This is a genomic window from Actinomadura sp. KC216 (genome assembly GCF_004348535.1).
Taxonomy (GTDB): Bacteria; Actinomycetota; Actinomycetes; order Streptosporangiales; family Streptosporangiaceae; genus Spirillospora.
Window position 1 is genome coordinate 1 of record NZ_SMJX01000010.1, and the last position, 57,671, is coordinate 57,671.

The following is a 57,671-nucleotide window of genomic DNA, read 5'->3' on the forward strand; positions in this document are numbered from 1 at the left end:
GCGCAGTATCTCCTCGATGGCCCGGGGCATCAGGTCGGCGTTTGAACGGAGTACTTCGAGTTGGTCAGGGTGGGTGAGCAGGGTATGCAGGCCGTTGCCGAGCAGCTTGGCGGTGGTCTCCAGCCCTGCCCCAAGGAGCAGGATCGCTGTGGCTACCATCTCGGCGTCGGTCAGGGCTTCGTCCTCCCGGGCCATGGCAAGCCGTGTGAGCAGGTCGTCCTCGCGTTGGCGGCGTTTGTGGGCGAGCAGGCGAGTGAAGTAGTCGGCCAGTTCGGCTTCCGCCTCGGCGGCCCTGCCAAGAATGGCGGGATCGGTGAAGGGTTCGAAGACCTTCATGGCTTGGGGCACCAAGGTGGCGAGCCGTGGCCGGTCGGCGGAGGGTACGCCGAGCAGCTCGCCGATCACTTGGGTGGGGAGCGGGAAGGCGACAGTGCTGATGAAGTCTGCGCCGGGCTGTTGGGCCAGTCGGTCTAGGAGCTGCTCGCTGTGCCTGCCGATCGATGCTGTCAGGGCCCCGACGTGGCGATGCGTGAAGGCTGAGCTGACCAGCCGGCGCAGCCGGGTGTGGTGGGGCGGGTTGGCGAACACCATGGTGTGCCGCCAGCGACTCATCAACGCTTGGGCCTTGTCCTGCGGTAGATGCTTGAGGTGGGAAACGCTCTCGTCGCCTCGCCCAAGGGCCTGGTGGCGTAGGGCGGCTTCGACATCTGTGTAGCGGGATAGAACGATCCAGCCTGAGCCGGTACGAAGGATGGGCGCCTGATCTCGCAGTTGCCGGTAAAGGTCGAACGGATCCACATCAGGATCACCGGCCAGGATCTGGCGCAGCAGGTGCGTAGGCTCACCGGACGTTGCGGGCGAGATATTGGTCTCTTCCACGGTGATTCCCGATTCGCGTCGGTAGGTGAAGGGACTGCGCGATAACGCGACTGGCGTGCTTATGGGTCAGGAAGAGGAGCGATCACTGGGAGACGACGCACATAGCGGTTCTGCTCCGAGGTGATGTCGACCATGGCTTCGGCCATGTCCTGACTGATCAGATCGTCGCGAACGAAGATAGTGTGCACCGCGTCCTGGAGATCGAGCACGGCCGGTTGCAAGGGTGCGGGCATCTGCTCTGGTGGAAGCCGGTGCATCCTGATCTCGGGCTTCGGTTCGGTCGGCGTGGTGAGCGAGATGGTGGTCTGCGTATAGCGGTTGGCCAGTGCCTCGAACTCGCGGGCGAGTTCCTCAGAGATCTTGTCTGCGCGGCAGTAGTAGATCCAGCCAGCAGGAGTCCGATGAACTAAGACAGGGCCGAGCTGGTCATCCATTTCCGCCGGGTCCACCCTGATGAATCGCGATGGGATGGCCACGTCATCCCCCTACGGCTTAGTCAGCTCCAGGTTTCATTGATCATGATCACTCGATAGCTGCAGCACTCCCTCAGGCGCACAAGTTTCGACCGTAACTTCCTTAGCCCGGGTGCCTCCCGGTGTCCGCGTCTTCCGGGGACTCGTTCAGCCGCCGATTCTGGCGGCGGACGAACTCCTCGGCCATTCGGCGGAGCATCCGCTTGTCCTCGTCAGGCAGGTCTCGCGCCAGGCGGAACAAGATCCATTCATCGGAGCCGAGCCTGACCTCGCTGATCTCATACTCCAGCCACTGGCGCGCGGCCAGGGTCTTCACCAGTTCTTCGGGGACTTCCATGGCGGCGGCCAGGGCACGCATCTGCCACGGCTCAGGCGCCTTGGCCACCTGCCCGGCCGCGAGCTTGCTGATCCACTGGAAGCCGAGCTTCTGCCCGCTCTCCGGGTCGATCGCACGTACAGCCATGCGTCGATAGCTCAGGCCAGAGGCGTTGTGATCGCGGACGAACTCGCTGAGCGCCAGTTGCCGCGGTTCGGGTGTCGTCGCCACGCGCTTTCTCCTCACCCGCCAGTCCCTCTTTACAACCCTACCCGACAGTGTCTTACTATCTCGACAGATCGTCCCAGTTTCGCGACAGAGGACGGAGATCATGAAGCGACGCTACGGCCGAAGTCCCGGAGAGCGGAGCTCGGACGTCTCACCTGCTCACGCTCCTTCCCTTCGTCACGCATTCCTGTTCGCCGTCCTTCTGATCAGCGCGTGCGGCGGCAACGATGACCCGGTGTCACTCCCCTCCAGCCAGGTACCTAGTCCACCAGCGGCCTCGACCGTCCAGGACGTGGTCAAGCACAGCTACAGCCAGTACTGGGTGGCCCTCCCCCAGGCTGAACAGGCCGCCAGCCCGCAGGCTCGCCGCCAACTCCTGGAGCAATACGCGGCTCAGCCGCTCCTCGACGACGTGCTCAGCAATATCGAAAAGCTCCACGCCCAGAACCTGACCTCCATCGGGCACATCGTCGTCCACATCGAAAAGGTGCAGGTCAAGGGGAGCCAGGCGACGGTGTGGGATTGCCAGGACAGCACGAATGCGCAGCTGAAGAACTCCCGCACAGGAAAGATCACCAGTCGCGGGACACCGAACGATCATCTACGAGCAACCCTTGCACGAGGATCTGATCGGCAATGGCGTATCACTCGCATCTCTCCACTAGGACGCTGCTAGGAAGTCCGCTTTCGATAACGGCCACCGGCCTGGTCGTTGCGATGACCTGCGCCATTGCGCCTGCGGAGGCTGCTTTGGCCCGACAGGACCCGATTCCGCCTGAGCCTTACCCGTGGGGCTACGGCTACGGCGCCGAGAAGCCCGGCCAGGGCGGCAGCTCCCGCGGTGGCGACGGCGGGAACAGAGCGCCAGCCCCGCCTGGAGGCGGAGACCGGAGCGCCGCCGGGCCTGAGGCCATCTGCGGTGCTTGGCGATTCGGAACCGATGTATGTGGTCCCTTTACGTTCCCCGGAGGAACTCCGGCGGGCAACCCCCCTGCTCCGACCGTGTCGCCTGTGCAATTGGCCCAGCAAGCGTGGGGACGGCTGCCGATCCCCGAACCCGAAGTGCGGACCGCGCCACCACGTGGATCGGACGGACTAGTGGGATTGCCGCAATGGTTCTGGGTGACCAACTGGACCAGCCATACCGATCGAGTGTCGGCCGGCGGAGTCTGGGCCCAGGTCACAGCAAGACCGACGAGCTTGACGATCAATCCGGGCCCAGGCTTGCCATCGCTGAGCTGTAGCGGCGCCGGCCGCGCCTACGACCCCGAGCGCCCCGCACACGCGCAACGGTCAGAGTGCTCCTACACCTATCACCGTTCGTCGGCCGGCCTGCCGGGGTCGGCGTACCAGGTGACGGTGACGATGACGTGGGGTGGGACCTGGGTCGGGTCCGGTGGAGCCGGAGGCGCTCTGCCGGCCTTGTCGCGATCGGCGACGTTCCGGCTGCGGATCGCCGAAGGCCAAGCCGTCACAGGAGGTCGATGATGGCGCACAAATCCCGGACGCCACACGTCCAAGAATTCACCCCGCCGTCCAGTCCTGATGGCCACCAATCACGCAGCCGCGATCCGCTGCCTCCCCTTCCGCGCCAGCGGCGGCGCCGGATGGTCGTCATCGGCATGCTGCTGGTGTTGACCGGGGCGCTGTCGGCCGCCTACCTGTACACCGGGATCGGCGATCGCGCATCAGTGGTGATGGTCACGCGTGACGTTCCTGTCGGCTCCCCGATCGACGCCTCGGACGTGGCGACTACACAGGTGGACGCCGGACAGGGCGTGACGCTCGTCCCCGGTCGGCAGCTCCAGCAAGTGGTGGGGCGGGTAGCGGCCGTTGACCTGCGCAAGGGCACGCTGCTGGCGCCCTCGCAGGTGACCACGGCGTTGAGCCCGCGAACGGGTCAGCAGGTGGTTCCGATCGCACTCAGGGCCAGCCAACTCCCGGCCCGCGGCCTGGCGCCGGGTGATCAAGTGCTGGTGATCGCCACTCCCGGTCAGCAGGGGGAGAGTCCGGCGACCGCTGCGGGCGGGGATCAGTTGACGCAGGATACGGCGGCGACCGTTGATCAGGTCAGTTCCGCCGATGCCGAAGGCAGTGTGCGGGTCGATCTGGTAGTCGACGCCCGGGTGGGCCCGGCGATCGCCAAGCAGGCGTCCACCGGCAGGTTGGCGGTGGTGGTGACGTCGCGGGGGCCGCGGTGAGCGTGATCGCCTACACCAGCCCAGGAGATGCCCCCGGTGCCACCACCACGGCCTTCGCGATGGCGCTGACCTGGCCGGGCCGGGTGCTGCTGGCCGAGTGCTCCCCGGCTGGCGGGCAGATTCTGCGCGGCTACTTCCAATGCCACACCTCGCCGGTGGGCGGGCTGTGGGATCTGGCGCTGGCCGCCGTGCACGGCCCGGACGTCGCCGAGACCGCATTGTGGGAGCAGACCATCGCCTTGGACGACGAACGCCAGCACCTACTGCTGCCCGGTCTGGTCGATCCGTTCTTGGCCACCGAGTTCTCGGCGGCCACCTGGGACAATCTGGCTGCGACGTTCTCGGCGCTGCCGTTCACCGCGCTTGCCGACACTGGGCCGATCAGCCCCGAGCAGCCATTCGCGTTGTTGCGCGCCGCCGAGCTGGTGGTCGTGGTGATGCGGCCGACACTGGCTCAGGTCGCCGCGGCACGCCCCCGGATTGCCCGGCTCCGTCAAGCCCTGGGCCCGACCGTGCCGTTGGCGTTGTACCTGATCGGAGAGCGTCCCTACACCATGCGCGACCTTCGCGCCGAGCTCGGCGAGTTCGCGATGACCGCCACGATGCCGATCGACGGAAAGGCCGCCAGCCTGCTGTCACAGGGCGGCGGCAGCGATCGAGCCCGTCGGCGGATTGAGGTCAGCCCGCTGATGCGCGCCGCCCGCACCGCCACGAACCATGCGCTGAACTTCACGACCGCACAGCGCCGAGCCTTGACCGGACCGAGCTCCGGACGGACCCCAGCAGTGGGAGAGAGGCGGCCATGAGCAACCGTTCTCTGTGGCCCACCGGTGGATCGCCTGGATGGCCCCGCTCGGCTCCCAGGCAGCAAGCGCCAGGCGACCTCGTGGATGGGCGTCCGGCCGGTTGGAAACCGGGCTCCCTGCCCGCGGAGCGGACGGGTGTCGAGGAGGCCACCGCGCGCGGCGCGGTCGCCGACATCAACCGGGCCTTGGACGACCAGATCACCGCCGACACCACGCCCGAGCAGGCGCGGATGCTCATTGCCGCCGAGGTGCGGGCATGGATCGCCGACCAGGCCGGCTCGGGCCGCTACCGGCTCACCGCGGAACTGGAAGCGCGGCTGGTCGGCGCGGTCTACAACGAACGGTTCGGGTTAGGAGCGCTTCAGCCGCTACTGGAGGATCCGGACATCGAGACCATCGACGTCAACGGCGCGCACCAGGTGTGGATCAACTACGCTGACGGCCGCAAAGAGCCGGGTGAGCCGGTCGCCGACTCCGACGCGCAGCTAGTCGAGCTGATCCGCCGGTGGGGCGCCTACCAAGGCCAGACCGCCCGCGACTTCTCCCCCGCCAAGCCCAAGCTCCGCTTGGCGCTGCCGGACGGCTCCCGGCTGACCGCGCTCATGGCCGTGACACCGCGGCCGTGCCTGTCGATCCGGCGGCACCGGATGCTCGACGTCGACCTGGACCAGCTCGTCGATAACGGCACCCTCGACCCGGGACTGCGCGAATTCCTACGCGCCGCCGTCACCGCCCGCAAGGACATCGTGGTGACCGGCGGGATGGGCAGCGGCAAGACCACCTTCGCCCGCGCCCTGGCCGCCGACTTCGACCGCGACGAACGCATCGTCACCATCGAGAACGAGTACGAGCTGTTCCTGCACACACTGCCGCACCGGCACGCCGACATCGTGGCGATGGAGGCCCGCGAGCCCAACGCCGAAGGCGTCGGCGCAATCCCGGTCCGCCAGCTGGTCACCGACGCGCTACGGCTCAACGCCAAACGGATCATCGTCGGCGAGGTCCTCGGCGACGAACTGGTGCCAATGCTGACCGCGATGAACACCGGCGGCGAAGGCTCGCTGTGCACCATCCACGCCGACTCGGCGGGCGAGGTGTTCGCCCGGATGCTTGTCCTGGCCGACTCCGGTGGCCTGACCTACCCGCCCGCCACGCTCTTCCAGCTGGCGGGCATGGCGGTGGACTTCGTCGTCCACCTCACCCACCAGGTCCACCACCGGCACGGCCACCCGGTGAACCAGCGCTACGTCTCCGAAGTGCTGGAAGTGCTGCCGCCCGGCGACACCGACGAACCGGCCACCAACCAGGTCTACGTCCCCGGCCGGGACGGGCGGGCGGTGCCGCACACTCTGCCGCAATGTGCCGCCGAGCTGCAGGCAGCCGGCTTCGACCTGTCCCATTTCCACGTGGAGGCGAGGGCGAGGTGACCGGCAACGCTCTGTTCGCGGCGCTGGCCGGCGGCGTAGCGGCCACGGGTCTGGTCCTGATTGTGGCCGCCTGGACGCGCACGGATCTGCTGCCCGAACCGCCCGCCGGTCGTCCGCAGCGCCGCCTGGTGCAATGGCGATCGCGCCGGACACTCTTGGATGCTGCGACTGCGGCAGGGGCGGCTGTTGCGACGTGGGCGGCCACGGGCTGGCCGGTGGCCGCGATCGCCGTCGCCGCCGCCGTGCTCGCGTTGCCGCGCTTGCTGGGTGGGCGGGTGGCGCAGCGGCGCATCGCCCGGCTGGAGGCCATGGAAGCCTGGACTCGCCAGCTCGCCGACGTGCTCACCACCGGCACCGGCATCGAGGACGCGTTGCTCACCACGGCCGCAGACCCTCCAGTCCCAATTGCGGCTGAAGTGATGGCGCTGCGGCGGCGGCTGGAGTATCGCGTCAGCACCGAGGACGCGTTGCGCGCGTTCGCTGATGACCTGGCGCACCCGGTCGGAGACACCATCGCGGCCACCCTGATCATCGCCTCCCAGGTCCGGGGACGCGGCCTGCACCAAGTGCTCACTGCGCTGGCCGGCACCGTGGCCAAGGACGTGGCCATGCAGCGCGAGATCGACGCCGAACGCGCCACCCACCGCACCACCGCCATCTGGGTCGTCGTCGCGCTCGCCGCGTTCGTCGGCTTCGCCGTGCTCAACCGCACCTACGTGGCGCCGTTCGGCACCACGACCGGGCAGTTGATGCTCGTCGTGGTCGTCGCGTTGTACGCCGGAACGGTCCTGTGGCTACATCGGCTGGCCTCCCCCACGCCAGGACACCGGTTCCTACCAGACCGGAGGAAGCGCCGATGACGATCACACTGGTGCTCGTGGCTGGTGGCTTGGTCGGGCTGGGGCTGTTCCTGTGCGTACGGGAATTGTTCCCCGCCCCGCCGCAGCTGGCCGCCGCCCTGGACCGGTTCGCCCTACCCACACGGCGTCTCGCAACCGACATAGCGCCCGACACCCGGGCGGCACACGTCGGCCGGTGGCTGGCCGCACACATCGCCGGGACCGCTCTGGACGTACGGATCCCCCGCCGCGATCTGGCCTTGATCGGCAAGTCGATGGAGGAGTACCTAGTCCACAAGCTCGCCATGACCGGCTTCGGGCTGGCCGTGCCCACGATGTTGTGGGATCTGCTGATGCCGCCGGTACCGTGGCTGGTCAGCACCGGCTCCACCCTGGCCTACGCAGCGATCATGTTCGCCGCGCCCGACATCGCCTTGCGGAGCCAAGCCAGAGAGGCGCGCGAGGAGTTCACGGCCGCGCTCATCGCCTACCTGGACCTGATCAAGATGGCCCGCGCCGGTGGCGCCGGACCCGGCGAGGCCCTGGAAGCCCCGGCCCGGGTGTGCCGGGGGTGGGCGTTCCAGCGGATCGCCGCCACTCTCGACCCGGCGGCGCGCGGAACCCGTGACCCGTGGGATGAACTCGCACGCCTCGCCGACCGGATCGGCGTCCGCGAGCTCGCCGACACCGCCGCCATCGCCCGCCGCGCCGGCACCCAGGGGGCCGCGATCCTCGACAGCCTCACCGCCAAGGCCGCCTCCCTGCGCGAGCAGCAGCTCGCCGCCGCGCTCGCCCGCGCCAAATCCCGCACCGAGACCATGACCCTGCCCGTCGCCCTGTCGGTGCTGGGCTATCTGATCCTGCTCGGATACCCCGCCTACGCCCGCATCACCGGCGCCTAACACCCACCAAATAAAGGAGGTCCTTCCGCTATGAAGCGTCCGCAGCTCCCACCGGACCTGGCCTACCTGCGCGCCCTTCTCGACATATGGCGTGGCGAAGCCCGGGACCGCGGCAGCATCACCCTGGAATGGATGGTCGTGATCGGCATTCTGTTCGCCGCCGCCGTCTGGGCCGCCACCAAGATCGTGTCCGCGATCCACTCCCACGCCAACCAAATCAGATAAGGCCGCCGCGGTGACCGACAATCACCTGGCCAACGATCGGGGCAGCATCACGTTGGAAACCGTCATCGCCGTCCCCGTCGCTCTGCTGGCGGTCATGCTGACAATCAACGCCGCCTTGTGGTACCACGCCCGCAACACGGCCTTGGCCGCCGCCCAAGAAGGCGTCCGCACCGGACGGGCATACGGCGCCAACCCAGCCCAGGCCGACGCCACCGCACTGGCGTTCGCGAGCAACAACGGTCAGGGGTTTCTGCAGTCTCCGCGCGTGGACACCAGCGGCAGCACCGCCACCACGATTGTGGTTCGTGTGCGCGGAACCGCCGTCTCGCTGGTTCCTGGCCTGCATTTAGAGGTCGACCAGGTTGCCCACGGGCCGGTCGAACGCTTCACGACACCGTCCGGAAATGGGGTCACCGGAGGCCGATGATGCCCGCTAATCCTGCCGTCCGCCGACGGTCCAGGCGCCTCTTGCTCGATGGGCGGTGCGATCGCGGGTCGGTGACGCTGGAACTCGTCATCTTCGCTCCTGCGCTGATCATCATGCTGCTCTTTGTCGTCGCCGCTGGTCGCATCGCCCAAGCCCACCAAGCAGTCGAAGCCGCCGCACGCGACGCCGCTCGCCAAGCCAGCATCGCCCGCGACCCGAACACCGCACAGGTAAACGCCACCAGCAGCGCCCAAGCAACACTCGACCGCGAGGGCCTGAACTGTCCCGCACACGTCAGCGTGGACACCTCCGGGTTCGCCCGGCCCGTCGGAGCCCCCGCCACCGTCACCACCCACGTGAGGTGCACCGTCCATCTCGCCGACGTTTCCCTAGCCGGCGTCCCCACCACCACGGTAACCGCGCGTTTCACCAGCCCGATCGACCCGTTTCGAGGGCGGCAATCATGAGGCCGAACGCCCTGACCATCACCCGGAAGTTGCGGACCCGAGACGGCGGGGCGATCAGCCTGCTCGTCATCGTCTTCTTTCTCGCCCTGCTGGCAGCGGCGGGCCTGGTCGTCGACGGCGGCGCCAAACTCCGCGCCGCACGCCAAGCCTCCGCCGTCGCCGAAGAAGCCGCCCGCGCCGGGGCCGGCCGGATCGACCGCGACCGCGCCTACACCCGAGGCGGCCGGTTCGTCGTCGACCGCAACGCCGCCGTCAGCGCCGCCCGCGCGTACCTGGCCAGTAGCGGAAACACCGGATCGGTCACCATCACCAGCGGCCAACGGATCCGCGTCACCGTCACCATCACCGAACCCACCGTCCTGCTGGCGGCCATCGGCATCAACAACCTCCAGGTGACCAAGACCGCCACCGCCGACCTCCTCCAGGGAGTCGAACGTGAGGACCGTAGGTTCTGACCCATCACCCTCCAGCGCCCTCTTGATGCTCATGAAAGTCACCGTTGAAAACCGGCTGTAGACCGGGCTTCGGTTCTTCGCGGAGAAGCGTCAACCGCTAACTTCTCCCGTCCCCGTGCTTGGGCCCGTGCCACTTCATGCGGGGCCATGACGGGGCAGGTCACCTCAACTGGTCGAGTAGCTCTGCGGCGGCTTCCGTCATCGGGTCGGTGAGGGGTCCTTTCCGCCCGGTCCGTTTAAAGGCACGGACTACGTTGGCGCACATCATGAGCCGGGTGAGTTGCCCGGTTCTGGTGGACAGTACGTCTGCGAACACATCGGTGACTTTGTCGGCTAGGGCGGGAACCCGTATGGATGCGGCCCACAGGGATACGGCGTCGAGTGCGGCCGGTCCCTGTCCCCAGCTCTCCCAGTCGATGATCGTCAGGTCTGGCCCGCACAGGTTCGCCCACCCGAGGTCGCCGTGGACAGTTGCCCAGTCGGTGATGGTGGTGTCGATCCCTTCTCCGTAGGCGTCGGTGATCCGGCCGGACAGGTGGGTTTGAGTCATGCAGACGCGGTCGGTTGCGTGCCCGGCGAGCGTTTCGCAGGCTGTCCGTAGGTCCGACCACCACGCGTCTGGCAGCCCCGGGTCGGAGGGGATGGCGGCTTGGGGTGAGATCACCGGGTCGGCGCTCCGGGTCATTTCCTCGGCTCGCCAGACGACCTTGCGGCTCTGGTCGTGCCAGGATGTGGCGGCCTGCCAGACCGGGCGGGGTACGCCGTCCAGCGCGAGCGCGGCCTCGAACCCGGTGAGCGCCTGGGCGTTGAGTTTCTCTGGCTGGTACCAGCTCAGACGCACCCAGGTTCCGGTGCTCGTCGGGAACCCGGCGGTGCCGTTGAGTGCGCTGTAGTGAGCTTCGCTGCGGTTGAGGACGACCCCGAGGCGGGATTCGAGGACGGTGAGGACGTCGTCGTGTGGGGTCTTGGACAGGTCGTACAGGTTCACTGGGTCACCGTAGCCTCACGGTCGGCGAGCAGCGCCCGGTACGCCGCAATTCTGTTCTGGTCGATGTCGAGGCTGACGGCTGCGACCAGTTCGACCAGGTGGGCGGGCTGGTCAGCACCAACGGCGATGGTTGACACCTCGGGCAGGTGGTAGGCGGCGGCGAACGCTGCCAGCACTGGGCTGGGCTCCTGCTCGCCTGGGGCGAAGGTGTGGGCGGCGGGCCAGGGGACGGCTTCGGTGTCACCGCCGAACGGTGCCATGCCCCACCGGGAGGCGTGAGTGATGCGCAGCAGTTCTGTGAGGTCTTCGGCGGCTCTGAGGGCCTGGTCACTGACGGTGAGGCCGCACCTGGTCATCAGGACATCCGGGATGGGCAGCCGCCTCGACTTCGCGTAGGGGGTGAGGATGCCGGGCCGCCACGTCGAGATCCCCCACGCCCTCGTGATTCCCTGCGTCTTGGTTTCCGCTAGGGCTGTGGTCGCGGAGGCGAGTATGTCGGCTCCGGCACTCGGCGGAAGGCCGTCCAGTGATCGTTCCGGGTTGTGCAGGAACACCAGGTCGGGGGTACGGCCGAGGTCAGCCGCGCTCTGTTGGACCGCCCGCCTGAGCCGGACCGGGTCGAGACTGTGCCCTTCGGGGAAGAAGCCGACCTTGGTGGAGATCTCGAACTCTCCCAGTAGATCCCCGGCTACTCGTGCCAGCGTCGAATGGGATGCGAAGTTCAGATAGTTGAAGGCGGTGTCGAGGCGTTGGACTCCAAGGCCCAGCGCGGCCTCCAGCGTCACGCGCAGGTGACTAGACCGGTGTAGCCCAAGGACAATTCCTCGGTCATCGGCGCGCATATCCCCTCCTTCACCAGTGCCGCCGCCACGGTGCGGGTGTCGGCGTCGGTGAATTGCACCGGTGCGCCGCTCAGCAGCGATTCCAGCGCGTTGGCGGCTCGTGCCTTGAAGGTGAGCTTCTTGCCGGCCGCCAAGACGGCGATGGTGTCGCCGTGCTGCTCCGTGGACGGCTCGAATTGGGTGACGCACACCGCTCCGTGCGGTTCGCCGAACAGGTCGAAGGCGGGGATTTGCCGGGCCGGTGGGCGCTGTGTCTCCCGCGCGTGCAGGGAGTCGGCCGGGGTGTGCTCTGCCGCCAGTTTTGCCACGGCGGCGAGGAGTTCGGCCTGTTGCGCAGCCCACGCTTCCGGCACGGCCCACCGGTCCAGATCGGTCCGGAATAGATCCTCGGCGCGGCTCTGGTCGGCGAGCCAACTCATCCACGTAACGCCGGTCCGCTTCACGAACCCGACGGTGGCGTGCAGACTGAACCCTTCCCCCATGCCTTCCCGAGTGGCGCGGTGCCAGTGTCCCCGAGGGATGTGCATGACCTCCCCGGCTTTCAGGACGCCTGACCAAACGACGTCCTGGCTGGGTTCGGTGGAGGTGACGGCGTCCCGGTACATCGGCGCGTTCCGCGACGGGGCGCGCACCTCCCAGCTCTTCTCGCCCGCCACCTGGAAGATGATCACGTCGTGGTCGTCCCAGTGCATGTCGAACCCTGCCGCCTCCTGGGTGGTGAGGTAGGCATTGATCTGCACGATCTCGTGCGACCACCACTGCAGGGCCCGGCAGAACACCTCAAGGACCGGGTCGAATACGTCGATCTCGTCCAGAACGAGTGTGCACCCCTCGCGCAGGATCGCATCGAGCTTGATGGTGTCGACCATGCGTATGCTCTGGCCGCGACGGCCGATCTCGTCGGTGCAGTACTGGAAGGGGTGAAGTTCTCGCCCGGACTGGAAGCACCGAAGCTGCGGCGTGGTCAGGCTCCGCCGGGTCGCCAGGTCCAGCAGCTTGGTCGGCGTCAGCAGACGGGCGGACACACCCGTACCGGGCAACTGTCCCCGGACGAAGTCCGTCCCCACCCTGTCGGGGCCACTCCACCCGAGGGCTTGCTCCATCGCCGAGACGATGAGGTGTTCCATCTCCTGCTCCTTTGAATGCTTGCCTGAAGGTGGGGAGGGCCCGCTGCGGGGGTTCGGGCCCTCCCTCCTTTCGATGGATCGGGGGCGCGTCAGCCTCGGCCGGGGAAGTTGTGGTCCTTGTTCTCGCCGTCGTCACCGACTGATGTGCCGGTCGGGTCGGAGTGCTCGGAGTCGAACCGGTCGTGGACCACGGAAAGGGCTTCCACAGTGATGAGCAGGTCGCTGGTAGCGGCGGTGTCGGTGTCCATCGTTTGATCACCTTCCGAAGGGGGTCGGGTAGCGGACGACCGGAGGATCGGGCGGCCCGCGTGCCCTGTCGACCTTCACGTGTGCCTTCACCTTCGCACCGGCACCGAAAGGGCCACCGCGATCGTGCGGGCATGCCCGTGCGCCTGCCCCGGCCGGTAGATGTCGTTGGCATCGCCGAGTTCGTCGCCGGTCGGGTGGTACCGCAAGTGCAAGCGATCGCCAGTGGCATATAGGCAGGCCACCTGGACCGTCTTGCCGCGCCGGTTCGGGTTCCAGCACCGCAGTACCTGCGGGTCGTCTCCGACGTCGGTCGCTAGGCGCGAGTGGACTCCGAAATCACGCAGATCCCCGGCGAGGGCAAGCAGCACGGTTCGGGGACGCAGGGCCTTCTCATCGGTAGCCAACTCGCCGGCGCGGGGAATGGTCCTCCGGTCGGTCCGCCGCGGGGTATCGAGTGCCATCACGCAGCCCCCGTGGCCCATGGGGCGTATTTGGCTCTGATGTTGACGGCGGTCGGCATCGGGTCCCTCCGAGCGGGATGCGTGAACCTTGGGTGTCATCCGACACTGACCGTCGGCCGGGCCCCGCCGGAAGAGAGTTGACGAAAGTTGACCCCCCGGCTCGCTCACCGGCGAAGGGCTTCGGTAGAACCAGGGGTCAACCCTCGTCAATCTCCGCTGGTGACGAGCTCGCCGTAGGTAAGGATCGCTCTGTGCCGTCCTCGTCGTCCTCCTCCGCGCAGCAGGCCCGGCAGCACCTCGCCGACCAGCTCCGCGAGCTGCGCACCGACGCCGGTCTGACCGGCCGGGAATTCGCACGCCGAGCCGGGTGGAAGGACGCCACCAAGGTCTCCCAGGTCGAACGCGCCAACCGGCCCGCTTCGGCCGCAGACGTCCGGCTGTGGTGCCGCCTATGCGGTGCATCGGAACAGCGCACGAAAGAGCTGCTGGCCGAGCAGCGCGCCGTGGCTGGGATGTGGGTCACCTACCAACGGCTCAACCGGGGCGGGCTGAAACGAGCGCAGGAGTCTGTACGCGACATCTACGAGCGGGCCACACTGATGCGCGACTACCAGACCCGCGTCATTCCCGGCCTGCTCCAGACAGACGCCTATACCCACGAATGCCTGGCCGCGGTGAAGGTCGAGCAACTGGTGGAAACCGACGATGTCGGCGAGGCCGTCGCCGAACGCATGGACCGTCAGCAGGTGCTGCGCCGCCCCGGCGCGCGTTTCGTCTTCCTCATTGAGGAGCCGGTCCTATGGCTGCGCTCGGTGCCGACCGATGTGCACGCCCAACAGCTCCGGCATCTCCTAGACGTGATGCGCTGGCCGTCGGTGTCCCTCGGCGTTATCCCGCTGACCACCGACCGCAGAATCTCCTACGGCGGGGACGGCCCTGGCGTGTGGCCCGAAGAACCGTTCCTCATCACCGACAACTCCCTGGTGAACGTGGAACTGGTGTCAGGCTTCCTGACCGTTACCCACCCGGACGAGGTCGCCGCCTACGTCCGGGCGTGGGAACGGCTGTTTCCCCTCGCCGTACACGGCGATCGCGTCGCAGCGATCATCAGCCGGGTCCTAGAGAGCCTTTGAAGGGGAAGCGAAAGGGACGGGTGATCAGCGCTCTGCCGACGTACGGGGCGGCTTGTACTCGGCGTGCGGGATGGCCCGCTCCCAGACCCGTTCGAACGCCAGCAGGCACCGGGCGACGATGTCCGGGTCAGAGGTGAACTCCTCCTCTTCTGTGTCGGTGCCGTCGCCCGAACAGAAGTTGAACGCGACCAACTTGTGGTCCAGCAGCCAGAAGTCGGCACCCGGCAGCATCAAGTCGAACGCGCGGCGACGCGGCAGCCAGCGCACGTCCTCACCGGCCTTGATGTTGTGCTCGGTGAGCATGTGCTCCCATGCGATGTAGTCCGTGACCGGCTCCGACACGATCCGGGCACGGCGGAACTCCGCGCCGCGCTCCACCGCCGAGGACACGATGGAGTTCCACTCCGTCCAGTCTAGGTCGCCGGGGCCACCCGCCAGCCAGTCGTGGAACGCGGGAGCGCTGGCATCGTAGGTGTCGCGCATCTCCAAGTGGAGCGCTGATCGCCGCACCTGCTTGAGCAGGTCGTACACCGTCACCGGGCCATGACCTGTCCGGCCTGGCTCGAACGTCCCGGCAGCCGCCTCGGCCACTTTGGGAATCATGTCATTGGCCAACCACACCGTGGACTCGTCGGCCGCCTCCTCGTTGTCGCGGGCGAGCCTGGCCAGGACCACCGGATCAGTGACGGTCTTGCCTCGCACGTACAGACCCGTCTTGTCACGCCACACCGCCGGACACTTCCCCTGCGGCGACTGGTCGGTTTCGCCGACGAACTCGATGTTTTCCGTCACTGAGCCCTCCATCGGGATGAGAGGTTGCAGACCGACACCGACTCTCACCCCGACCACCGGCCCGGTCAACGTCCGGCCTGACCATCCCGTGATTATCAGGCCACCCGGAAGGCGGAAACGCTCCGGCACGCAACGCGCGACATGGCACGCCAGCCGGTCAAGACTGAAGGCAAGCGCCGCTGTCATTCTGGGTCCATGACAGCCCAGCCGCGCATCTTTGTCGTCGGGCCACCAGGCATCGGCAAGACGACCGTCGTCGACGACCTGGTCAAGCGGTTGAAGGCCGCAGGTCTTCAGGTAGGAGGCATCCTGACGATCGAGGTCCGCAAGGGTCGCCGCCGCACCGGGTTCATCATGCAAGAGATCGACGGCCCCGCAGCGCTCATCGCACATCAGGACTGGGAGGACGGTCCTCGCGTGGGCCGTTACCGTGTGAACGTTTCCGCTCTGGAACGCATCGCCCTCCCTGCTCTAGACCATGCGATAGCGAACGCCGATGTGATCGTCGTTGACGAACTCGCTCGCATGGAGCTGTTGTCGGACGCGTTCGTGGCCGGTCTGGAAGACCTCCTCACTCGGTCGCGACCACTAGTAGCGACCGCGCAGCTGGCGTCCCATCCGAGGCTGGACGAACTCAAAGCGCGTGACGACATTGAACTGGTAACGGTGACGGAGACGAACCGAGACACCTTGGCCGCGATCTTGGCGTCCCGGCTGAGCGGAGATCGAGGCCCAGGCTCTACCGTACGCCCGCGATGAGGGCGACTCGCTGATCCATCAGGAGCTCGTCGACAGCCCGCACAGCTCGGCTGCTGCGATGTGGTTCGAGCACGCTTCGGGCCTCCCGGATCAGGTTGTGCTTCTCGACGGATCGGACGTGCATGTTGTGCTCCACGGCCGTGGCAAGCTGGCCAGCAGCCCGGTCGACGTCTCCTCGGCTCGCGTATGTCAGCGCCCTATTGGTGACCAAGGTGACCTGGTACCGCTGAAACACAGCGGAAGTCTGTTCTTCAAGTCGATCGAGCAGATCGAGAGTTTCCTGGTCGCCAAAAGAGGCCATGGTCAATGCCCGCTGACGCTCGACAAACGAGGTCCCTGGAATGCCGAGCCATGGCGACGGGAGCTCGTCCCGCGTTTTGTCGGCGAACGACGCAGCTCGATCCAGCGCGCTCAAGACGGCGTCCCGTTTCGCTTTGCCGAGCTGAGGGGTGGCGGCATGAGCGTGGGCCTCGTAGGCCGCGAGGTAACAACGCGCGGCCGTCGACAACGACAGCGGCTGGAGCTGTTGGAGCACGGACAGGGCCATGTCGCCGTTCTGGTTACGAGCATGCATGTACGCCACGCCGCACATGGCGAAGACGTAAAGGTCTTGGCATCGTGCTCGGCCAGCGAGATCGGCGGAGCTCCGGTACCACTCCATGGCCTGTGCACGCCCACCTTGATCAAACGCCTGGTAGGCGACCAGATGACACGCATCGGCCGCGATGACGCCGAGTTCGTCCCGCAAGGCGTGATGGTCGTCGGTGAGACGCCAGAACGTGGCGAGATCACGGGCATGCTTTGTCGTGCTCGGTAGCAGCCGGGCAGCTCCCTCCTGGCGGTCCAGCCACCGAAAGCCTTCGGTCTGTGCACGGAGCTGAGCAAGAAGTTGATCGTCCAGGTGAGGGAGGTTGGATGGCGAAGGCTCTCGCCAGTTGTGAATGAGCGGCGGCGCCAGAATGCTCGCCAGCATTACCCCAGCGCCTGCGAGAAAGTCCTTGCGGCGCGTGTCGTCTCCTTCGGCTTGTCCTTGCTCTCTTGCTGCCAGCATGCCCGGCCGCGGTGGTGAGGTCGAGTCATCCAGCGCATCGTCGGGGGCATTGGAGCCTTTGGACGGCGGCGAGTGACCGGGCATCCGAAACCATAGGTGTTCCCGTGGGATCCGAAGAGTGCGAGCCCAGGCGATGAGCTTCTTCAGGTCGGTGACGGCGGCGCCGTTCTCGTAGCGGCTGACCTGGGTTTGGGTCAGGCCCAGCCAGCCGGCCAGCACGTCTTGCGGTATCGGGCGGGGACCGTGGAGTGGGGCATGCCGGTAGGCATGGAAGACCTTCCCGATGTGCGCCTCGGCGAATGCTTCCTGGAGTGCGGGAGACTCCCAGAACTCTGCGGGAACGCAGGGCGGACCGAGTTCGGATCGTCGAGACCTCTGACAGGACGCGCATAGATCGCCCGTATTGTCCCACGCAAGCTTTGTCCCGCAGGACTGACATCGGTGCGTGGTCGGGTGTCGGCTCATTCGGCTTCTCAGCTCACTAACTCTGAGATGAGGTCGGTGTCTCTAGGAGTGTAAACCCGATCGTATGAGCGGGATGGACGTATGCAGCCTATGAATATCCCGAGTATGCATCCGTGGACTTCACTCCCGGTGCCCTCTCCCGCCACCGTCTAATACCTGACTTACACAACCGATCGGATCATCCGCGCGTTGCGCGCGGTAGGACAGGACTGCCATCCCATGACCAGCCGGAGTGCACACCAGACCCCGCCGCCAACACAGCCCACTGACTTGGAGTCGGGCGTTCCCGCCCGTACCGAAGACGACTTCCTTGACCAGCTCGCTTCCGCGCTGGGCGACCTGGACATCCGGACTCGCCTGACCAGGCAGGACATCCACACGTCGCTCGTCGTGATCAGCCCGACCGACTCAGTCCTGAACGAGAAGGTCACCTGCCGCGTGGACGACGGCAGCCCCACCTTCGCCTACTCCTGGGGCGACAACATCGAGGGCGAGACCATCGCCGAGGTCGCACGGGCCGTCGCGCACGTGGTCACCGCTGAGAGCAGCGGGCACGGCGTCGCCAACGGATAGACATGAGCGCCCACACCAGCCGCGCCACCCCGCCCTGGTCCGGCCCTTCTGACCATGACGAGCTGGAACTGGTGGCGTTCATCCAGATCATCCGGCTACGCGAGCGGTTCAACCGGCCGTCCGGTGGTCAGTGGGGCATCCTCTACGACCCGTTCCGGCGGCGCTGGATCGGGATTCGCGGCAAGACCGGCTGGTTGTGCGCGGAGACTCCGACTGCGCTGGAGCAGCTCATCAACCGCGCCTAGCCGGAACCTCGCCTAGCTAGGCAGGTGACCGGCCCTGATGTCGGCGTGACCCCACGCAAGACGCTCACTTCCGCACACAAGCCCATCGAGCAAGCCCAAGCCGCCCCTGCGACGAGGAGAACGGCCGTGTCTCGCGGCGCCTCTGACCTGGACCATCAACCCGCCAACAAGTTCCAGGCGAGTGCGGTCAACCATGAGGTGCCGCATTCCGCGCACATCTGGAATCGCTTGCTGGCGGCAAGGACTACTACGACGGGCGAGCGCGAGCTCATGCCGACGCGCGGGCACCAAGCCCCACCCGGCGACATCCGCCTGGTGGTCGCCGTCGCCCGCAAGCGTCCTGCGCTTGCTTTCCGATGACTCCGGCGCACCTGCGAGTGCCCGGTTGCCCAATCCCTCCAACACGGAAAGATTCCTGTGTCCTTAATCCGAAACCCCAAACGGCGCGTGAGCGTGGCCGCCGCCGCGGTCCTGGCCGCCGGCGTGGTCGCCGTCCCTGTCGTCCAGGCGCTCGCCGACCCGGCTGCCGCCCCCACGAGCGTCTCCCCGATCGCCGCCGGGCAGCAGGTCGGCGTCGGTGGTCTCCGGCTGACGCTGGACGTCGCCCCCGCCCCTGCCTCGACCCGCATCCGTTCCTCCGCCGGGACACCCGTCGAGCCGGTGCCGCCCTCGCAGTGCCAGCAGGTCTACGGCTCCCCCGGCTGCTACGGGCCGCCGCAGATCAACGCGGCATACGGTCTCGACCGGCTGCACCGCCGCGGCCTGGTCGGCGCGGGCCGCACCGTCGTCATCCCCATCTGCGCGCACAATCCCCACATTCGCCGCGACGTGGCCGTCTACTCCCGGCACTGGGGCCTCCCTGCGGCTGAGGTGGAGGTGGTGAAACACGGCGACGTGCCGACCGCCGACCCCGACAACCCGGAACAGGCGCTGTGCGCGACCGAAGCCACAGTGGACGTGCAGGCCGTGCACGCCACCGCGCCCGGCGCGAAGATCATCGTGGTGGAGACAGCCCGCATCCCGTCCGGCGGCACCAAGGGGTTGCGCGAGCTGATCAACGCGATCGGGTGGGTCACCCAGCATCGCCAGGTCGACGCCGTCACCATGTCGTGGGGTGCCTACGAGGCCCACTTCCCCGAGCAGGCCGGACGCGCTGGCGATTACCGGCTGCTCACCGCCCTGCGCGGCCCTCTCCGGGCCGCGTACCGGCGCGGGACGACGCTGATCGCCGCGTCCGGCAACACCGGCCCCACCGGACCCAACCTGGCCGGGACCGCGTTCTACTCGCGTCCCACCGTGGCCTGGCCCGCGTCCGACCCGATGGTCACAGCGGTGGGCGGCACCCGTGTCCACCTCGATGACCACGGCCACCGGATCAGGCCGGACGACGTGTGGGGTGATGAGAGTGGGCACGCCACTGGCGCCGGCCTATCAGCGGTCTTCCCCCGCCCGGCCTTCCAGCGCCGCGTCGCCGGTGTCGTCGGCGCCCGCCGTGGCGTCGTCGACCTCGCGCTGAACGCCTCCGGGCAGGCCCGCGAGTGGTACTACAGCGGTGGCTACAACCCGCTGCCCGGGCAACAGCCCGGGTGGCTGCGCGTTGCTGGGACCTCGATCGCCGCGCCGAAGGTCGCCGGGATCGTCGCGATCGCGGCGCAGCAGGCCGGGCGCCCGCTCGGGGACATCCACCAGGCGCTGTACGCCGCGCCAGGCTCGCTCAGGCACGGGCTGTACGACCTGACCACCGGCAGCAACACCGCCAACGGTGTGCCCGGCTTCTCGGCCGGGCAGGGCTATGACCCGCCGTCCGGGGCCGGGACCGTCGTCGGCGCGGATCGTCTGGTCGCCGCACTGGCCCGCGCCGCGGCTGATCAACCCCGCACCCGCTGATCCTCGCCCGGCCGCAGCCCCGAACCGTGCGTCGAGTCCCGATCGCCATCGTCACACGGTCCGATCCTCCAGTCTGCGGCCGGGCGAGCCCTCGCCCGTCAGGCCTAATCGGCCGCCGGTGAGCCCGCGCGGCCCCGCCAACCCTTGATCGAAAGCCGCCCATGGACCACGATCACTCACCCGGCACGCTGCTCCGGCTACGCCGGGGCGCCCACGAGTTCCTGCGCCGCTACGCTGCCACGGCGTGGGAACACAAACATGAAGGTGAACGCTGGGACCTCGTCCTGCCGCCCGAGGTCGCAAAGCTGCCCGAGCGCAAGCGCTACCGAGCCCACGCCCGTCAGGAGGCGCAGCGTCTCAAGGACGCCGCGTTGTACGACCTGGACCCCGACACCACGCGCCGCGCGATCCAGGTCGGCGCTGCTATCCGTGAACATCGGCACAACGACGTGACGGCTCTGGCCGGTAGGTCCGATGTCATCGACACGATGGACATCCAACCACCCAGTCTGGCGGGGTTTCTGCGCTGGCGCGACCCCAGCGGGATCAGCTACAACGCCCGCGGCGTGCCGATCGTGGCCTGTCACTGGGGGCCCGCCGCCGACCAGGGGATCTGGATCGTGTGGTGGGCCGATAGCCGCGCCGTGATCAAGTCCTACGGCCACGAGATCAAGGGCACGTGGGCGGAGTCGGTAGTGAACGTCGGCACGGCATTGCCGTTCTTCGGGCCGCTGTGGTACAGCGAGCAGCAGCTCATCTGGCCCTATAGCGTCAGCGCCCCCAAAAGCACCGCGCGGGGAACGCCTATTAGGCCAACCGCTCCAGCAGGCGACACGGCTGCCGAGCCGGTCCCCGTCGACGACGACTTCGTCGCGCTGCTCTACACCACGCTGGCCACCTGGTCGCTGCTGGCCGACCCGCCCACCGGCATCCACCTCCAACAACACCCGCCCAGCGAGGCCGAACAGACCGCCGACCGCAACGTCGGCCTGGCCACACCTCCGATCACCATCGCTACAACAGTTAAGACCACGCACTGACCAGCAATCATCCACTCAGTGGCCTGCCCGACCCCTTGCCAGGAAGCGGGCCATTCATGCCTGACAAGCCCGCCCTTGACCGTGTCGGCGGATAAAACCTGTTTGAGGGTGGCCTGCCCGAGCCCGGCCTCGGGGGTTCAGAGCGTGGTAGAACCGCTGGCAGGCTCCTCAAGCAGGACGTTGCCGTGGGCGACTCCTAGACCAGCCCGTGCACGGGCCAGCAGGTTCATGACCTCCCGCTCGGCGCGGCCGTCCTCGACACGGGCTTCAAGGCGGGCGACCAGCGGCCAGAGTTCGGCGACGGCTTCGGTGGCGTGGCCGGATTGGCGGGCGATCTCGACGAGCCGGACGGTGGATTCGCCGAACTGGAGCATGGACCGATGGTCAGTGTCGGCGGGGTCGGTCACATCGAGGATGTGCGGCGGCAGATGGAGTTTGTCGGCGACCCGGCGTCGGGAGTTCACGTCGTCCAGCGTGCGTTTGCCGAGTTCGCGGAGCGAGATATAGGTCTTGTCGTAGCCGAGGTCCTCGCCCAGGGTCGCCTGGTTGATGCCGTGAATGGCGCGGCGGAACCGGAGGATCTTTCCTAGGTCGCCGGTGGCGACGACGCGCTGGGCATGTTGGGGTGGCCCAGCGCCACATGGCGTGGGTCGACGAACGGCGCTGTGTGAGGAGGCCCTGGTCGTGGCGTGCCATGGCTGGCTGGGTCACTTCCGTTCGTGCCAAGCGGCGATGGATTGCTTGTACCCATCGGGCATAGGCAGTTCCGGGACCTGGTCGGCGGTGAACAGGCCGAGCCGTGAATGCTCGGTGCTCACGATCGGCTGGCGGTTCGGTGTCAGAACTGTGCAGCCGTAGGTGACGATCACGACACGACGCTCGGGCATGGTGTCGGGGAGCGGCTGGTAGATCCACACGTCCAGGAGCGGCCCGGCCTTGACGTCCCAGCCGGTCTCTTCGGCGATCTCGCGTTCGACCGCTACCTCGGGGCTGGGATCGGAGGGCTCCAGACGGCCGCCGGGCAGTTCCCACTCATCGCGCTCGTTCTTTAGCAGCGCCACCCGGTCACGGGCGTCGAGGGCGACGCCTTTGACGGACACGGGCCAGGTCGGTGGCGTGTATGCCATGGCGGTCCTCGTCGGTCGGAGTCCAGGCGGGTCGACTTGCGCGGGTTGTTGCGCGAGCGGCTGTCGGTCGGGTTCCGGACCGTAGCATTCAGGGGGCGGCACCAGCCATGGGCATAGCGGTTTGCCGGAGTCGACAATCTGTCGCTCTACCACGCGACCTCGTTAGACCAACCATGAAAGCCAGCCATCCAGCAAGGACGTAGCCCGTTCCGAGAGGTTGGCGCTGGCATCGCCCACAGAGGCTTGCTGGCTTCGCGCACGCGGACCCAACAGATGCGCCCTAAACGCGCGCTATTTCCGAAACTCCGCTGGGCAGTTGGCCTACAGCCACCCGTGGCGACGCAATGTATGTGCGCGCTGGGAACAGAAGGGAGAGCAGTACAGCCGCGGCCGTCCGGGGCTGACCATGGGGTGGGTGAGCGGTTGGGCGCAGACGCGGCAGCAGCCGTCGCCGATGGTCGGGGCCAGGTCGGCCAGCAGTTGCTCGACTCCGTGGAGTTGGTCGGGGAGAGGGTCATCGTCGGCGCGGCAGCCGGGATAGGTCAGCAGTTGAGCGAAGGCAGCGCGCAGCTCGGCCAAGTCGCGTCGCCGGGCGCCCAGCAGGTTCAGATAATCCTCTAGGGGCCAAGTGACCAGGGCGCCGGCCCGGGTGAGATACAGCCCGACGGTGTCGATGGCGTGAGCGTCAGTGAGGTCGAGCAGGACGTAGCCAAGCAGCTGCAAGATCGCTGGCAGCGAGAAGTTGTGGACGCGGCGGGTGCTCTTGAAGTCCAGCAACAGCCCGTCGGCGATGAGGTCGGCGTCGGCGGAGACGTGGATGCTGCCGTCAAAGGTCGGGCCGGGCCGGCACTGGTCGGGTGTAGTCGCGACACGCAGGTCGTTCAGCGGCCCATCCTGGGCTCGATGGAGCTGGGCGAGCAGGTCGTCGACCAGGTCGCGGTGCGGGACGGCCAGCAGCGTGGTCAGGTCGAAGCTTTTGGGGTGGGAGTAGGCGGTCTTGCACAGCGGGGTGTCGCCGAAGGCGAACGGATTACGCAGGTTGACCGCATACCAGGCGGCAGCCAGCAGTAGGCGGGCCAGGCGTTCCTCGTCGTCGTCAGCGTGCAGCATCGGCCCGTGGCGATCGTCGAGCCGCATCGCCTGCACGACAGCGGCCAGCTCGACCACCAGCTGCCGACCGGTCTCGGCGATGGCGTGGGCCGCGCGGCCGGCGCGGGGCCGTGCGGCGGCAGCGAGGCATCCGTCCACGCCGAGCAGGGTGGCGGCATCGACGGGAACGCTGCTGGTGAAGGCCAGCCGTAGCCGCTGGTCGATCGCGGTGCCGATAGTGCCGGCTTCGTAGCCGACACCCGGGCCAGGCAAGATCAGCGAGGATGTGGGCAGCTGGGAGCGGTAGGTGGCTCGCACGCGGCGGACCCCGGCCGATAGCTCTCGGTCCAGGAACAGCCGCAGCGGGGTCCGCGGCGATGCCAAACCCTGGGTGAGACTCATGTCGCTGACCGTAGCTACCGGGGGTGACAGTTCTCGCTCGCCATGGACGTCGCCGCCGTGGCCGCGGTTCGCCCCGCCAGCGCCACTTCTCCACGCGGCGGGTGGACGGACGTGTAGACCTGGTGCCGCTCACCCCGGCCGTGGAGAGCTTCCCCGATCCAACCTCTTGGAGGAAGATCATCAGGGGCTTAGTCGATTGAGGGGCTCTCGAAGCTGCTGCACACGGCGGCTGGGCCTGCCCCGAGCTGATTGGCCAGGTGCTCTGCGGCCGCCTCGTGTGCTCCTTGCGCCGCTAGTTCATCGGCTCGTTCGTTGTCGGGATCGCCGGAATGGCCCTTGAGCCAGGACCAGGCGATCTTGTGTCGGCTGGCGGCCGTGTCGAGCCGTTTCCACAGGTCGATGTTCTTGACCGGCTCCTTTTGCCTGGTCATCCATCCATTGCGTTTCCAGGTGCTGATCCACTGGGTCATGCCCCGGCGCAGGTCAGGTACTGGCTGTCGGCGTGCAGATGAACCCGCGATGGCCGGGTGAGGTGTTCCAGTGCTTTGATCGCTGCCAGTAGCTCCATCCGGTTGTTGGTGGTGTCGGCTTCGCTGCCGTACAGCTCCATCTCGTGGTCGCCATAACGCAGGACGGCTCCCCCACCACCCGGTCCGGGATTGGGCTCGCAGGCACCATCGGTGGACGCCTTCACCACGCCACCGTCGACTCCAGAACCGCCGGTGGCGGATGGCGCGTCTGGGGCGTCCATGTCGGCTGAAGGGCCGTGGCGCTGCTCCCACCGCCGCGTCAGCTGCTGCTTCCACCCTTTCGGCGGAGGCCAAGGCACTCCTCATTCGGCCAGTTGCGCCCGTGTCCAAGCGCCTCCAGCAGTCCTAGCAACCTCGATCTCTTCCGGGGACGGATCCGCGTCGGCGAGCCTAGCCCGACTTGCTCTCCGATCCCCACCAGGACACGGGAGAATGCGGCTCGATCAAGAACGTGCCACCCAAGCACGCGCTGGGGTCCGAGTCCGGTCTCCGCTCGCGCTGACGGGCCGAGCTGAACCTGGGCAGTGGCATACATCGGTCCCACCAGTAGGATCGCCCCCCGGAGGACACTGAATCGGTAGCGCCCATCTAGGTCGAACTCGTCCTCCTCGATGGGCCGCTGGGCCAGCGCCGGCGCCCGAGGTCTGGCTTTTGAGCATGCTGACCACTCGCCTCACCTAACAGGGGTTGCGGAAACCCGTGGCCGACCGCAGCGGTCACCGCCTGCGGCCAGGAGATCGAGACCCGGCTATGGGAGAGGTAGGCAGCGTGCAGCCGGCGCACGCCAGCCGAGACCTCACGATCCAGAAACCGCTGGAGCGGGTCCGCGCCCCCTGACGAGGCTCGCTGCTAAGTTTGTGGCTCCGATGCGCGACTTTCTTCATGCGCTACAACAGCGCGAAATCCGGCGGTTGATGCAATCCTAGGTTCATAAAAAGGAGGAGAGAAAGAATCGCCTTCCTATGCGGGCCTCAACCGGTCGATCTGTTTGTCGAGGTTGCGCACCTGCGTTGAGTCGATGCCGAAGGTGTCGGCCAGAAGAGGGCGAATGGACTTGAGCTCCCTCAGTGCTTCGTCGGGCTGCCCGGAACTTGCGAGCATCTGGGCAATGACGAAGCGTGACTCGCGAATCTGTTCCGCCGTGTCCTCGTTCGCGGAGGCGTCGGCGTTATGCACGTAGAACCGCAACTGCGGAAGTGCCTTATCTGGATTGCCGATCTCGGCATGGGCGTGGCCTGCGTGGTAGGCACAGTCGAGTACGTACGAGTCGATCGGGGGTAAATGCCTGCCGTAGTCACGGCCAACGACTTCGAACAGCGACGCGGCACGCGTGTACTCGCCAGCGTAGAACAGCGCTGCGGCTAGGAAGTGACGCAGGCGCAGTTCCAGGAAGGGGTCGTGGCCAGAACGTGCGACGCCGTCCTCCAGGAGCCTGATCGCCTCCGATGGCCGATCGTTGTCGAGGAGTACTTGGACGTTGGCCTTCAACTCTTCGGCTTCGGCCTCGGTAAGCTCGGTACGGCTGATGTTCTGTCCGCGCCGTTTGGCCGGGGCCAGCAGCGGTCGACGGAAGGGGCGTGTCGGATCGCGATTCTCATCGCCCCCCGATGACTCACCGGGCGCCATCACGAACGGCAGGAGTGCGTCGTAGAGGGCCTCCGCCGACGGCCGCGCCTGCGGGTGCTTCGCCAGCATCGACGAGACGAGTGCGTCGAGTGGCGTTGGAACGTGCTGGCGTCGTGCCCTCACCGATGGCGGGGGCGTCTGAAGGTGGTGGGCGCGCAATGGCATGTCGGTCGTTCCGTGGAACGGCACATCACCGGTCAGCAGTTCACACAGCAGGCAGCCGAGCGAGTAGATGTCCGATGCGGGGGTCACCGCCTGACCGAGGCACTGCTCTGGTGACATGTAGGGCGGTGTGCCGACGGTCCGGTCGACTTGTGTAAGCCGCGGTAGTGCTCCCGCGCCGCGCAGGATCGCGATGCCGAAGTCCAGCACCTTCGCTAGGCCGCCGTCGACGATCATCACGTTGGCGGGCTTGATGTCGCGGTGGACGATGTCGACCCGGTGTACGTCGGTGAGGACCGCCGCGATCTGCGCAGCGATTGACGCTGCCCACGACACGGTGGGCGGTGTAGTGGCGAAATCCATGCGGTCGAGCATCGATTCCAGCGTCGAGCCGCGTAGCAGTTGCATGACAAGCCACAGTTGCGTGCTGCCGTCGGGGGCCGTGTCGACGCCCGTGTCGTAAACCGCTGGCGTGCCAGGATGTTCTAGCTGAGCGGTAGTGCGGATTTCGCGCAGGAACCGCTTGCGATCGCGGTCCAGAGCGTCGAGGATCTCCGCCGCCTCGGGACTGTCCGGCGCGGCCGGGATCGCCTTCGCCGACGATGGCCGCAGAAGCTTGATCGCAATGCGCCGGTCTAGCCGCTCGTCGTAGCCGTAGAAGACCTCACTCATGCCGCCGCGACCGAGCGACCCGTCGATGCGATAGCGCCCCGCCAGCATCGGTCTCTCGTCTGGCTCCGGCTGCCTTGCCCTGTCCTCCAAGGCTTACCGCCTCTACCACAGTTGAAATAGTTAACCGGCCCCTACGGCCAACCGCCAGGCCACGCGACTACAGTCCGGCTCGGCCGCCTGTTTCCCGACGCATCTCCGCACGCAACCGCGCTAGCGCCTCGTCCCTGGCAGGCTCTGTGATGATCTTGTATGCGCGTTTGCGCGCCGCCTCCTTGATCGCCCTCTGGAACTCGCCGTTATCGAAGTACAGCTTCATGAAATCAGTGTTGCGCTCGGCGTTCTCGGCGACGATGTCGTCTAGCCTGTCGTCGGCGACCTGACCGAAGCGGGCCTCGTCGTTCATCAGCGCGATTTGCTGCATGGTCGTGTCCTCAACCAGATTGGCGACCTGCTGGTAGACCAGGATCTGGTCGGACGTGCCCAGGTCCAGCCCAAACCGTTCGTTGAGTTCCTCGATTACTTCCGATAGCGGTTTCACCTCCGGCTCTCGGGGGCCAGCACCATCCGCGGCATGGCCCCGCACCGCGCGGTCACCGCCGGGCGACAGGGACACGTTGTGCCGCCCAGTGAACTCCAGTCGGAAGTGGCTCAGATCCGCGTCCCCAATGTCGATGGACGCCGAAGGCTGTCCCGGCAGACGGATCAGCAGAATCCTCCCGTACTGGTAGAGGCGTTCAAGATCCCGGTCTCCCCAGTCGACGATCTGTGCGATGAGGCTGTAGGCGCGCACGTAGCCCTGCAGCGCGCTCCGAAAACCCTCACGCTCGTCATCGGTTTCGAGGGCGGTGAAGCGGTCAAGGGCTGGCTTGAGGTATTCGTGTAGGTGGGCGTGGAGCCTGCGTTCGGCGGCATCGGGCATCCGCTCTGGCCCTGCCTCGGCCAGGATCCGGATAAACGCCTCCATCTCCGAGGCGACCAGCAGCCCGTAGTCCATCACCTCACGCTGCTTGGTGTAGAGGAGGTTCGGGTCACCCGGCTCGGTGATCGTCGTCTCAAACCAGTCCGCGAACGCGGCCTGGATGTCGGCGGCCTGGTTGGCAAAGTCGAGAACGCGCACGTCGTCCTGCGATTTCAGCGGATGGATGCGGTTGAGCCGCGACAGGGTCTGCACAGCCGCAACACCGGTCAGCGGTTTGTCGACGTACATGCCGCACAGCAACGGCTCATCGAAACCGGTCTGGTACTTCTCTGCGACAACCAGCAGCCGGTACTCGGCCTGGTCACGTGCGACCGCCTGTGGATCGTCGGCCTTGGTGTAGCTGAACCGGTCCGGCAGCTGCCTCTCCGGAAAACCATTGAGCTGGGCTTCGGTGAACTCCAGGTCAGCGTCGTCCTTCAGCGTGCCGGAGAACGCGATGAGCGTCCCGCAGTCGGTGTAACCGCGGTCGTCGACATAACGGCGGATCGCCTGGTACAGGTCGAGCGCGTGCTGCCGGCTACTGGTGACGACCATGGCCTTGGCGCGGCCGCCGAGCCGCCCGACGATGTTCTCCCGGAAGTCGTCGACGATCAGTCTCGCCCGCTGTTCCAGCGATGTCGGGTGCAGCTTGGCGAGGCGGACCAGTTCCTTCTTCGCCTTGCCCGCGTCGACCTCCGGGTTAGCGATGCGCGACTCGGCCTGCTCAACGGCGGCGTTACGCAGCCGCCATTTGGTGTCATAGGTGATGTAGTTGGCTAGCACATCGAGGATGTAACCCTCGTCGATCGCCTGCCGCATCGAGTAGATATGGAAGGGCTCATACATGCCGCGCTCGCCGGTGCGCGGGTTCAGCTTGTCCGGGTTGAAGCGGCCGAACAGCTTTAGCGTCGACGACTTCGGCGTGGCGGTGAACGCGAAGTACGACAGGTTCGGCTGACGACCACGCACCCGCGTCATGTACTCGGCGTCGTCCTCATCCTCGTCGCGCGGTATCGCATTCACACCGAGTATCTGCTTGAGCCGTGTCGCCGATTCACCACCCTGCGAAGAGTGGGCCTCGTCGATGATGACCGCATACCGCTTGCCGGCCAGCCCCATGTCGGCGACCTTCTCCAACACATAGGGATATAGCTGGAGCGTGCTGATGATGACCTTCGAGGTGGCGTCGTCGAGTGCCTCGGCAAGCTGCCTGGAGTCCTCGTCGATCTTCTTGACGACGCCAGGCGTGTGGTCGAACTGGAAAATGGTTCTCTGCAGCTGACGGTCAAGGACGCGCCGGTCGCTGATCACGATGATCTTATGGAAGACCTGCTGGTTGTCAGCATCGAACAGGTTCGAGAGGCGATGCGACAGCCAGGCGATCGTGTTCGACTTGCCCGAGCCCGCCGAGTGTTGGATGAGGTAATTGCGCCCGGCTCCGTGCGTCCGCGCGTGGGCGATCATCTTCTGTACCGCGTCCCACTGATGGTAGCGCGGGAAGATGCGCGGCGAGGCGTGCGGGTTCTCCTTCAAGCCCTTCTTGTCGGGCGCCTTGACGTGGATGAACCGGTGCAGGATCTCCAGCCAGTTGTCGGGTTGCCAGATCTCTTCCCACAGGTAGGCGACGCTGTAGGAGCCGGGGGCGGCGGGAGGGTTACCGGCCTCGCCGGACCTCCCGGGCCCGTTGGAACCGACGTTAAACGGCAGGAACTCGGTATCGGCGCCGCGCAGCCGTGTTGTAATGAAGGCGCGGTCGGGATCGACGGCGAAGTGCACCAGCGTCCGCTTTGCGAAGAACACATCGTTTGGGTCGCGTTCGAACCGGTACTGCGCAATGGCATGATCGGCGCTCTGCCCAGTGTTCGGGTTCTTCAGCTCGGCGGTGACGACGGGCAGCCCATTAACGAAAAGCGCCATGTCTAGAGACCGGTGCGGGTGGCGCGTGCTGTAGTGAAGCTGCCGCGCAACCGTGAGCACATTCTCGCGGTACTCGGCAAGGGCATCGGCGGCCAGAGTGTGACCAGGACGGAAGTAGGCCAGGTCAATCTGCACACCTCGGTCGCGCACACCTCGGCGCAGCACGTCTAGCACACCGCGCGCGTCGATCTCAGCGGCGACACGCTGCGCGAACTGCCGCTGTGCAGTCGTTTGAACGCCGCTGTAGAGCTCAATGAGCTTTTCCCAGCGATCCGGCTGTGTCGCACCGATGAACCGGTACATCTCACCGGTGTCGATGCCAAGCTCGGCGTCAAAGGTGTTTGCCGCGCGCGACCAGCCACGTTCCAGAAGTTCGGCCTCTACGCGAGCTTCGAAGGCCATCTCGCTGAGGACGTGGAGATTCACAGGGACGCACCTTCGCCCGGGGACATGCCACGTACGGTCGTGACGTCGATCTTGCCGGTAACGGCGGAAGTGATCAGCGCCTGACGGCGTTCAGCCAGTAGGCTAACCTGCCGTTCAGCCGGCCCTCGTAGCGCATCCATTCCCGCCAATGATTCACTCACAAGGCGGACCACCCGGCGTTGCTCAGAGACTGCAAGCATCGGTACGCGAAATCCCGTGATTTTCGTGCTACTCGTGTGAGCGATCCCAGTTGACTTACTTGCCGTCACTTCGAAATAGGTACGGGCGTATCGCGTGCGAGTCACCAGCGCGAGATACTCTGGCAGTAGTCGCGAGTCAGGTCGGACCGCGAAGATGGCATTCTGGTGCAGGCATGGTTCGATGTCGCCGGACCAGACCGTCCCCCTGCCAAGTTTGTCAGGGTCCCCACCCTCAGTCATCAGGACATCACCTGACCGCAAAGTGCATCGCTCGGCCAATGATCGCGGCAGTGTCACTTCCTTGATATCTTGCAGGGCAAGTGAGCCATCGAGAACGTTCGCTACCCGCAAATAAGGCAGGGTCACGGAATCAGTCCCATGGTTCCTTCCCCCATCCATCGTGAATCCGCTTTGGACCGCTGCTACGGCACCCAGCCGGACACACTTCATTCCGGCAACGCCCACCGGACTACCATCTAGTCCATGGATCATCGCTCCTGGAGCGATCTCGTTGATGACCGCCTGGACGCGCTCATCCAGCAAGGCGATCATTTTCTTCTTCTTGCCGATAAGAACATTGATCCGTGCTGTCTCGGCGTCGAGGAAGTCGGCGATGCGACGCTGCTCGTCGAGCGGTGGGCGAGGAATGGCAAGGTTGCCGACCTGCTCGGCATTGAGATTCGCCTGTGTATTGCTTCTCGCCTGTTCCAGAAGGTTCGGTCTCAGCGAAACCAAGGAGTACCGCAAGAACCGAGCATCGCTGGTCGAGTCAGGCCACAGCCCGAGGATTGCTTGATTCCAAGCTGCCGGAACTCCGAGCCATGCCGTATGCCCGAGGCTCGCGTACATACTGAAGAGGATCGTTCCGGGTTGCCCCATCTCGATTCGGGCCGAACGTAGTCCGTCTTCTGAGATCCGCCTCGCCGTCGTAGTAACGATGTCAACCGAAGACATATCGCCGATGGCCGCCCATGCGTGCCCGTCCTCACCATCCGACCAGTAGGTCGGCTCACCCACAGAGGGGGTACCCCCTGCCCTGAGCGTTGCGATCCGCTTCAGTGGGATGCTGGTCCAGCTCATCCTGTCACCTTGTTCAAGAGCTTTTGGATCTGGCTCTCCAGTTCGCGCAGCTCGGCGTCGATCTCCGCCAAAGGGCGCGGCAGGGAGTACACGTAGAAGTGGCGTGTGAAGGGGATCTCGTAGCCGATCTTCGTCTTGTCGTAGTCGATCCAGGCGTCTGGGACATGTGGAGAGACCTCTCGGGCGCAGTAGGCGTCGATGTCCTCGTCTAGCGGGACGTTCTCGTAGTCGCGCAGGTCTGGGTCGGGCAGTACCGTCCCGTCCTTGGCTTTCTGGACTTCGCCTTTGGGGTCGGACACTGACACTGCGTTCCAGAGTGCCTTCAGCGGAGCTGCGTTGCCCGGCCACAGTCCGCCGCCCGCCACGACGCTGGCGTGCATGGCGTTTGCAGCTTCTCTCTTGGTCCACCAGACCGAACCGAGCAGCGGTCGCAATGCTTCGATCAGTGTTGCCTGCTCACCCCATTTGGCGAGTGCCTTGGAGTTCTCCAGTGCAGCGAGTGTGTCCTCGGTGATCTCGAAGCGCAGCTTGAGGGGGCGCTCGATGGTGATGCGGTGGTAGCCGAAGTCGCGGGTGTTGAGGACCTTTACGCTGCGGTGCTCTGAGCGCCCAGGGTCGGCCGCGACCTTCAGAGCGTCACCGTACAGCTTGGTGATGTGATCGATCTGGTCGTCGCTGATCTGCTTGCGCTTGTCGCCCAGGGACTTGCGCATCTTCTCCCACTGATCGCGGGCATCGACCAGGATCACCTTCCCACGCAGCTCGGCGGCCTTGCGGTTGGACAGGATCCAGAAGTAGGTGGAGATGCCGGTGTTGTAGAACAGCTGGTCCGGCAGGGCGACGATACCTTCCAGCCAGTCGTTCTCCAGAATCCACTGGCGGATCTTGGATTCGCCAGACTCGGCCGCGCCGGTGAATAGCGGGGAGCCGTTGAAGACGATCGCCAGCCGAGCCCCTTTGCCTTCGACTGGCTCCATCTTCGAGATCATGTGCTGCAGGAACAAGAACGAGCCGTCGTTGATGCGAGGTGTGCCGGCGCCGAAGCGGCCAGCGTGACCAAGTTCGGCCTCGTCCTCTACTGCCTCCTTGACCTTCTTCCACTCCACGCCGAACGGCGGGTTGGCAAGCATGTAGTCGAAGGTCTGGTTTGGGTAACCGTCGTCGCTGAAACAGTTGCCAAAGTAGATGCGTCCGCGCTGGTTGCGCATCAGCATGTCCGACTGGCAGACCGCCCACGACTCGGCGTTGATCTCCTGGCCGAAGAGGTAGACCTCGGCCTTCGGGTTGATCGATTTGATGTGGTCCTCAGCCGCAGTCAGCATGCCGCCGGTACCGCAGGCCGGGTCAAGGATGTTGATGACCTGCCCCTCGCTGGCGATGGTGTCGGCATCTGGGGCGATCAGCAGGTTGACCATCAACTTGATGACTTCGCGCGGGGTGAAGTGCTCACCGGCGGTTTCGTTGGAGTCTTCGGCAAACTTACGGATCAGGTGCTCGAAGACGTAGCCCATGTCGTGACTGCTGAGCTTGTCGAGGTCGCGCATCGCGGCGAACCGGCCGACGACCTGGTAGAGGATCTTCGCACCCGCCAGCCGGGTGATCTGGTTGTCCAGGTCGAAGCGGGCCAGGATCTGCCGGACGTTCGACGAGAACCCGTTGATGTAATCGCGCAGGTTCTTGGCGACGTTCGGAGCGTCGGCCGCGATCGTCGTGAAGTCCTGCTCGGAGACGTTGTAGAAGGGCAACTTCGCCGCGATCTCCAGCAGCCGGTCCTTGTTCTGAATGTCGAGGGAGGCGTTGCGGGTCCGCACCGTCGCCCGCGTGGGCGCCATGACCGCGTCGAGTCGGCGCAGCAGCGTGAACGGCAGGATCACCTGACCGTACTCGTGGCGTTTGTAGTCGCCGCGCAATAGGTCGGCGACCGACCAGATGTCGCTGGCCATCCTGGCGTGGGTGGGTCCTGAGCTCACTCTGTCGTCTCCTCGTCAGCCGCATCAGCGACATCAGTGTTGTTCATCACGGTGAAGTCCGGTGCCAAAACGCCTGTGGTAAGCCCTTGAACGGTCTGGTCGATCACGTGCCCGCTCACCTTCGCCAGTCCCGCGAGCGCACCCTCCAGGTCCTGCAAGTGGCGGAACGCATCGCCGTAGCGCCGCTGTTCGGCCAGCGGGAGCCGGGGAACACGGCAGCGGCGTAGATCCTCGCGGTTGAGAGCACCGAGAGTGTTGGCGACGGGCAGTGCGTTGGCGTCGGTTCGCAGGAAGGCCGCCAGGAAGTGCGCATCCAAGCGGTCGGAGTCGATTTCGACCACCTGCGCGACACCCGCGTCGTCGTCGGCGGTACCGGTCGCGACGACCGGCACTCGGCCGAGCGTGCGCACCAGCAGGTCGCCCGCACGCGGGGTGTCGTCGCGGGAGCGAATCACCAGCGCACCGGCGCGCTCTAGCTCACCGAAGGTCACGTACGAGTGGCGGGTCGGCCCCGATGGAGCGGCGAAGCGCGGCAAGCCCCGTCCGACGTGGGCGTAAAGGTTGGCCAGCCGGTCGGTGACGCGAGCGAAATCGTCGGCACTCGCCCGGACGTTCGCGGTGACATGGCGGGACGGTCGCAGGTCGGCGTCTCCGTCGAGGAGCTCCAACCGCGGAACGGCCCGAAAGATCGTCGGGTCAGCGTCGTCGAACAGCCGCTGCCAGGCGGCGAACTCGTGCGGGACATCGGCCGCGTCGCCCAGTCCCGACAGGTCGACCATCCACACCGCCCGATGGTCGGGGGCGCTTTGGGGCCGTTGCATAACCCAGAGATGGAGGTTGGTGTCGGGCACCGACCCCATCCCTTTGGGCAACGCAATCACGTCACGCAGCACACCGGAGCGCACCAGCCCCGAACGGACGGACTGCCCAGACGGCTGGACGCACGTGCGTGGCGTTACGGCGACGACCGCCACGCCGTGCAGTCGCAGATGCGCGTAACAGTGCTGGACCCAGGCAAGCTCGCCGTCGCGGGGGGCCGGGATGCCGAACTCCCAGCGCGGGTCGGTGGCCAGTTCGGCCGACGGCCACTGCGGCTTGTCGAAGGGCGGCTCGCAGACGACGGCTGAGGCCGCGCCCAGGTATGCGTCGAGACGGTCGTCCAGGAGGGAGTCGCCGGTATGAATCTCGTAGGTCACGTCGTAATTGCTGCGCAGGTTGAACGTGGCGACCGCAGCGGCTGACTCCTGAATCTCCTGTCCGACGAGCGTGACGCCGTCGCCAAAGCGGTCAGCGACGGCCATCAGCAACGTGGCGTTGAAGCACGCCGGATCGAGCACGGCAGGTACGTCAACCGCGTCGGCATCCGCCGGCCGCGCGGCGGCCGTGGACGGCGGCAGCAGCGACACCATCACTCTGGCCAGCAACTGGGCGGGAAGCAGGTCGGCAATGCCGTGCTCCGGTGTCAGCTCCAGGGCACGCCGCGTCCACTCGTCGCGGAGGTCCTCCCTGGACGACGAGTCATCCTCGACTCGCTGCGTGCCGGTGTCCGTACGGCCGGCCGTCGCTAGTTGGTCACCCTTGCCGGTCTCCTTCAGCCACGCCTCCACTTCGGCGCGGGAGAACGTAGGGCTGTGCGGGGTGCCGCCGATCGGCTTCGGAAACTCCGGGTAGCGGCGGCGCCAGTTGGCTACGGCTGCACGACCGACGCCGGCCAGCCGCGCGATCGCGGCGGCCGTCAGTTCGTCGTGCTCATCGGGATTCACGCAGGGAACCGTACCGCGCCGTCCGGCCATCCTGCAAGGCTTCTGTGAACTTCGTTGCCTATGTTCACAAATGCTGATACCGTGCGTGGCTAACGCGGGAACCACCCACTCAATCACCGTGAGTTATGGACTGCACACGTGCTGAGTGCCCTGGTCCGTCTGGACCGCGGTCGAGGCCACCGGTGATCCATGGATGTGAACATCCATGGCCGACTGCTGCCACGGAGTACGGAGCCGCGCTGATCCCGGGAAAGCGCCGAACCCGCCTCCCGTCGAACCCAGGGCCGCCCGGCCCTCCGCCTCTACAAGGACCGAAGTGACCAACGAGAATCTCCGCGCTCCAACCGCTGCCCTGGTCAAGAACCCGCTGGCCACCCGCAAGACCTCGCTGTACCGGCTGCGCGGCACCGGACCGACCGGGGAGCAAGACCTGCGCTCTTTTGTCCTGCCGCGCTATCTGAAGCGCGACGGCTTCGAGGCTCGCGAGGTCGACCATGACGGCATCTCCGGCCTGCTCGTCTCCGGCACGATCGCACCTGGCCCGGCCGACTGGTGCGAACTGCTCAGTTTCCTGACCGGAAGATCCGTCTCCGAGGAGAATCGGACGGCTCTCGCCCTCCTCCTAGTCCGCACCGAGAAGGCGATCTACGGCCTGACCTACGGCATGGGCCACCTGATGATCGACCCGATCCGGATCGATCCCGGCTTCGGTATCGAGTTCGCCGTCCGCTGCCTGAACGAGGACCGCATCACCAAGGTCCGCCGCCAGATCATGGACGCGCGCGGCCGCACCGACGAGAACTCCGCCATCAGCGGGGAGAACATCCGCGGCTTCGGCATCGAGCAGTTCGGAGAGATCGTCAGCCAGATCTCCGGGCAGATCGTCGGCGTCCCCCTCACCTTCACCCGGGATGGCACCCGGCCCGCGCACGTCACCGGCAACGACCGTTCGATCAAGCTGCACCTCGGCGGCACCCCCACCGCCATGCTGCACGACCTTCAGCAGATCGAGGAAGTCTGTGCCCGCCCCAACCCGCTGCCCGAATTTGAGTTCATCGCCCAGGTCCGACCGCTCAGCCCGAAGTCCGAGCAGGTGCGACTCCTCGATGAGCGCCTGGACATCATGCTCGGCGAAGGTGGGGCGAACCGCATGGCGTTGGCGGTGCCGAGCGTGTGTCGGGACAGGTTCGAATTCGCCGAGTCCTTCAAGGTGACGCTCGCGGGCAGCGCGCAGTCCTACGCTGAGCTCGATATCGACCAGCTCGTCGCAGCCGTCCAGCATCGGCCCCATGGGAGCCGCTTGGCGGCTCTGCGCAAGGGCCGCGTCCAGATGTTCGCCGACACCGACGATGCCGAGCCGATCAGCGGCAAGGTCCCTGCCGACCATTGGTTCACCGCCGAAGTGCCTGGCGGAGTCGTCCACTACTTCTACTGGCAGGGACGGTGGTACGAGATCGGTGCCGAGTACCTCACCGTCATTGACCGCAGAATCGCTGAACTCCTGGCTCGCCCCGCCACCGTCACGATGCCGGCCTGGACCAAGAGCGCGGAACACGACGAGGAGGACCACGACGAGGGCTGGTACAACGCGCAGATCGCCGCCCAGGACGGCTACGTGCTGCTCGACAAGAACACCGTGCGCACCAAGCGCCTGCGCGGCGGCGGCCTCGAACTCAGCGACGTCCTCGGTCCAGGCGGCCAATTCATCTGCGTCAAGAAGGCCGACAAGAGCACCGCACCGCTGAACCATCTCTTCGCGCAGGGGCGCGTCGCCATCGAGACCTTGCGCTACGACCTCGAAGCCCGCAAGAAGTTCCTCGCCAAGCTCGACGAACTTGCGCCCGACCACAATCTGGACACGTCGTTCAGCTCACCCACCGTCGTGTACGCCATCCTGCTCAAGGACGGGGTGCCGGTGACCCCGGAGTCCCTGTTCGCCTTCGCCAAGGTCTCGCTGCTGAACACGGCAACCGCGCTGGAGGGAATGGGCGCGCGCGTAGAGGTCGTCTCCATCTCCCGGACCACGACGACCGGGATGCTCTGACAACCGCGAGGACACTCCTCTGGGTCGACCTCTTCAAGAACCCGCTCCGCGCGCGGGTCCAGGCGAACCACCACGTACAGCACCTGGCGCAGTTGCTGCCCCGCGTCACGCAGTCACTCCTAGACTGCTCCTGGATGCTCACCGTGTTCCAGCGGAAGGCCCTCGCGGCCAGCGACCATCCCGTGTCTGTCGTCCCGAACGCCGACGCGACCCGGATGGGCATGGGGACCGGTGTCGAGAACGCGACCGTCCTCCATGCGCCACTGACCCGCCGCCACTCGCTGGCGATGTACCTACCGTCCGCAGTGCCGCCCGAGATCTCGCCCCACGGGCGTGACATCCGTGTTGCCGGGGTCGCCGCAGTGGCGCTATACAGCAACTCGTGCACGGTTAACAGCGCCCGCCGGTTCCTGTTCCACCACCCGGAGGACACGCCCCTGACCGGGTTCGATCTCCCGCACCCCCGCGACCGTGAGGTCGCCGTGACCGCCCAACTGTGGGGCTGGATCCCGGAGGATGACCGGCAGGTGTTGCTCGATGCCGGGTTCGGGCCCGAGGACCTCGACGCCCTCCTCGAATAGAAAGTGTCTCCAGTTGGCCGACGCCTCCCAGGGCGAACTTTACGGCTGGCGTTCTTCCCAGCGACGGACGTGACGGTGCACGATACCTGGCACACGGCGGGACTGCGGCCGAGTGTGTCACACGAGGGAGAGGTCGCCGGGAAGCGCTGGCCGACCTTGGTCGTCGCGCTCGCGCTGATCCCCGGAGGCCACCTCCTTCTCGATCATCGCCGGGGTGGAGCCGAGGATCGGCCTGTTCGCCTCGTTCACCATGGCCGTCACGATCGCGATCGTCGGCGGACGGCCCGCGACGATCTCCGCGGCGACCGGCGCGGTCGCCCTGGTCGTCGCCCCCATCGCCCGCGAGCACGGCATCGGCCATCTGGTCGCGACCGTCATCTTCGCCGGGATCTTCCAGATCGTCCTCGGGGCGCTGGGCGTGGCCCGGCTAATGCGGTTCGTGCCGCGCAGCGTGATGGTCGGGTTCCTCAACGCCCTGGCCATCCTGATCTTCCTAGCCCAGGTCCCCGAACTGAGCGACGTGCCCTGGCCGGTCTACCCGCTCGTCGGCGCCGGGCCGGCGCTGATGATTCTCTTCCGTCGGCAATCGAGCCGACCTACACGTAACGATCATCGCACGACCCTGAGCGGCTCGACTGGTCGGTTCGCGGCACGACGAGGGATAATCCGGGCAATCTCAGCGTCCCGGCAATGCTCCGCCTAGCGAACGGCTCTGAGGCAAGCGTTCTCGTGCAAAACGTGAGCGTCTCCGGCCGCACCTTTACTGTTGTGATGGCGGGGAGCGGGGATCTGCCGTCGTGACTCCGGAAGAGAGCGAGCCGGCCCCCGAGGTTCTGGCCATGGCCCAGTCGGGCCTGCCGGCCCTGGCCTTCGGCTGGCTGGACGCAAATGCGCCGCGCAGATTCTGATGAGATCTGGCCATTGAGCGATCCACAGTTCCGCCTGGCACTCGCGCAGATGTGGATCTGGCACAACCGCACTGCACTCCAAGCCACTTTCGGTACTAGTTTCGATTGAGACGAGTTGGCCACGCACCTGACCGAAGAGACCCCCACTCACCCGCTATGGGAGCCGTGCGGTCGTGCGAGCCTCCGCACCCTCCGGCAGGCGTGCGGCGAGATCCTCGATGAGACGCTCGGGCTCGGCGGTCAGCCGAGGATGCTTGGGCCTGACCTTGAGCTTGTGCGGTTCATGCCCACCGGAGACCTCCCACAGGATGAGAACGGCGTGGCTTGGGCGGCGCCCGGATCGGTCAATCGAAACCTGTCGCTTGTCGTCAGGCATCGGGACGGCATCTGACGCGTCACAGGAATCGGTCACCACCTCCTGCGGCCAGGCTGGCCGCCCTCGCACATTCAGGTCGCCACCCCTGACGATTGAGACCGGCCAGCTCGTCAGGAGCTCGGTGACCTGTACATCGCTGCCGGACCGGGACCGAGGCCCTCGACCATTCGTCGCTCGGCCGCCTCGCCCGCGCCCTGTGCCGCAAGCTCACAGGCGCGCTCGTCTTCCCGATGTCGAGCCCCGTCTCGCCGCCGCGTGGCTTGGACCTCGTGTCCCTTGAGGGCCGCGTCGAGGCGCTCCCACAGGCTGCGGTTCTCGATCTCCTCCCCGTTACGCTTCTTCCAGCCACGGCGCTTCCAGGCACCGCGCCAGCTGTTGATGCCGTTACAGATGTAGCTGCTGGCGGAGATCACCTGGACGCGAGACTGCTGGGTGAGTTGCTCCAGTCCCTGGACGACGGCCATCAGTTCCATGGCGCCGCTCTTGGTCTCGGGGTCGCTGCCGTGCATCTCAATCTCGGCGCCATCCGTTTTGAGCATCAGACCCCAGCCGCCGGGACCGGGGTTTGGGTCGCAAGCGCCAGCAGTGAACAGCACCACGTTCGAGCGCTGGGCTGTCATGGTTCTCGCACTCCCACTGTCGCGGTCCGAGCTCTGCGCCAAGGACGTTAGTTGGGGCGGACTCCCTGTGTGGCCAGTTCACCGAACAGGTAGGTGGGTACATCAGCGAAGTGTGGCTCCCGTGAAAGCGTTCCCCACCGTCCGGGAAGGCCCTTCCGGGGTGGGAGCGGGTAGCAGTTCTGTTACCGACAGGGGCGGCAGCAGGGAGACTCCAATGCCCGAGAGCGATTGCCAACTTGCCGGAGAGTGCCTGCTGTATGAGCTGCTCAAGATCGCTCCAGGCTCCATTTGCAAGCTCGCAGGGCCTCACGTCCACTCCCCCGAAGAGGCGTCGCAGATGCTCGGTGGCCTGTCTGCTCGGACTCTGCGTGACAAGGCCAGCCGCGGCCAGATAGCCCACACCCGGCCCGCGGGGACCAACCGCATCGTCTTCAGCGACGACGGCATCGCACAGATCATCCGCGCCGGGGAGCGCCGCTCCACCCCTCTCCGCCGCGACTCCTGACTCTGGGTGTCGCACTTCACGTATTGAGTTCGTACTCGACATCGACATACTCATTGCCCAGGTCGGGCGGATATTGTCACACTCTGTCGATATGGTCCGGCGTCATGACTGCGGACTACACCGCCGCCTGGATGCCCGACGACCGACCAGGCCGCGACAACGAAGTGATGGCCGGTCTCGCGGCGGCCTGGGTTGCAGCCGAGGCCAGGGAGCAGCAGGCGGTCCCCTTGCTCGTAACAGCACAGCTGAGTGTCCAGGAGGGGATCGAAACACTCTCTCGGTTCGCGCGGGATCACGCAGCAACCACGCCCCGAGGCGAGATGCGAACCGGTCGTGGCGCCAATCGCGGGCGCGGCCCTGTGCTCGGCTTCCTCCTGAACTACAAGGAGTTCAGCTGGGCTGCTCGGTTCGCACGAGGCTCGTCCCTGACACTAGTCGAGGACCGGAATTACCCATTGATCGGATGGGCAATGGAGACCGGTGCGCTGAACCTCAGCACCGGCGAGCCAACGCCTGATCGCCGGACCGAATATCAGCGGCAGCAGCTCGACCACATCCTGTCCAACGGCAACAACGGCTGGAGCCGTGGGACTGGGGCCGACCGGACGCTGCAGATCTTGCACGACCTACACTGCGAGGAGCCCATGTCAGCGGACGTCATCCTGGGGACAATGCTGGCTCGCGGGAAGAGCGGCAGCGCCTTGACCGATTTGGCGAAGCTCATCAAACGTGCAAAGCAGAACGGCGACGGTACGGCCGACGATGCGCACGGCAGCCGTCGATGGTGAGCCGCGGTGGCTGGGTTGCAGTCCGCAGTGCAACGCCGCCTGACTCTCCAGGCATCGTCGAGGCCGCTGAGCACTGCGGCACGTACTTCAACACCAGCGACTACCTAATCAAGAGTATCCCCACAAGCATGGAGGTGCTGGTCGCGGTGGACGATGACGGATCAGTCCTCGGCTACCTCGAAGGTAGCCTCACCGGGAACGTGGCTGAGGATCTCCGGATCCCAGGGTGCAGGTCTGCCTTCCTCTTCACAATCGCGGTCGCGCGCGAGCATCAGCGCAGTGGCGTCGGGCGGCAACTGCTTGAGGAGTTCGTGCGACGAGCCCGCCGCGCAGGTTTCACAGCTCTTGCGCTCATCCCTAGGAGTGGTTCACCGGAGTCCATGAAGAATCGGACTGCGTTCTTCCTGTCCTCCGGCCTGCGGTGCGTCAATCCTCAAGACCCTAACGAGGGGATGGTGGGCGAGTTGGACACGATCGCGCCCAGACTCGCGGCCACATGCGGCGATGCCTCTAGCCCCCAGGGACGCTGAACGCCGATGCTCGCTCCATGATGAACAAGCCCTCTACGCGCAAGTTCCCGGCGGATGCGTCGAAGATCGAGCTGACCTACACCCAGCGGCGCCGTGCCGTCATGGACGATGACGACGAGATCGAACGCTGGGAAGTCAGCGCGGACGTGCGCGACTACACCGAGGGCGGGGAGCCCATCCTCGTCTCCCACGTCGGTGACTTCACCCTGTATGCCTTCGACCCCTACCAAGCAGGTAGTTGGCAGGTCGCCCTCGAAGGGCGCGCGTGCAGCGGTCAACAGATCGTGCGGGCCATCGGCAAGCCCGGCTATGCCGCCCCGCTCCGCGAGGAGGTAGAAAATCTCCTCGATGCCACCGGGCCGGCCTACTTGGTGCTCGACACGGCCCGGTTGGAACCGCAGTGGCGCGGGTCCGGCCTCGGCGCCTATCTCGCCGGCAGCGCCATCGAGACGTTAGGCCGAGGATGCAGCGGCGTGTTCCTGGTAGCCGGTTCGCTTCCCGACGAGCCCCTAATCGCTGACGAGGACGTCGCCGCAAGCAAGCTCGGCCAGGTCTGGCGAAGCCTCGGCTTCGCTCCGCTCGTCGACAAGGTCTACGTGCTGAACCTTGGTGTGACGACCCTCCAGAAGAACATGGCCGCAATGCGAGACGCTCTCGGTCTCGCGTGAGTGTCTGCCTGCAGCCGCGGGAGGCTGTGGGACAGCCGTGGGACGATCAAGGGCGCAAGAGCGCGCCAGGATGCGTCTGGCGGTGGGCGAAATTTCTAGAAAGGAAGACCATAGGTGGGGTCAGCAACTTCAGGTCTAACGACCGCTCCAGGATCTCCCTATTTTGCCCTTCATACGTTGACCTGGCGTGATTTTCAGGATCTCTGTACCGCAATTCTTCGCCATGTCTGGGGCCAGTCAGTAGCATCGTTTGCCGACTCGAATGACGGTGGCCGCGATGGCGTATATTATGGTTCATGGGACAATTCACTACATGATGAGGCTAATGAAGCCATCCCGACAGCACCCTTCGTCATTCAATGCAAACACAGTCAGAGTGAGAGTTCGACGCTATCTCTCTCCAAACTAGAGAATGAGTTCGAAAAGGTTCGACTGCTAGTAGCGCAAGGGATGTGCACAACATATGTCCTCATGACCAACGCTCGCGTGAGTGGGGCAACAGAAGGACGGATAAGGAAGCGGCTCAAGGAATGCGGAGTAGAGCATCCGTTGATTCTCGACTCCCAGTGGATCTGTGACACCATTGCCTCCCATCGCACACTTAGGACGTTTGCACCTCGCGTCTACGGCTTGGGTGATTTGTCTCAAATTCTAGATGATCGGGCATGCGAACAAGCCAAAATGCTGATGATCTCAGCTGCAGGCCAGATCTCAACATTTGTTGCCACCGATGCCTTCCGGAAAGCAAATACGGCTCTTCGGAATCACGGATTCGTGCTATTGCTCGGCGAACCTGCCGTTGGTAAGTCCGTAAATGCGCTTATGCTTGCGATGGGAGCTATCGATGAATGGGGTTGCTTTGTTGTAAGGGTGCGCACATCCCGAGACATAGTCAACCATTGGAACCCGCACGAGGAACGACAACTGTTCCTAGTTGATGACGCGTTTGGTGTAGTCCGACATGAAGATAACCTGACTCGTGACTGGTCGCGGGATATGCCCGCCATCATGGCGGCGATCGATGCTGGCGCAAAGGTCATCCTAACTTCGCGCGACTACATATACCGAGAGGCTCGCCCCCAGCTGAAAACCTATTCCTATCCATTGCTCGAAGAGCAACAGATTGTAATTGACGTTGCGAATATTAGCCAGTCTGAGCGTCGGCAGATAGTTTACAATCACCTTAAAGCCGGCGATCAACCTCGCGAAGTTCTTGCTGCAATGAAGCCCTACCTTGAAGGTGCTGCAGACGTCAAGCCATTTCGTCCGGAAGCCGCTCGACGCCTCGGCCTGCGGGCGTTTACTCGCAACTTAGAGGTGAGCCTGCGAGGAATAGAACTATTCATGGCTCAACCGGGCCAGTTTCTGAGTGAGGTTTATAGTCAACTAGATACGAACGCTCAAGCAGCTTTGACCCTTATTTATATATCGTCATCTGGGTCTCTTGTCGGTCCAATCGAACTGGATGCCATCGGCCGTAGCTTGCTGGAGCAGATTGGCTCAACACTTGCCGAGGTAAATAGGGCCTTGACAGTCTTGGATGGGCCATTTGTAAAGCAGGCCCGGCACAGTGATGGTCGACCCCTCTGGTCTTTTAAGCATCCAACCTTGAGAGAGGGGTTTGCGGCGTGGCTGGCGCGACAGCACCACCTGTTGGTTAATGTTCTTGTAGGAATGGATGACAACGTTCTGCTTGAGCGTACAGATTGTCTAGCGCCAGATGAAGAGGGGCGGCCGGGCACGCTACTGCGGATACCTGCTTTTCTTTATAGTGAGGTCTCTCACCGTCTGGCTAATATGTTTGAACGGTGGCCCGGAGGCTCCTGTTGGACGCATGACGCTCTCCTATATCTTTGGAGAGATTGTAGCGATGAGATGCTGGCGTCTTTCCTGAAGGTCTATCCACAGATACTAGGTCGGATAGTCACATTCGATTCATACTGTGAATTCGTTCCGGAGCCTAGGCTTCTGGCCCGATTTCACCGGGCTGGCCTCCTCTCGAAAGAGGTTCGGGAGGCAGCTATCCGCCGTATGGCCGATCTCGCGGTAACGGTTATCGATCCTGCCTGGGTGCGGAGCGAATGCTGGGAATGGCATGTACTACTAGAGGACAGGGATCGGTTGCGCCTTTTCGAACTAGTACGCAACTCGCTCTTGCCCCACCTGGAGGAAGCGCTAGAGGAGGGTTGGGCGGACGATGTTTATTGGCGCGGAGAAGAAGGCCTCACTGGCGATTTCGGTGTCGACGATGCGCTTCATGCGTACTCGTCTGCCTTCAGAAATATTGGCGAATTCGAGACCGCGGATAGATTCGCCAAGGCGATAGACTTGGATCGCATTAAGGCCCATGGTGCGCAAAAATTTAGATCTGAGGTGCTTCGATCTTCCGACAATGGAACGCAGTCATCAAGTGTCTTCGATGACATTGACCGTTGAAACATCATGCCTGTGTAGGACGCTTTCGCCCCCGCTCAAGGAGGTTCGGCGTTCCACGATCCGCCCATGGCGGATGTCCGGGGCCTCATCATCCGGGACAGGGGGCCGGATGGTTCCGTTCCGCCCTCTCCCGGAGTGGCGCTCGTCAGCAAGGTCTATGCACTGCTCCACGCCACGATGGGAGAGGTCTCCGCATAGCACCCCGACCGCACTGACTCCAGCGAAGCCTTGGTCAAGAGCCCTCTGGGCGCCCTACGCGCCGACTAGGCTCGCTCGACCGCCACAGCAACCTCGCGGGCGAGGAGCTGCCAATCGTCTCGCGCACCCGGCGGAAGGTAGACGGCACCTGCCCTGAGTCGTTGTTCGAGACCGTAGTCACCGGCGAAGGGGTCCAGTGCCAGTGAGGGCTCACTGGTCTCGGCGAGCTTGGTTCGCAACCCCTCGATCAGCTCGATGACCTGCTCCGCTGGGAGGGGCGTAAGCACGCGTGAAGCCCATTCGGTCGACCAGTCGTCCGCGGTCAGCCGCCCGCTGGGATCGATGAACAGCCCCTCGAAGACGGCGCTCCGATACGCGTCCGGCCAAATCGTCAGGTCGCCGCTCTGCGCACACGCCTCGACGCCCTCGCGCCGGACGACGAAGGTCTCGCGCATCGCGCGCTGCGCTACGGCGAGCCCGACCCGGCGTTGCACTGCTGGATCCAGTTCGGCCAGGCCAGCCGAGTTCAGACGCTTGGCAAGGTCGCCTCCGTAGAAGGTCCCGTATTCGAGATCCTGGATCAAAGGCTCGGGCATCGAGAGCGTAAGGACCCCAAGCCGACGAAGCGCCCAGCGGGACCACAGCAACGCACCATCGAGACACAGATGGACCATCTCTTCGTTGACCGGGGGTTGTTCGGATCGTCCGTGCCCCGTCCCGTAGGCGTTGCGGATCGCGCTGAGTTGAGTGGCGATTCCCTTCGCGCTCTGGACGAGCTGCCTCAGCGTCTGATCATCGCTGAGATCGGGCCCTGGTAGGCGATTCAAGGCCTTGTGCGCCTCAGTTACGCACTTGTCGTAATCCATCAGGGCGCCAGCGGCCTGTCCACGCGTCGACATGACGGTCTTCGCGATTGCCTCGACCAGCTCCTTAGCCGTCCCGACGGCAAGCGGACGATCTTGGGCATCAAGAGCCGCGCCGAGACGCCGCTGCGTCGCCGCGATCGCCTGCCACGCCTCGTCCTTGATCCCGGTCGGGCGTTCGAGGGTGAGCTGGTACACGAACGGGAGCGTCGGTGCATCGGGGGCGGACGTCATCGGCTGTTCCTCTCAGGCCGGCCAGAGCGGCGCCAGGTTCGAACCGATTCAACACCTCCTTCACCCGTCACCCGGACCAATTTCCAGGCCATCGGCGCCCGGGAGCCTGGGTCGGCATCGGCCTTCACAGCTGGAAAGAGCCGTAGAGCGCCTACCGAGGGCACGACACACGAAATCCCACCGCCACGCGAAGCCTGTGCGGAGAAGGTGGAGGTCCTCAGAGGCGCTGATCAACTCATCGCCGCTGAGCCGTGAGCAGTTCGATGCTCCGCAGGGTCAGCGGCGGTGGTGAGCCGCAGCGGACGGCGTGCGCCTTCCTGGTGGGTCGACGCTCTTCGCGGACGCGCTTGTCAAGATGATGTTGTAGCCAACGGCCAGCGCGACGAACTCGGCGGCCCTGCACGAGGACGTGGTGGACAAGAGTTTCGAGATGCCCAGTGAGGCGGCGCATGACAGCAGGACGGTGACGAGCAGCATCACCGGCATGGTGGTCGCACTCAAGCACCTTCGGGACTATGATGTTGAAAAATGAAGCGGGACGCGCCTCTGCGTGCCGCAATCCTAAGCCGGGGGTTGTCATGCACGCTGAGCCACCGCCGTCGCGTTGGTCCTCGGACCGTTTCGGTGAAGGCGCTGTACCGGTCCGCCGCGCGGTAGCCGAGGCGGTCCTGGAGGCCATCGAGAACGCCCGGGATGCGCAGGGCTCCTCCGGGACCGACAAGCAGCACCCCTTCGGGTTCACCCTCATGGCGCGCAAGTTCGAAACGCTCGGCCGCTCATTCACGGACATGCCCGGCGTCACCACGATCAGGCCTACGGGCTCCATGCACGAGTTGACCGTGGTGTCGGGGAACTTGCTGTTCCCGTTCGAGTTCGCCAAGGATCGCTCGACGAATGTGATGAAGGCCCAGATCGGCGGGACCGCCAAGGTCTCCGGGCTGCTCAAGATCCTCTTCCGTCGTTTCGGCCCGGAGCCCTCGATGGTGCAGCTTGCCCTCGACACCGGCGACGACGGGGAGACGCGCAGGCTTGAGGCCGTCGCCACTAGCCTCGCGCGGTTGCCCGAAGGCACGAGACTGGTCCTGATCGCTTACGCCTGCAACTCTCAGGCGGGGCTCCTGGAACTGTGGTGGGGCGAGGCCGAACTACTGGACGAGCACGGCAGGATCAGGTGGGTCCACTGCGAGGAGATTCCCTTCCGCAAGGCGCCTCCATCAGGGGGACAACTGCCCGGCACCGGCTCTGGTCCAGGAGACCTTCCGTCCTCGCCGAAGTTCGATGAGGGACCGATGCCCACGCCGCCGTTGAACGCACGCCCGGCCGTCGAGGTCAAGAATCAGGACGCGTTCCCACCGCGCACAGAAACCGAGACACCTACGCAGGGCGTAGCCGACGATGAAGGACACTGAGCAGCTACACATCTTCGGTGACCGAACAGCAGACGGCTCGCGACCGACTCCGAGTCTTGTTTCTACTGCGTTCGAGGCCACGCGGCTGACCCAGGCCCGCAGGCTGGCCGCCCTCACTAAGAAAGAAGTTGCCACGCGTATCGGAGTATCGCCCGCGGCTGTCGGCCAGTACGAGGCGGGGGCAAGCAGACCGCGCCCCGATCTAGTGCCTTTGCTTGCAGAGGTCCTGTCCGTACCGATGACCTTCTTCCTGCCCGGACGACCTCACGGCAAGCTCGACGGCTCCATGGCACACTTCCGCAGTCTGCGCTCGGCACGGGCTTACCAACGAGCAAAGGCCGTCGCCTTCGTCGAACAGGTCTGGGAACTGACCTTTGCGCTGGAGAAGCGCGTGCAACTACCGCTGGTCGACCTGCCCGGGTTCGCTGGCGGAGAAGTCGCCTCAGGCGTGGATCTCCCTAGGGACCCGACCCAGGCCGCTCGGGCACTGCGCGCACATTGGGGTCTGGGCGTCGGGCCGATCAGTCATCTGGTGCGGCACATGGAAGCCCACGGCATCGTCGTGGCGTTCCCCAAGCAAGACGAGGACGCGGTCTCGGTGGACGCCTTCTCGACCTCCGGCCTCCCCCGCCCCATAGTGGTACTCACACCCAACCGATTCGATGACGTCTACCGGCACCGCTTCACCGCCGCCCACGAACTCGGCCACCTCGTCCTGCACGGGGACGCCGCATCCGGGGACATGCGCCAGGAACGAGAAGCGGACGCCTTCGCGGCGGAATTCCTGACCCCTCGCGAAAGCGTCCTGCCCGAACTGCCCACACGGACCGACTTCAGACGGCTCGCCGAACTACGCACGACCTGGGGCGTCTCCGTGGACTCGCTGCTGTACCGCTGCCGCGAACTGGGCCTGCTCTCCGACTCAGCCGCCAGCAGAGCCCACCAGAAACTGCACAGTCTGAGAGAACAACCAGGCTTCAGGAATGAGCCCGTAACCGGCTACCCCGGAGAACAACCGGTCCTACTGTCCAGCGCATTCGAACTTGCGACCACGGAGACAGACCTTACGGCTCCGGCCCTTGCACGCGAACTGTGCTGGAGTGTTCCCCGCGTCCGCGAACTGATCGGCCTCCCCGATAAGCGCCCAACGCTGAGGCTGGTGCCATAGCGACCTCGCCTCTTCCCTCGACCGTCGCTCTATTGAGACGCGTCCAACACCCGTGTAGGACGCGACGGCGTCAAGCCGCCCGGCACGGCCAGCCTGTTTGACCAGCCGTCCCCAGCGCTCACTGCGCCCGAACTGGCTGCCGATCGCCTTCCCCGGCGGCAGGTCCCCCGCGGGCGGGCGGTGGGCCGCCGCCCACTGCCACGCCCGCCGTTGTATGCCCACATCTCCTGCCCTGTCCACATGAGACGAGGACCGCTGTGACCGCGCGCCATCGACCGCGCCACGCTGTTGAAGCCGCGAAGAGTGTCTGAGGTCCAAGATCTGATCGGTATGCGCCTTCTCCGAGGTCGCGGGCCGAGCGGCTGGACTCCTCAGAGTCTCCTCTGAGGCCGCCGGGGCAGCAAACGATCCCCTATGGGTCTTCTCAGAAGGGCTGTGCGTCGCCACGGAGATCCTACGAGCGTTCTCAGAGGTCATATGTACCGCTTCGGAGATAACACCGACCTCAGCGTCGTCGCTCTCCATTCTCGTGACGGAGGTGTGCCTGATTTGCCGCATCAGCAGTTCATAAGCGCCGATGAGGGCGCAGCTGGGCCAAGCGGCGATGAGCCGGCCGACTATCGATGGTTCGGCGACGGCGACGTTGGCGGCCAGGCTGGCGGCGCTGCCCAGCACCAGCAGCGTCCACGGCAACATGCCGCTGCGGCGGCCCTGCCGGGAGTCGACCAGCAGCGACATCGAGGCCACCGAGATCATCCCGTCCACGCTCACCGGCAGCAGTGCCGCCGTCCAGGACGTTTCTCCGTACCGCAGCACGAGCTGGTACATGTGCTAGTAGCTGATCACTGCCGCGATGCCGGCCAACACGATGACGCTGGCTGTGGAGGCCCACCGGATCACCCAGTCTGCGAGGGAAAACTCTGCCCTTGCCATGGCCGATCAGTCCTCTGCCTCGTCGACCAGGGCTGCGGTGTTTAGTGGTACCTCGCCCAGGAGTAGAGTGATATATGGGGATTTGGTTCGTGTCCGGCCTCGGACTCAAACCCCCCATCGGACGAGCTTTGGCAGGCCTCAAGACGCAATCGCGTCAAGGCGTCCGGCAAGACCTGCCTGCTTGACCAGTCGTCCCCAGCGTTCACTTCGCCCGAACTGATCTGCAATCACCTTCCCGGGCGGGAGATTTCCCTTCGGTGTGCGGTTATCCATCGCCCAGAGCCACGCACGCTTTTGGAGATCAAGATCCTTTCCAGCGCGCGTGCGCTGCGTCGACCGTCGTGCGCGTGCGTGGCAGGCCGCATCAACAGGATGTGATTCCTCTGAGGAATGTATGAGTTCGAAGGCACGATCCGTACGAGCTGCCTCTGAGCTCTCGCCTCGGGCTCCGAGATTGCTGACAGGCCCAGCCGAAGGTGCCAGCGCGGCGCGTGGCGTGCTGGGTGATGTCTCAATCGGACCATGAGTCGACTCCGCGTCGACGCGAATCCTCCCTGAGGTCGTAGTACGGGACTCTGTGGTCGGTCCAGAACGGTGACGGACCTGGCGCATCAACAACTCGTAGGAGCCGATCAACGCCGCCGAGGGCCACGCGGCGATCAGCCTGCCCACGAGCGAGGGCTCAGCCACGGCCACGTTGGCCGCCAGGCTGGCGGCACTTCCGATCACCAGCAATGCCCACGGCAGAAAACCGCTGCGCCGTCCCTGCCGGGAGTCGCCCAGCAAAGTCATGGACGAGACCGCGATCATCCCGTCCACCGAAACCGGCAACAGCGCCGCCGTCCAAGAGGTCTCGCCGTACTCGCGAACCAGCATGTACATGTGCTTGTACGACAGCACTGCCGCGATCCCGGCCAGCACGATGACGCTGATGGTGGTCGTCCACCGAATCGCTCGATCGCTCCAGCCCTCAGTCACGACCGCTCCCCCTTCCCCGCGGCTTACCGGGTAGAGAGAACCGCTCCTCCACGATGAGAAGCCTGGTCGAGCCTGTTCCCATGTCTTGCGTGCCCTGCAGGGGGCGCAACCAGGTGGGTCGAGACAGCCACTGACCAGCACACGATGCGGAAATCTGACGCGAATCGGGCCGAGGAATCCGACAGTGCGCGAACCTTCCACACAGGAAGCAGCTAACCAGATTCGCTCCGTCGACTGTGGTGTAACCAGACGCCTTCGACCCCTGAAGTACTGTCAAGCCCAAGTCGTGTCCCCCCATCGCTCGCTCAGCGGCAAAAGTGGATGCATCCGGCGAATCGTAGGGGTCGATACTGTGGCGATGGAGTGTCTCTTTGCCCGGCCGACCGGTGCGCCCGCTCTTCTGCGGCTCGCGCCGGTCCTGGAGAGCTGGAAGCCAGGGAACATTCAGATCAGCGTCGGCTACGCGCCTACCTCGATGAGGTCGAGGCCTTGGCCTTGGCGTGCGTGCAGCCACCGGATGAAAACGTCGCGGTGGAATTGACCGTAGGTCTTCCTGCTGGCGTCCCGCTGATCGGTGGTGGTCGTGACCTGGACAATTATCTCTTCCCGGTCGCACGGAGGATTGGCGCCGCACGTATACACGCGGCGTTTGACTACAAGCGGGCCGCAGTGCCCTCGGGGATCGCGATCTCCCCAGTGGCCCGGGAGAGCGATCCGCCGGACGAGCCACGACTCACGGTGCACACCACCGTCTCTGGCCAGTCACCCGCATGGAAGCAACAGATCCACGATGCTTGCGACGCCGTAGTCGGCACACCGCTGCTTGCCGGGCCGGTGGCGCTGGTCATCCGGTTCAAGGTATCGAGCCGACGCAACTGGTCAACACTCTGGAAACCCGCCATCGACGCCCTCGGGCCTGTGCTGGGGGCACTCGACCCTCGCAAGCCCTTCAGCCCGAACGATGACCGCATCAGCACCTCGCGTTGCATCGCACTATCGATGATTCGCTGGCCGACGACATAGACATCGCCATGTGGTGGCATCAGCCAGCCGTCTGACCGGCCCGTCACCTGCAGCGCCTATACCCACCGCGGCACGGGAGGATTGCGGTGCAGGGCGATTGCGAATAGGGCCCTGACCCGGGTCGGGGAGCCTGCCGATACCTCAACGACCCCAGTGGAGTCGCCGCGCCGCCTTCCTTTGGGCCTTCGGCACCCCGACTCCGGCTGATCATGGACGGCGGGACGAGACCCGTGTGGGCCGCTGGCGGGGCCAGGCAGAAGAACCCCGGAATTGGGGAGAGAGTGGGAGCTACCCTGTCGTTGTGGCGATTTCAGTCGACGCATCCCGTGCTTTCCTGCTCCCCTCCCAGCTACGGCGTTTGGCCGAGGCCGTGCGTGACGCCGGCCAACACGACGAGTCCAGTTGGATCGAGTGGAAGAGCACCCTCCCGCTCGGTACCGATCAAGCGCGAGTCCATCTGGTCAAGCACATCCTGGGATTGGCCAACAGGTCACCCGAGGTGGCCGCACGCTGGGCCGAGGGCCATGGTTACCTTCTCGTCGGAGTGAGCCCCGGCGAGGTCAAAGGCGTTACCTCGATAGACCACAGCGTCATGGAGCAAAACCTCAAGCCGTACATCGGCCCGGATCTGGTGTGGACCCCCGAGTACGTGGAACTTGACGGCAGGGACGTACTCATCGTGGTGGTGGCCCCGCCCAGACAGGGCGACCCCATTCGCTACCTCCGCAAGCCGCTGCCACACCCTAAGCACGACGGGTTCGTCCACTCCGAACACACGGTGTTCGTACGCCGCAACGCCCAGACCGTGAAGGCCGAGCCCGAAGAATGGCAGATGCTTCAACTCCGGTTCGCCGCTACACAGAATCGTCTTGATGCGGAAGTCGTCGCCGCACAGCAGCGGATTGAGCGGCGCGCGGACTTTCCTGAGCACATCAAGGTGGACCTTGGGCGGTACCGGGAGTGGTTGCTCAGGGGCCGCTATCACGGCAGTGGGAGTCTGCACACGGATCCTGGGTGGGAGAAGCATGTCGCCGAGGTCGACGCGTACCTGGGCGCCCTGGAACAGGGTTTAAGGAGAAGGCTGCTGGACGAGCTGGCGCGGCACCTGCCGGCAACACTCTGTCTGGATCTGGTGAACCGGGTGGATCGTCCCTTCCCGGGCGTCAAAGTCATTCTAACGTTGTGCGCGGATGGTCGGCTGGAGTGCCCAGGGCCCGTTAGCGAACAGCTTCCGTTCTTCCATCCCCAGCATGCGCCGAGGCGCTACGGCACTTCCCTCGATATCGCTTCGGAAGAGGCTTTTCTCAACGCTGTAGATGAAGACCGGATAAGGCACCAGGCAGATGACCCGCCGCCTGGTGGATTCCGTAGCGAGGAAGTGCGGCAGGGCGACGGCTTGCGTATCACCTTCGATCCCGTAGACCTGCGTCCTGGGGAAACGCTGCGCCTCCCGCGTGTGCCGCTGGTAGTGACCGCCAACGTTGACTCGGTTGTGACCGTTGAGTGGAACGCGGCGGGACTTGGCGCCGACGGTCACGAGAGCGGGCGCATCATCCTCCCGGTCGCCGTCTCCACCCTTACACCGATGAAGGGCGACGACCTCGGCATGGCGATCGCCCGTGCGCTCGACCTGCCCACGGCAACCCCATAGGCAACAGGTTGACCAGCTCCATTAACAATGGCGATCCGGTCGCGAGGATACAGGTCAAGTAATGCACGCTTATCGGCACGTCTGCGCTGCACGCAGGAGACGTCGCCGCTGGCGGTCTTTAGTCGCGCGGCGGCGGGCCGACCAGCCGGTCCAGCAGCCCGTCCGAGGCCGGGCCGACACTGCGACGCCGGCGCACCCGGCCTGACAGGCGTTGATGTAGATCTTGCCGTCGGACCCGACCACAGGTCGTATTCCGTGGGGCAGAGGCAAGGCTCGGCCGAGCCTGCCAGAGCGGGCCCGGCCACAGCAGGCCCGGCCAGCGCGCCCAGCACGACCGCCAGGACGGGTGAAGATCAATCTGGGCGGGTGCCTGGGACCTGCACCGCCCCGGCGATCCCGCCGCCGAGGACTGGGTCGCCACCCACGCCCTGGCGCTGCTGGCCGGACAGACCGGCCAGGTCATCACGGCCCTGGACGCCCAGGCCGCCGGGGCTCCCCGCCCACCGCCGCCAACAGATCGACACCGCCTTCCGCTACCTGACCGGCCGCGCCGCGTTCCTGCGCTACGACAAGGCCCTGCAGGGCGGATGGCCGATCGCCACCGGCGCCATCGAAGGCGCCGTCCGCCACATCTGGCCGACCGACTCGACATCGGCGGCGCCCGCTGGGGCTTGGCCGGCGCCGAGGCCATCCTGAAACTGTGCACCGTGGGTCGCCAACAACAAATTCCCGGAATACCGGCGCTTCCACCTCGCACGCGAACACCACCGCGTTCGCCACACCCACAACCAAGGAAAGTACGAGCTCATCGCCTTCTGTGGTGCGTCGTGCCGGGCTTGGCATTGGCGGTGTGAGCCGTTCACCCTCTTTGGACCGTCCCTCCCCCCGTCCTGCTCACGATCATCAGCCTGATCCCGGATCCCCGGCCTCGGCGGGAGCCGGTCATCGGCTTTCGCGTCCCGGTCAACGTGCTGCTCGGCGTGAGAAGATCCCGGGCCCATGTACCGGCAAGCCGCGGCCAAGCCTCGCTCACGGTCGATCAACGTGAGTTGATCTTGTGTAGGCCCCGGGTAGGTCGCTGGGACCAGTCGTCGGGGGGTGGATATCGTGGCGAGGAAGTATGCGGCGGAGCTCGTGGGGACGCTGCTTCTGGTCTATTTCGCGGTGGGCGTGGCGACCCTGTCGTTCGGTTTCGGCCTGGCCGGCAGGAGTCTCGCGGCGGGCGTGGTCGCGACGGCGCTGGCGTTCGGGCTCGTGCTCCTGGTCCTGGTCTACGCGATCGGCCCGATCTCCGGCTGCCACGTCAACCCGGCCGTCACGCTCGGCGTGCTGCTCGCCCGCCGGATGACCCCGGTCGAGGCGGTCGGCTACTGGGCCGCCCAGTTCGCCGGCGGGATCCTCGGCGCGTTGCTGCTGTGGGCGACGTTCACCGGCTCGCCGATCTACCGGCGGTCGGTGACCGGGCTGGGCGCGGACGGGTGGGGCGCGGTCAGCCTCATCCGGATCGACGTGGGCGGCGCGTTCCTCGCCGAGGTCGTGTTGACCGCGCTGTTCGTGTTCGCTGTCCTGGCGATGACCAGCGAGGCCGCCATTCCGTCGGTCAGCGGCGTCGCGATCGGGCTGGCGCTGACCACCGTCCACCTCGTCGGCATCCCGATCACGGGCACCTCCGTCAACCCCGCCCGCAGCCTGGGCCCCGCCATTGTCGTCGGAGGGACCGCCCTGGAACAGGTGTGGCTGTTCATCGTCGCCCCCCTCGTCGGCGCCGTGGTCGCCGCCGCCGCACACGCCTTCTTCCAGCACCCGACGAAGGAGACCCCGCTACCGCCCCCGGACGACATCGCCCCAGAATCAGACTCTGCCAGGTGACCAAGGCGCGCCGCCGCCAAGCATTCGTGGGTTAGGCGTTGGTTTGGCGCAGGGGCAGCCGGAGACCGAGGGGAGTACCGCTGGGCGGCACCGTGAAACTGGACGGCAGAGCTCATGAATCCGGCAGCTGCGCCGGAATCCGCTATCGCCGCAGAAAGTCGCTGCCCGACCGCGGGACCGCCAAACGAGCCATCCAGCAGTCGGATGACCTCGCTGACGGCTCTGATGTGACGCTCTACCGAGGGAATAGCCCAAACTAAACACCATTTATCCTGAAATCATCACCCGCGAAGCGGGACCTCTAGTCGCGAGCTCGGTTACACATCCGCCGATCTCGTGCCAAAAGTCGATCGACTCTGATTAGCTCCCGGTGGCCCTGGTCGCCCCAGTTGTTGCTATGCGTGAGCCACGCTACCGGTTACAAAGGAGACAAATTCGCATATGGGCAGGCGCCACGAACCGCGGCTCGTAAGCCGTCCATCCCATCATGCGGAATGGTCGAAATCGGCCCTGATGGGAGGGCTGTGCTGATGTCCTCGTTCGAGCGTGTTCCGTTGTCGGCCGCGCAGCAGGGCATCTGGTACGCCCAGCAACTGGTCCCGCACCTACCGTTCCACATCGGGCAATACGTCGAGATCGATGGTCCTTTCGATCACGAGCTGCTCGATCGTTCGGCGCGCATCGCTGCGCGCGAGTTTGCGCGCGAGTTCCAGACGCTGCACGTCCGGCTGCGCGAACTGGACGATGTCGTCTGCCAGGAGCTCGATCCCGATCCGTCGGTGTCGATCCCCCTGGTCGACGTGGGCAGTGAGCAGGACCCCCGAGCCGCCGCGACTGCGTGGATCAACGGCCGCCTGCGCGACGCGCTGCCGCTGGATGCCACACGCCTTTACGAAACGGCGCTGCTGCGGCTGTCACCCGGCCTGCACTGGTGGTTCCTGCGCGCGCACCATGTAGTTCTCGACGGTTACAGCGCCTCGTTGATCGGCCGGCGCATGGCCGAGGTCTACACCGCCCTGGCACGTGGCGGGGCCCACGTTCCCGCCGAGCGCGGCTGCTATCGCGCGCTGCTGGCCGAGGAGTCCGCCTATCGCGCATCGGAGAAGTTCGAAGGTGACCGCGCCTATTGGACCGGGGCTTTGGCCGACAAGCCGGTGCCGGTCGGTTTGTCGGATGCGATGGCCGACCCCGCCATCGACCATCTGACCGGGACCGCCACGCTGTCTCCGGAGGCCACCGCGGACCTGGCCGCCGGGGCGCGTCGGCTGCGCACCGCCACCGCGGGTCTGACGATCGCGGCGACCGCGGCCTATGTCGCGCGCATGACCGGCGCCCAGGATGTGATTCTCGGTTTGGCCGTGACCGGCCGCGTCTCCCGGCTGACGCTGGAGACGCCGTCGATGTCGTCGACGGTGTTGCCGCTGCGGGTCTTGGTGCGGCCGGATATGACCGTCCACGAGCTGGTGCGCACGGTGACGCGGGCGACTGCGCGGTTGCTGCGGCATCAGCGGTACCGCCGCGATGACCTGCTGCGTGACCTCGGGCTGCTGGGAACCCGGCATCGGCTGCACGGACCGGTCATCAACGTCATGGCCTTCGACTACCGGCTGGACTTCGCCGGGACGCCGGGACGCATGCACCCCCTCATGACCTGGCCGATCGACGATCTGGAGATCAACGTCTTCGACAACCTCGACGGCCACGGCATGCGCGTCGGCTTCATGGCGCACCCCGCCCTCTACACCTCCGATCAGGTCACCGCCCACCAGCGGCGCTATCTGCGTCTGCTGCGGTCGCTGGGCGACGCCGATCCCGGTTCCCGGCTCTGCGATATGGACGTGCTGGACCGGGCCGAACGAAGGCCGGTGCTGGTGGGGCGGGACGAGGACGCGGCTGCCCGGCGGTGGTGCGTGCCGGAACTGTTCGAGGCGCGGGTAGCGGCCGCTCCCGCGAGCACCGCGGTGGTGTCCGAGGGCACCACCCTCACCTATGGCGAGCTCAACGCACGCGCCAACCGGCTGGCGCGGTCCCTGGTCGAGCGTGGGACCGGTCCCGGTGACGTGGTCGCGGTCGCGGTCGCGATGGAACGGTCTCCAACCTGCTCGGCAGCGAGCCAACCCGGCCTCTGCTACCCGAGCACCCGGCCTATGTCACCTACACCTCCGGTTCCACGGGAGAGCCCAAAGCGGCGGTCGTCCCGCATCAGGGCATTGAGCGGCTCGTGTGCCGGTCCGATTATGTCCGGTGGCAGAGCGACGACGTCGTCGCTCACATTGCCTCGATCTCGTTCGACGCGGCGACATTCGAGATCTGGGGAGCCCTGCTCAACGGGGCGAGTCTCGCGATCGTCCCGGCGGGCGGGTTCTCCGTCCACGAGCTGGGACGTCTTCTGTCGTCTCATCGGGTCACCGTGCTGTTGCTGCCGACGGGCCTGTTCCACGAGGTGGTGGACGCAGACATCACAGCCCTGCAAGGCCTGCGCTACCTGCTGGCCGGGGGCGATGTGCTGTCCACTCCCCGATGCCGGGCGGTCAGAGATCGGCTTCCGGCAGTCCGATTGCTCAATGCGTACGGGCCCACCGAGAACACCACGATCACCACCATCGGCGCAGTCGAGACGATCGACCTGGGGGCGGGCACGGGCGTGCCGATCGGCCGCCCGATTCGCGATACGCGCGTGTACGTGCTGGACGGAGCGTTGCGGCCGGTG

General features: G+C 65.7%; 51 protein-coding genes and 3 pseudogenes (1 of these 54 running past the window's edge). 30 read left to right on the plus strand and 24 right to left on the minus strand.

The features are described from left to right. The 3 genes from E1264_RS03025 to E1264_RS03035 form a co-directional block, all read right to left on the minus strand. Positions 1-879: cytochrome P450 (locus tag E1264_RS03025; protein ID WP_132169326.1), on the minus strand; the 879-nt coding region annotated here is incomplete at its 3' end. Between the two features lie 59 nt (positions 880-938). Next, the gene (locus tag E1264_RS03030; RefSeq protein WP_132169328.1) at positions 939-1,313 is read right to left on the minus strand and encodes a hypothetical protein; all 375 of its coding nucleotides are present in this window, start codon (positions 1,311-1,313) and stop codon (positions 939-941) included. Between the two features lie 142 nt (positions 1,314-1,455). Beyond that, the gene (locus E1264_RS03035; protein WP_132169330.1) at positions 1,456-1,899 is read right to left on the minus strand and encodes a hypothetical protein; all 444 of its coding nucleotides are present in this window, start codon (positions 1,897-1,899) and stop codon (positions 1,456-1,458) included. A gap of 289 nt (positions 1,900-2,188) precedes the next feature. Here E1264_RS03035 and E1264_RS03040 point away from each other — a divergent pair, with 289 nt between their 5' ends. The 10 genes from E1264_RS03040 to E1264_RS03085 all read left to right on the plus strand — a co-directional run bounded on the left by E1264_RS03040 (position 2,189) and on the right by E1264_RS03085 (position 9,645). Continuing rightward, positions 2,189-2,572: a hypothetical protein gene (locus E1264_RS03040; protein ID WP_132169332.1), complete on the plus strand. Its 384-nt coding sequence runs from the start codon at positions 2,189-2,191 to the stop codon at positions 2,570-2,572. Between the two features lie 931 nt (positions 2,573-3,503). Further along, positions 3,504-4,097: an SAF domain-containing protein gene (locus tag E1264_RS03045; RefSeq protein ID WP_165963940.1), complete on the plus strand. Its 594-nt coding sequence runs from the start codon at positions 3,504-3,506 to the stop codon at positions 4,095-4,097. Continuing rightward, positions 4,094-4,903: a hypothetical protein gene (locus E1264_RS03050; protein ID WP_132169336.1), complete on the plus strand. Its 810-nt coding sequence runs from the start codon at positions 4,094-4,096 to the stop codon at positions 4,901-4,903. Before E1264_RS03045 ends, E1264_RS03050 begins: the two co-directional genes overlap by 4 nt. Positions 4,904-4,983: 80 nt before the next feature. Then, positions 4,984-6,330 (plus strand): ATPase, T2SS/T4P/T4SS family, encoded by a 1,347-nt coding sequence (locus E1264_RS03055; RefSeq protein WP_165963941.1) that lies wholly within the window; start codon positions 4,984-4,986, stop codon positions 6,328-6,330. Beyond that, positions 6,327-7,190 (plus strand): type II secretion system F family protein, encoded by an 864-nt coding sequence (locus tag E1264_RS03060; RefSeq protein WP_165963942.1) that lies wholly within the window; start codon positions 6,327-6,329, stop codon positions 7,188-7,190. Before E1264_RS03055 ends, E1264_RS03060 begins: the two co-directional genes overlap by 4 nt. Continuing rightward, positions 7,187-8,071 carry a type II secretion system F family protein gene (locus tag E1264_RS03065; protein WP_132169342.1) on the plus strand — a complete coding sequence of 295 codons (885 nt, stop codon included), beginning with the start codon at positions 7,187-7,189 and terminating at the stop codon, positions 8,069-8,071. The genes E1264_RS03060 and E1264_RS03065 overlap by 4 nt, the downstream gene beginning before the upstream one ends. 30 nt (positions 8,072-8,101) lie before the next feature. After that, the gene (locus E1264_RS03070) at positions 8,102-8,296 is read left to right on the plus strand and encodes a hypothetical protein (protein WP_132169344.1); all 195 of its coding nucleotides are present in this window, start codon (positions 8,102-8,104) and stop codon (positions 8,294-8,296) included. A gap of 10 nt (positions 8,297-8,306) precedes the next feature. Continuing rightward, entirely contained in the window at positions 8,307-8,723 is a 417-nt protein-coding gene (locus tag E1264_RS03075) for a TadE family protein (protein WP_243710713.1), read from the plus strand. A gap of 71 nt (positions 8,724-8,794) precedes the next feature. Beyond that, a complete protein-coding gene (locus E1264_RS03080; RefSeq protein WP_207935689.1) occupies positions 8,795-9,190 on the plus strand; it encodes a TadE/TadG family type IV pilus assembly protein in 396 nt (131 codons plus the stop codon). Next, positions 9,187-9,645 (plus strand): pilus assembly protein TadG-related protein, encoded by a 459-nt coding sequence (locus E1264_RS03085; protein ID WP_132169346.1) that lies wholly within the window; start codon positions 9,187-9,189, stop codon positions 9,643-9,645. The genes E1264_RS03080 and E1264_RS03085 overlap by 4 nt, the downstream gene beginning before the upstream one ends. A 160-nt stretch (positions 9,646-9,805) precedes the next feature. Here E1264_RS03085 and E1264_RS03090 read toward each other — a convergent pair whose 3' ends face one another. The 5 genes from E1264_RS03090 to E1264_RS03105 all read right to left on the minus strand — a co-directional run bounded on the left by E1264_RS03090 (position 9,806) and on the right by E1264_RS03105 (position 13,312). Next, a complete protein-coding gene (locus tag E1264_RS03090) occupies positions 9,806-10,633 on the minus strand; it encodes an aminoglycoside phosphotransferase (protein ID WP_132169348.1) in 828 nt (275 codons plus the stop codon). Then, complete coding sequence (locus E1264_RS03095) at positions 10,630-11,418, minus strand: aldo/keto reductase (RefSeq protein WP_207935690.1); 789 nt, start codon at positions 11,416-11,418, stop codon at positions 10,630-10,632. Before E1264_RS03095 ends, E1264_RS03090 begins: the two co-directional genes overlap by 4 nt. Beyond that, positions 11,415-12,602: a cupin domain-containing protein gene (locus tag E1264_RS03100; RefSeq protein WP_132169352.1), complete on the minus strand. Its 1,188-nt coding sequence runs from the start codon at positions 12,600-12,602 to the stop codon at positions 11,415-11,417. Before E1264_RS03100 ends, E1264_RS03095 begins: the two co-directional genes overlap by 4 nt. 89 nt (positions 12,603-12,691) lie before the next feature. Beyond that, positions 12,692-12,850, minus strand: coding sequence for a hypothetical protein (locus E1264_RS42970; protein ID WP_165963943.1), 159 nt, complete (start codon positions 12,848-12,850; stop codon positions 12,692-12,694). An 87-nt stretch (positions 12,851-12,937) separates the two neighbouring features. After that, on the minus strand, positions 12,938-13,312 hold the full coding sequence (locus E1264_RS03105; RefSeq protein ID WP_132169354.1) for a hypothetical protein: 375 nt from the start codon (positions 13,310-13,312) through the stop codon (positions 12,938-12,940). A 251-nt stretch (positions 13,313-13,563) separates the two neighbouring features. Here E1264_RS03105 and E1264_RS03110 point away from each other — a divergent pair, with 251 nt between their 5' ends. Then, positions 13,564-14,445: a helix-turn-helix transcriptional regulator gene (locus tag E1264_RS03110; RefSeq protein ID WP_207935691.1), complete on the plus strand. Its 882-nt coding sequence runs from the start codon at positions 13,564-13,566 to the stop codon at positions 14,443-14,445. A gap of 24 nt (positions 14,446-14,469) precedes the next feature. Here the strand turns inward: E1264_RS03110 and E1264_RS03115 are convergent, their stop codons facing one another. Then, entirely contained in the window at positions 14,470-15,237 is a 768-nt protein-coding gene (locus E1264_RS03115) for a DUF6879 family protein (RefSeq protein ID WP_243710714.1), read from the minus strand. 195 nt (positions 15,238-15,432) lie between these two features. On the opposite strand from E1264_RS03115, the gene E1264_RS03120 reads away from it, so the two are divergent. Then, a complete protein-coding gene (locus E1264_RS03120) occupies positions 15,433-15,996 on the plus strand; it encodes a nucleoside-triphosphatase (protein ID WP_165963944.1) in 564 nt (187 codons plus the stop codon). On the opposite strand, the gene E1264_RS03125 is transcribed toward E1264_RS03120, so the two are convergent. Continuing rightward, positions 15,977-17,266, minus strand: a complete 1,290-nt coding sequence (locus E1264_RS03125; RefSeq protein WP_132169360.1) for a helix-turn-helix transcriptional regulator — start codon at positions 17,264-17,266, stop codon at positions 15,977-15,979. The genes E1264_RS03120 and E1264_RS03125 overlap by 20 nt on opposite strands. 516 nt (positions 17,267-17,782) lie before the next feature. Between E1264_RS03125 and E1264_RS03130 the strand changes: the two genes are divergently transcribed. From E1264_RS03130 to E1264_RS03145, 4 genes are all read left to right on the plus strand, one after another. Further along, positions 17,783-18,085: a hypothetical protein gene (locus tag E1264_RS03130; protein WP_132169362.1), complete on the plus strand. Its 303-nt coding sequence runs from the start codon at positions 17,783-17,785 to the stop codon at positions 18,083-18,085. 2 nt (positions 18,086-18,087) lie between these two features. Continuing rightward, on the plus strand, positions 18,088-18,330 hold the full coding sequence (locus E1264_RS03135) for a hypothetical protein (RefSeq protein WP_132169364.1): 243 nt from the start codon (positions 18,088-18,090) through the stop codon (positions 18,328-18,330). A 447-nt stretch (positions 18,331-18,777) separates the two neighbouring features. Then, the gene (locus E1264_RS03140; protein WP_165963945.1) at positions 18,778-20,217 is read left to right on the plus strand and encodes a S53 family peptidase; all 1,440 of its coding nucleotides are present in this window, start codon (positions 18,778-18,780) and stop codon (positions 20,215-20,217) included. A 161-nt stretch (positions 20,218-20,378) separates the two neighbouring features. Beyond that, complete coding sequence (locus E1264_RS03145) at positions 20,379-21,257, plus strand: hypothetical protein (protein WP_132169367.1); 879 nt, start codon at positions 20,379-20,381, stop codon at positions 21,255-21,257. A gap of 137 nt (positions 21,258-21,394) precedes the next feature. On the opposite strand, the gene E1264_RS03150 is transcribed toward E1264_RS03145, so the two are convergent. The 9 genes and pseudogenes from E1264_RS03150 to E1264_RS03190 all read right to left on the minus strand — a co-directional run bounded on the left by E1264_RS03150 (position 21,395) and on the right by E1264_RS03190 (position 35,179). Continuing rightward, positions 21,395-21,721 carry a hypothetical protein gene (locus E1264_RS03150; RefSeq protein WP_207935692.1) on the minus strand — a complete coding sequence of 109 codons (327 nt, stop codon included), beginning with the start codon at positions 21,719-21,721 and terminating at the stop codon, positions 21,395-21,397. 243 nt (positions 21,722-21,964) lie between these two features. Continuing rightward, positions 21,965-22,384, minus strand: coding sequence for an NUDIX hydrolase (locus E1264_RS03155; protein ID WP_132169369.1), 420 nt, complete (start codon positions 22,382-22,384; stop codon positions 21,965-21,967). A gap of 321 nt (positions 22,385-22,705) precedes the next feature. Then, entirely contained in the window at positions 22,706-23,875 is a 1,170-nt protein-coding gene (locus tag E1264_RS03160) for a hypothetical protein (protein WP_207935693.1), read from the minus strand. 188 nt (positions 23,876-24,063) lie between these two features. Continuing rightward, positions 24,064-24,626 (minus strand): annotated as a pseudogene (gene rnhA, locus E1264_RS03165) (ribonuclease HI). Between the two features lie 739 nt (positions 24,627-25,365). Continuing rightward, positions 25,366-26,913 carry a serine/threonine-protein kinase gene (locus E1264_RS03170; protein WP_132169371.1) on the minus strand — a complete coding sequence of 516 codons (1,548 nt, stop codon included), beginning with the start codon at positions 26,911-26,913 and terminating at the stop codon, positions 25,366-25,368. Positions 26,914-27,022: 109 nt separating this feature from the next. Beyond that, positions 27,023-30,166, minus strand: coding sequence for a DEAD/DEAH box helicase family protein (locus E1264_RS03175; protein WP_243710715.1), 3,144 nt, complete (start codon positions 30,164-30,166; stop codon positions 27,023-27,025). Then, positions 30,163-31,446, minus strand: a complete 1,284-nt coding sequence (locus E1264_RS03180) for a restriction endonuclease subunit S (protein WP_132169373.1) — start codon at positions 31,444-31,446, stop codon at positions 30,163-30,165. Before E1264_RS03180 ends, E1264_RS03175 begins: the two co-directional genes overlap by 4 nt. Continuing rightward, complete coding sequence (locus E1264_RS03185; protein ID WP_132169375.1) at positions 31,443-33,389, minus strand: class I SAM-dependent DNA methyltransferase; 1,947 nt, start codon at positions 33,387-33,389, stop codon at positions 31,443-31,445. Before E1264_RS03185 ends, E1264_RS03180 begins: the two co-directional genes overlap by 4 nt. A 23-nt stretch (positions 33,390-33,412) precedes the next feature. Then, positions 33,413-35,179, minus strand: a complete 1,767-nt coding sequence (locus E1264_RS03190) for an N-6 DNA methylase (RefSeq protein ID WP_207935694.1) — start codon at positions 35,177-35,179, stop codon at positions 33,413-33,415. 316 nt (positions 35,180-35,495) lie between these two features. Here E1264_RS03190 and E1264_RS03195 point away from each other — a divergent pair, with 316 nt between their 5' ends. From E1264_RS03195 to E1264_RS03205, 3 genes and pseudogenes are all read left to right on the plus strand, one after another. After that, positions 35,496-37,223, plus strand: a complete 1,728-nt coding sequence (locus E1264_RS03195) for a DUF6119 family protein (RefSeq protein ID WP_243710716.1) — start codon at positions 35,496-35,498, stop codon at positions 37,221-37,223. Between the two features lie 92 nt (positions 37,224-37,315). Beyond that, positions 37,316-37,804: a DUF4238 domain-containing protein gene (locus E1264_RS03200; RefSeq protein ID WP_243710717.1), complete on the plus strand. Its 489-nt coding sequence runs from the start codon at positions 37,316-37,318 to the stop codon at positions 37,802-37,804. A gap of 102 nt (positions 37,805-37,906) precedes the next feature. Next, positions 37,907-38,381 (plus strand): annotated as a pseudogene (locus E1264_RS03205) (SulP family inorganic anion transporter); the annotation flags it as partial. 817 nt (positions 38,382-39,198) lie between these two features. Here the strand turns inward: E1264_RS03205 and E1264_RS03210 are convergent. Continuing rightward, the gene (locus E1264_RS03210) at positions 39,199-39,708 is read right to left on the minus strand and encodes a ribonuclease H (protein ID WP_132169383.1); all 510 of its coding nucleotides are present in this window, start codon (positions 39,706-39,708) and stop codon (positions 39,199-39,201) included. 214 nt (positions 39,709-39,922) lie between these two features. Here E1264_RS03210 and E1264_RS03215 point away from each other — a divergent pair, with 214 nt between their 5' ends. The 5 genes from E1264_RS03215 to E1264_RS03235 all read left to right on the plus strand — a co-directional run bounded on the left by E1264_RS03215 (position 39,923) and on the right by E1264_RS03235 (position 44,635). Beyond that, positions 39,923-40,213 carry a DNA-binding protein gene (locus E1264_RS03215; protein ID WP_132169385.1) on the plus strand — a complete coding sequence of 97 codons (291 nt, stop codon included), beginning with the start codon at positions 39,923-39,925 and terminating at the stop codon, positions 40,211-40,213. 104 nt (positions 40,214-40,317) lie between these two features. Continuing rightward, complete coding sequence (locus tag E1264_RS03220) at positions 40,318-41,001, plus strand: hypothetical protein (protein ID WP_132169387.1); 684 nt, start codon at positions 40,318-40,320, stop codon at positions 40,999-41,001. Continuing rightward, a complete protein-coding gene (locus E1264_RS03225; protein ID WP_132169389.1) occupies positions 40,995-41,531 on the plus strand; it encodes a GNAT family N-acetyltransferase in 537 nt (178 codons plus the stop codon). Before E1264_RS03220 ends, E1264_RS03225 begins: the two co-directional genes overlap by 7 nt. A gap of 17 nt (positions 41,532-41,548) precedes the next feature. Continuing rightward, positions 41,549-42,199, plus strand: coding sequence for a hypothetical protein (locus E1264_RS03230; RefSeq protein WP_132169391.1), 651 nt, complete (start codon positions 41,549-41,551; stop codon positions 42,197-42,199). A gap of 177 nt (positions 42,200-42,376) precedes the next feature. Beyond that, positions 42,377-44,635: a restriction endonuclease gene (locus E1264_RS03235; RefSeq protein ID WP_165963947.1), complete on the plus strand. Its 2,259-nt coding sequence runs from the start codon at positions 42,377-42,379 to the stop codon at positions 44,633-44,635. Between the two features lie 263 nt (positions 44,636-44,898). On the opposite strand, the gene E1264_RS03240 is transcribed toward E1264_RS03235, so the two are convergent. Further along, the gene (locus E1264_RS03240; RefSeq protein ID WP_165963948.1) at positions 44,899-45,894 is read right to left on the minus strand and encodes an abortive infection family protein; all 996 of its coding nucleotides are present in this window, start codon (positions 45,892-45,894) and stop codon (positions 44,899-44,901) included. 312 nt (positions 45,895-46,206) lie between these two features. After that, positions 46,207-46,431, minus strand: coding sequence for a hypothetical protein (locus tag E1264_RS03245; protein ID WP_132169397.1), 225 nt, complete (start codon positions 46,429-46,431; stop codon positions 46,207-46,209). A gap of 14 nt (positions 46,432-46,445) precedes the next feature. Here E1264_RS03245 and E1264_RS03250 point away from each other — a divergent pair, with 14 nt between their 5' ends. Continuing rightward, positions 46,446-47,339, plus strand: coding sequence for a hypothetical protein (locus E1264_RS03250; RefSeq protein ID WP_132169399.1), 894 nt, complete (start codon positions 46,446-46,448; stop codon positions 47,337-47,339). Positions 47,340-47,577: 238 nt separating this feature from the next. Continuing rightward, positions 47,578-48,507 carry an ImmA/IrrE family metallo-endopeptidase gene (locus E1264_RS03255; protein ID WP_243710718.1) on the plus strand — a complete coding sequence of 310 codons (930 nt, stop codon included), beginning with the start codon at positions 47,578-47,580 and terminating at the stop codon, positions 48,505-48,507. Between the two features lie 597 nt (positions 48,508-49,104). Here the strand turns inward: E1264_RS03255 and E1264_RS45845 are convergent. Together E1264_RS45845 and E1264_RS03265 are read right to left on the minus strand one after the other, a co-directional pair. Next, positions 49,105-49,335, minus strand: a pseudogene (locus E1264_RS45845) (DUF2637 domain-containing protein); the annotation flags it as partial. A 243-nt stretch (positions 49,336-49,578) separates the two neighbouring features. Further along, entirely contained in the window at positions 49,579-50,418 is an 840-nt protein-coding gene (locus E1264_RS03265; protein ID WP_243710719.1) for a DUF2637 domain-containing protein, read from the minus strand. 504 nt (positions 50,419-50,922) lie between these two features. On the opposite strand from E1264_RS03265, the gene E1264_RS03270 reads away from it, so the two are divergent. The 4 genes from E1264_RS03270 to E1264_RS03285 form a co-directional block, all read left to right on the plus strand. Next, a complete protein-coding gene (locus E1264_RS03270) occupies positions 50,923-51,441 on the plus strand; it encodes a hypothetical protein (protein WP_207935695.1) in 519 nt (172 codons plus the stop codon). 301 nt (positions 51,442-51,742) lie between these two features. Continuing rightward, positions 51,743-53,092 carry an RNA-binding domain-containing protein gene (locus tag E1264_RS03275; RefSeq protein WP_165963950.1) on the plus strand — a complete coding sequence of 450 codons (1,350 nt, stop codon included), beginning with the start codon at positions 51,743-51,745 and terminating at the stop codon, positions 53,090-53,092. Positions 53,093-54,199: 1,107 nt separating this feature from the next. After that, positions 54,200-54,961, plus strand: coding sequence for an aquaporin (locus E1264_RS03280; RefSeq protein ID WP_132169407.1), 762 nt, complete (start codon positions 54,200-54,202; stop codon positions 54,959-54,961). A gap of 530 nt (positions 54,962-55,491) precedes the next feature. After that, on the plus strand, positions 55,492-57,671 hold the 5' portion of the coding sequence (locus tag E1264_RS03285) for a condensation domain-containing protein (RefSeq protein ID WP_165963951.1). It continues 76 nt past the right edge of the window; the window shows 2,180 of its 2,256 coding nt (coding positions 1-2,180); it begins with the start codon at positions 55,492-55,494; its stop codon lies beyond the right edge, outside the window.

What these genes read in the sequence shown, in the direction of transcription:
- E1264_RS03030 (WP_132169328.1), bottom strand. Translation starts at nt 1,313, where the DNA reads ATGGATGACCAGCTCGGCCCTGTCTTAGTTCATCGGACTCCTGCTGGC.
- E1264_RS03045 (WP_165963940.1), top strand. Translation starts at nt 3,504, where the DNA reads ATGGTCGTCATCGGCATGCTGCTGGTGTTGACCGGGGCGCTGTCGGCC.
- E1264_RS03065 (WP_132169342.1), top strand. Translation starts at nt 7,187, where the DNA reads ATGACGATCACACTGGTGCTCGTGGCTGGTGGCTTGGTCGGGCTGGGG.
- E1264_RS03070 (WP_132169344.1), top strand. Translation starts at nt 8,102, where the DNA reads ATGAAGCGTCCGCAGCTCCCACCGGACCTGGCCTACCTGCGCGCCCTT.
- E1264_RS03085 (WP_132169346.1), top strand. Translation starts at nt 9,187, where the DNA reads ATGAGGCCGAACGCCCTGACCATCACCCGGAAGTTGCGGACCCGAGAC.
- E1264_RS03100 (WP_132169352.1), bottom strand. Translation starts at nt 12,602, where the DNA reads ATGGAACACCTCATCGTCTCGGCGATGGAGCAAGCCCTCGGGTGGAGT.
- E1264_RS42970 (WP_165963943.1), bottom strand. Translation starts at nt 12,850, where the DNA reads ATGGACACCGACACCGCCGCTACCAGCGACCTGCTCATCACTGTGGAA.
- E1264_RS03105 (WP_132169354.1), bottom strand. Translation starts at nt 13,312, where the DNA reads ATGGCACTCGATACCCCGCGGCGGACCGACCGGAGGACCATTCCCCGC.
- E1264_RS03120 (WP_165963944.1), top strand. Translation starts at nt 15,433, where the DNA reads ATGACAGCCCAGCCGCGCATCTTTGTCGTCGGGCCACCAGGCATCGGC.
- E1264_RS03135 (WP_132169364.1), top strand. Translation starts at nt 18,088, where the DNA reads ATGAGCGCCCACACCAGCCGCGCCACCCCGCCCTGGTCCGGCCCTTCT.
- E1264_RS03145 (WP_132169367.1), top strand. Translation starts at nt 20,379, where the DNA reads ATGGACCACGATCACTCACCCGGCACGCTGCTCCGGCTACGCCGGGGC.
- E1264_RS03155 (WP_132169369.1), bottom strand. Translation starts at nt 22,384, where the DNA reads ATGGCATACACGCCACCGACCTGGCCCGTGTCCGTCAAAGGCGTCGCC.
- E1264_RS03160 (WP_207935693.1), bottom strand. Translation starts at nt 23,875, where the DNA reads ATGAGTCTCACCCAGGGTTTGGCATCGCCGCGGACCCCGCTGCGGCTG.
- E1264_RS03170 (WP_132169371.1), bottom strand. Translation starts at nt 26,913, where the DNA reads ATGCTGGCGGGGCGCTATCGCATCGACGGGTCGCTCGGTCGCGGCGGC.
- E1264_RS03180 (WP_132169373.1), bottom strand. Translation starts at nt 31,446, where the DNA reads ATGAGCTGGACCAGCATCCCACTGAAGCGGATCGCAACGCTCAGGGCA.
- E1264_RS03185 (WP_132169375.1), bottom strand. Translation starts at nt 33,389, where the DNA reads ATGGCCAGCGACATCTGGTCGGTCGCCGACCTATTGCGCGGCGACTAC.
- E1264_RS03210 (WP_132169383.1), bottom strand. Translation starts at nt 39,708, where the DNA reads ATGACAGCCCAGCGCTCGAACGTGGTGCTGTTCACTGCTGGCGCTTGC.
- E1264_RS03215 (WP_132169385.1), top strand. Translation starts at nt 39,923, where the DNA reads ATGCCCGAGAGCGATTGCCAACTTGCCGGAGAGTGCCTGCTGTATGAG.
- E1264_RS03220 (WP_132169387.1), top strand. Translation starts at nt 40,318, where the DNA reads ATGACTGCGGACTACACCGCCGCCTGGATGCCCGACGACCGACCAGGC.
- E1264_RS03225 (WP_132169389.1), top strand. Translation starts at nt 40,995, where the DNA reads ATGGTGAGCCGCGGTGGCTGGGTTGCAGTCCGCAGTGCAACGCCGCCT.
- E1264_RS03230 (WP_132169391.1), top strand. Translation starts at nt 41,549, where the DNA reads ATGATGAACAAGCCCTCTACGCGCAAGTTCCCGGCGGATGCGTCGAAG.
- E1264_RS03250 (WP_132169399.1), top strand. Translation starts at nt 46,446, where the DNA reads ATGATGTTGAAAAATGAAGCGGGACGCGCCTCTGCGTGCCGCAATCCT.
- E1264_RS03255 (WP_243710718.1), top strand. Translation starts at nt 47,578, where the DNA reads ATGACCTTCTTCCTGCCCGGACGACCTCACGGCAAGCTCGACGGCTCC.